Origin of the sequence: Bradyrhizobium agreste (genome assembly GCF_016031625.1) — a bacterium.
In the GTDB taxonomy this organism is placed as follows: domain Bacteria; phylum Pseudomonadota; class Alphaproteobacteria; order Rhizobiales; family Xanthobacteraceae; genus Bradyrhizobium; species Bradyrhizobium agreste.
Window position 1 is genome coordinate 114,033 of sequence record NZ_JACCHP010000013.1, and the last position, 56,166, is coordinate 170,198.

Annotated in this window: 56 protein-coding genes (2 of these 56 running past the window's edge); 16 read left to right on the forward strand and 40 right to left on the reverse strand. The window is 64.8% G+C overall.

Going from position 1 to position 56,166, the window contains the following annotated elements; all coding sequences use genetic code 11:
* The 6 genes from HZZ13_RS20715 to HZZ13_RS20740 all read right to left on the reverse strand — a co-directional run.
* Positions 1-1,059, reverse strand: partial view of an NAD(P)/FAD-dependent oxidoreductase gene (locus HZZ13_RS20715; protein ID WP_197961386.1) — the 5' portion only. Its footprint begins 159 nt before the window's first position; 1,059 of the gene's 1,218 nt are visible here — the first part of the coding sequence; it begins with the start codon at positions 1,057-1,059; its stop codon lies beyond the left edge, outside the window.
* Between the two features lie 10 nt (positions 1,060-1,069).
* Positions 1,070-1,498 carry a globin family protein gene (locus tag HZZ13_RS20720; protein WP_036004577.1) on the reverse strand — a complete coding sequence of 143 codons (429 nt, stop codon included), beginning with the start codon at positions 1,496-1,498 and terminating at the stop codon, positions 1,070-1,072.
* 130 nt (positions 1,499-1,628) lie between these two features.
* Positions 1,629-3,020, reverse strand: coding sequence for an MFS transporter (locus HZZ13_RS20725; protein ID WP_197961387.1), 1,392 nt, complete (start codon positions 3,018-3,020; stop codon positions 1,629-1,631).
* A 340-nt stretch (positions 3,021-3,360) separates the two neighbouring features.
* Entirely contained in the window at positions 3,361-4,155 is a 795-nt protein-coding gene (locus HZZ13_RS20730; RefSeq protein WP_197961388.1) for an ABC transporter ATP-binding protein, read from the reverse strand.
* An 11-nt stretch (positions 4,156-4,166) separates the two neighbouring features.
* Positions 4,167-5,063 (reverse strand): nitrate ABC transporter permease, encoded by an 897-nt coding sequence (gene ntrB / locus HZZ13_RS20735; RefSeq protein ID WP_197961389.1) that lies wholly within the window; start codon positions 5,061-5,063, stop codon positions 4,167-4,169.
* A 65-nt stretch (positions 5,064-5,128) separates the two neighbouring features.
* Complete coding sequence (locus tag HZZ13_RS20740; RefSeq protein ID WP_197961390.1) at positions 5,129-6,448, reverse strand: CmpA/NrtA family ABC transporter substrate-binding protein; 1,320 nt, start codon at positions 6,446-6,448, stop codon at positions 5,129-5,131.
* A 676-nt stretch (positions 6,449-7,124) separates the two neighbouring features.
* Between HZZ13_RS20740 and HZZ13_RS20745 the strand changes: the two genes are divergently transcribed.
* Positions 7,125-7,964: a formate/nitrite transporter family protein gene (locus tag HZZ13_RS20745; RefSeq protein WP_197961391.1), complete on the forward strand. Its 840-nt coding sequence runs from the start codon at positions 7,125-7,127 to the stop codon at positions 7,962-7,964.
* A 67-nt stretch (positions 7,965-8,031) separates the two neighbouring features.
* The gene (locus HZZ13_RS20750; protein ID WP_197961392.1) at positions 8,032-9,759 is read left to right on the forward strand and encodes a bifunctional protein-serine/threonine kinase/phosphatase; all 1,728 of its coding nucleotides are present in this window, start codon (positions 8,032-8,034) and stop codon (positions 9,757-9,759) included.
* A 95-nt stretch (positions 9,760-9,854) separates the two neighbouring features.
* Here the strand turns inward: HZZ13_RS20750 and HZZ13_RS20755 are convergent, their stop codons facing one another.
* Both HZZ13_RS20755 and HZZ13_RS20760 read right to left on the reverse strand, forming a co-directional pair.
* Positions 9,855-10,328 (reverse strand): SRPBCC family protein, encoded by a 474-nt coding sequence (locus tag HZZ13_RS20755; RefSeq protein WP_197961393.1) that lies wholly within the window; start codon positions 10,326-10,328, stop codon positions 9,855-9,857.
* 39 nt (positions 10,329-10,367) lie between these two features.
* Positions 10,368-11,237: an SDR family oxidoreductase gene (locus HZZ13_RS20760; protein ID WP_197961394.1), complete on the reverse strand. Its 870-nt coding sequence runs from the start codon at positions 11,235-11,237 to the stop codon at positions 10,368-10,370.
* 103 nt (positions 11,238-11,340) lie between these two features.
* On the opposite strand from HZZ13_RS20760, the gene HZZ13_RS20765 reads away from it, so the two are divergent.
* A complete protein-coding gene (locus HZZ13_RS20765; protein WP_197961395.1) occupies positions 11,341-12,234 on the forward strand; it encodes a LysR family transcriptional regulator in 894 nt (297 codons plus the stop codon).
* Between the two features lie 24 nt (positions 12,235-12,258).
* Here HZZ13_RS20765 and HZZ13_RS20770 read toward each other — a convergent pair whose 3' ends face one another.
* A complete protein-coding gene (locus tag HZZ13_RS20770) occupies positions 12,259-13,176 on the reverse strand; it encodes an intradiol ring-cleavage dioxygenase (protein WP_197961396.1) in 918 nt (305 codons plus the stop codon).
* A gap of 158 nt (positions 13,177-13,334) precedes the next feature.
* On the opposite strand from HZZ13_RS20770, the gene HZZ13_RS20775 reads away from it, so the two are divergent.
* Positions 13,335-14,609 (forward strand): serine hydrolase domain-containing protein, encoded by a 1,275-nt coding sequence (locus tag HZZ13_RS20775; protein WP_197961397.1) that lies wholly within the window; start codon positions 13,335-13,337, stop codon positions 14,607-14,609.
* Positions 14,610-14,660: 51 nt separating this feature from the next.
* Here HZZ13_RS20775 and HZZ13_RS20780 read toward each other — a convergent pair whose 3' ends face one another.
* The 7 genes from HZZ13_RS20780 to HZZ13_RS20810 all read right to left on the reverse strand — a co-directional run bounded on the left by HZZ13_RS20780 (position 14,661) and on the right by HZZ13_RS20810 (position 21,301).
* Complete coding sequence (locus HZZ13_RS20780; protein ID WP_197961398.1) at positions 14,661-15,980, reverse strand: TRAP transporter large permease; 1,320 nt, start codon at positions 15,978-15,980, stop codon at positions 14,661-14,663.
* Positions 15,977-16,492, reverse strand: coding sequence for a TRAP transporter small permease (locus HZZ13_RS20785; RefSeq protein WP_197961399.1), 516 nt, complete (start codon positions 16,490-16,492; stop codon positions 15,977-15,979). The genes HZZ13_RS20780 and HZZ13_RS20785 overlap by 4 nt, the downstream gene beginning before the upstream one ends.
* 81 nt (positions 16,493-16,573) lie before the next feature.
* A complete protein-coding gene (locus tag HZZ13_RS20790) occupies positions 16,574-17,572 on the reverse strand; it encodes a TRAP transporter substrate-binding protein (protein WP_197961400.1) in 999 nt (332 codons plus the stop codon).
* 312 nt (positions 17,573-17,884) lie between these two features.
* Positions 17,885-19,429, reverse strand: coding sequence for a peroxidase family protein (locus tag HZZ13_RS20795; RefSeq protein WP_197961401.1), 1,545 nt, complete (start codon positions 19,427-19,429; stop codon positions 17,885-17,887).
* A gap of 250 nt (positions 19,430-19,679) precedes the next feature.
* Positions 19,680-19,952: a hypothetical protein gene (locus tag HZZ13_RS20800; RefSeq protein WP_197961402.1), complete on the reverse strand. Its 273-nt coding sequence runs from the start codon at positions 19,950-19,952 to the stop codon at positions 19,680-19,682.
* A gap of 143 nt (positions 19,953-20,095) precedes the next feature.
* The gene (locus HZZ13_RS20805) at positions 20,096-20,827 is read right to left on the reverse strand and encodes a cytochrome c biogenesis CcdA family protein (protein WP_197961403.1); all 732 of its coding nucleotides are present in this window, start codon (positions 20,825-20,827) and stop codon (positions 20,096-20,098) included.
* Between the two features lie 207 nt (positions 20,828-21,034).
* On the reverse strand, positions 21,035-21,301 hold the full coding sequence (locus tag HZZ13_RS20810) for a hypothetical protein (RefSeq protein WP_025034806.1): 267 nt from the start codon (positions 21,299-21,301) through the stop codon (positions 21,035-21,037).
* Positions 21,302-21,776: 475 nt separating this feature from the next.
* Here HZZ13_RS20810 and HZZ13_RS20815 point away from each other — a divergent pair, with 475 nt between their 5' ends.
* Together HZZ13_RS20815 and HZZ13_RS20820 are read left to right on the forward strand one after the other, a co-directional pair.
* Positions 21,777-22,826 (forward strand): LysR family transcriptional regulator, encoded by a 1,050-nt coding sequence (locus HZZ13_RS20815; protein WP_197961404.1) that lies wholly within the window; start codon positions 21,777-21,779, stop codon positions 22,824-22,826.
* A 29-nt stretch (positions 22,827-22,855) separates the two neighbouring features.
* Positions 22,856-23,227: a helix-turn-helix domain-containing protein gene (locus HZZ13_RS20820; RefSeq protein ID WP_020608151.1), complete on the forward strand. Its 372-nt coding sequence runs from the start codon at positions 22,856-22,858 to the stop codon at positions 23,225-23,227.
* 47 nt (positions 23,228-23,274) lie between these two features.
* On the opposite strand, the gene HZZ13_RS20825 is transcribed toward HZZ13_RS20820, so the two are convergent.
* The gene (locus HZZ13_RS20825; RefSeq protein ID WP_197961405.1) at positions 23,275-23,451 is read right to left on the reverse strand and encodes a hypothetical protein; all 177 of its coding nucleotides are present in this window, start codon (positions 23,449-23,451) and stop codon (positions 23,275-23,277) included.
* A gap of 73 nt (positions 23,452-23,524) precedes the next feature.
* Between HZZ13_RS20825 and HZZ13_RS20830 the strand changes: the two genes are divergently transcribed.
* Together HZZ13_RS20830 and HZZ13_RS20835 are read left to right on the forward strand one after the other, a co-directional pair.
* Positions 23,525-24,346, forward strand: a complete 822-nt coding sequence (locus tag HZZ13_RS20830) for an enoyl-CoA hydratase (protein ID WP_197961406.1) — start codon at positions 23,525-23,527, stop codon at positions 24,344-24,346.
* A gap of 105 nt (positions 24,347-24,451) precedes the next feature.
* On the forward strand, positions 24,452-24,730 hold the full coding sequence (locus HZZ13_RS20835) for a hypothetical protein (RefSeq protein WP_197961407.1): 279 nt from the start codon (positions 24,452-24,454) through the stop codon (positions 24,728-24,730).
* 33 nt (positions 24,731-24,763) lie between these two features.
* On the opposite strand, the gene HZZ13_RS20840 is transcribed toward HZZ13_RS20835, so the two are convergent.
* From HZZ13_RS20840 to HZZ13_RS20875, 8 genes are all read right to left on the reverse strand, one after another.
* Positions 24,764-25,843, reverse strand: a complete 1,080-nt coding sequence (locus HZZ13_RS20840) for an isocitrate/isopropylmalate dehydrogenase family protein (protein WP_197961408.1) — start codon at positions 25,841-25,843, stop codon at positions 24,764-24,766.
* A gap of 105 nt (positions 25,844-25,948) precedes the next feature.
* Positions 25,949-27,016: an alcohol dehydrogenase gene (locus tag HZZ13_RS20845; RefSeq protein ID WP_197961409.1), complete on the reverse strand. Its 1,068-nt coding sequence runs from the start codon at positions 27,014-27,016 to the stop codon at positions 25,949-25,951.
* Positions 27,017-27,091: 75 nt separating this feature from the next.
* On the reverse strand, positions 27,092-28,048 hold the full coding sequence (locus tag HZZ13_RS20850; RefSeq protein WP_376707064.1) for an ABC transporter ATP-binding protein: 957 nt from the start codon (positions 28,046-28,048) through the stop codon (positions 27,092-27,094).
* An 11-nt stretch (positions 28,049-28,059) separates the two neighbouring features.
* Positions 28,060-29,052, reverse strand: a complete 993-nt coding sequence (locus HZZ13_RS20855; RefSeq protein WP_197961411.1) for an ABC transporter ATP-binding protein — start codon at positions 29,050-29,052, stop codon at positions 28,060-28,062.
* On the reverse strand, positions 29,049-29,921 hold the full coding sequence (locus tag HZZ13_RS20860) for an ABC transporter permease (RefSeq protein WP_197961412.1): 873 nt from the start codon (positions 29,919-29,921) through the stop codon (positions 29,049-29,051). Before HZZ13_RS20860 ends, HZZ13_RS20855 begins: the two co-directional genes overlap by 4 nt.
* A complete protein-coding gene (locus HZZ13_RS20865; RefSeq protein WP_197961413.1) occupies positions 29,908-30,858 on the reverse strand; it encodes an ABC transporter permease in 951 nt (316 codons plus the stop codon). Before HZZ13_RS20865 ends, HZZ13_RS20860 begins: the two co-directional genes overlap by 14 nt.
* A gap of 7 nt (positions 30,859-30,865) precedes the next feature.
* Positions 30,866-32,401: an ABC transporter substrate-binding protein gene (locus HZZ13_RS20870; protein WP_197961414.1), complete on the reverse strand. Its 1,536-nt coding sequence runs from the start codon at positions 32,399-32,401 to the stop codon at positions 30,866-30,868.
* A gap of 131 nt (positions 32,402-32,532) precedes the next feature.
* On the reverse strand, positions 32,533-33,729 hold the full coding sequence (locus tag HZZ13_RS20875) for a CaiB/BaiF CoA transferase family protein (protein ID WP_197961415.1): 1,197 nt from the start codon (positions 33,727-33,729) through the stop codon (positions 32,533-32,535).
* Between the two features lie 192 nt (positions 33,730-33,921).
* Here HZZ13_RS20875 and glgA point away from each other — a divergent pair, with 192 nt between their 5' ends.
* On the forward strand, positions 33,922-35,337 hold the full coding sequence (glgA, locus tag HZZ13_RS20880; RefSeq protein WP_197961416.1) for a glycogen synthase GlgA: 1,416 nt from the start codon (positions 33,922-33,924) through the stop codon (positions 35,335-35,337).
* 142 nt (positions 35,338-35,479) lie between these two features.
* On the opposite strand, the gene HZZ13_RS20885 is transcribed toward glgA, so the two are convergent.
* The 3 genes from HZZ13_RS20885 to HZZ13_RS20895 all read right to left on the reverse strand — a co-directional run bounded on the left by HZZ13_RS20885 (position 35,480) and on the right by HZZ13_RS20895 (position 38,541).
* Entirely contained in the window at positions 35,480-36,427 is a 948-nt protein-coding gene (locus HZZ13_RS20885; protein ID WP_197961417.1) for an oxygenase MpaB family protein, read from the reverse strand.
* An 88-nt stretch (positions 36,428-36,515) separates the two neighbouring features.
* Positions 36,516-37,658 carry a patatin-like phospholipase family protein gene (locus HZZ13_RS20890; RefSeq protein WP_197961418.1) on the reverse strand — a complete coding sequence of 381 codons (1,143 nt, stop codon included), beginning with the start codon at positions 37,656-37,658 and terminating at the stop codon, positions 36,516-36,518.
* Positions 37,659-37,716: 58 nt separating this feature from the next.
* Positions 37,717-38,541, reverse strand: coding sequence for a 3-hydroxybutyrate dehydrogenase (locus tag HZZ13_RS20895; RefSeq protein WP_197961419.1), 825 nt, complete (start codon positions 38,539-38,541; stop codon positions 37,717-37,719).
* 180 nt (positions 38,542-38,721) lie between these two features.
* Here HZZ13_RS20895 and HZZ13_RS20900 point away from each other — a divergent pair, with 180 nt between their 5' ends.
* On the forward strand, positions 38,722-39,609 hold the full coding sequence (locus tag HZZ13_RS20900; protein ID WP_197961420.1) for a LysR family transcriptional regulator: 888 nt from the start codon (positions 38,722-38,724) through the stop codon (positions 39,607-39,609).
* 9 nt (positions 39,610-39,618) lie between these two features.
* Here the strand turns inward: HZZ13_RS20900 and HZZ13_RS20905 are convergent, their stop codons facing one another.
* Positions 39,619-40,335 (reverse strand): peroxiredoxin-like family protein, encoded by a 717-nt coding sequence (locus HZZ13_RS20905; protein WP_197961421.1) that lies wholly within the window; start codon positions 40,333-40,335, stop codon positions 39,619-39,621.
* 314 nt (positions 40,336-40,649) lie between these two features.
* Here HZZ13_RS20905 and HZZ13_RS20910 point away from each other — a divergent pair, with 314 nt between their 5' ends.
* Together HZZ13_RS20910 and HZZ13_RS20915 are read left to right on the forward strand one after the other, a co-directional pair.
* Positions 40,650-41,129 carry a cupin domain-containing protein gene (locus tag HZZ13_RS20910; protein WP_197961422.1) on the forward strand — a complete coding sequence of 160 codons (480 nt, stop codon included), beginning with the start codon at positions 40,650-40,652 and terminating at the stop codon, positions 41,127-41,129.
* Between the two features lie 91 nt (positions 41,130-41,220).
* Complete coding sequence (locus HZZ13_RS20915; protein WP_197961423.1) at positions 41,221-42,423, forward strand: MFS transporter; 1,203 nt, start codon at positions 41,221-41,223, stop codon at positions 42,421-42,423.
* Here the strand turns inward: HZZ13_RS20915 and ccoS are convergent.
* From ccoS to HZZ13_RS20965, 10 genes are all read right to left on the reverse strand, one after another.
* Positions 42,420-42,587 (reverse strand): cbb3-type cytochrome oxidase assembly protein CcoS, encoded by a 168-nt coding sequence (gene ccoS / locus HZZ13_RS20920; protein ID WP_008550618.1) that lies wholly within the window; start codon positions 42,585-42,587, stop codon positions 42,420-42,422. The two genes, HZZ13_RS20915 and ccoS, sit on opposite strands and share 4 nt — an antisense overlap.
* On the reverse strand, positions 42,587-44,776 hold the full coding sequence (locus HZZ13_RS20925) for a cation-translocating P-type ATPase (RefSeq protein WP_197961424.1): 2,190 nt from the start codon (positions 44,774-44,776) through the stop codon (positions 42,587-42,589). The genes ccoS and HZZ13_RS20925 overlap by 1 nt, the downstream gene beginning before the upstream one ends.
* An 11-nt stretch (positions 44,777-44,787) precedes the next feature.
* Positions 44,788-45,273, reverse strand: coding sequence for a FixH family protein (locus HZZ13_RS20930; RefSeq protein WP_197961425.1), 486 nt, complete (start codon positions 45,271-45,273; stop codon positions 44,788-44,790).
* A gap of 16 nt (positions 45,274-45,289) precedes the next feature.
* Positions 45,290-46,756 carry a cytochrome c oxidase accessory protein CcoG gene (ccoG, locus tag HZZ13_RS20935; protein ID WP_197961426.1) on the reverse strand — a complete coding sequence of 489 codons (1,467 nt, stop codon included), beginning with the start codon at positions 46,754-46,756 and terminating at the stop codon, positions 45,290-45,292.
* A 122-nt stretch (positions 46,757-46,878) separates the two neighbouring features.
* A complete protein-coding gene (gene ccoP / locus HZZ13_RS20940; protein ID WP_197961427.1) occupies positions 46,879-47,754 on the reverse strand; it encodes a cytochrome-c oxidase, cbb3-type subunit III in 876 nt (291 codons plus the stop codon).
* Between the two features lie 6 nt (positions 47,755-47,760).
* Entirely contained in the window at positions 47,761-47,925 is a 165-nt protein-coding gene (locus HZZ13_RS20945; RefSeq protein ID WP_172783919.1) for a cbb3-type cytochrome oxidase subunit 3, read from the reverse strand.
* A 13-nt stretch (positions 47,926-47,938) separates the two neighbouring features.
* Entirely contained in the window at positions 47,939-48,673 is a 735-nt protein-coding gene (gene ccoO / locus HZZ13_RS20950; protein WP_197961428.1) for a cytochrome-c oxidase, cbb3-type subunit II, read from the reverse strand.
* A gap of 12 nt (positions 48,674-48,685) precedes the next feature.
* Positions 48,686-50,335, reverse strand: a complete 1,650-nt coding sequence (gene ccoN, locus HZZ13_RS20955) for a cytochrome-c oxidase, cbb3-type subunit I (protein ID WP_197961429.1) — start codon at positions 50,333-50,335, stop codon at positions 48,686-48,688.
* Between the two features lie 229 nt (positions 50,336-50,564).
* Positions 50,565-50,990: a CBS domain-containing protein gene (locus tag HZZ13_RS20960; RefSeq protein WP_197961430.1), complete on the reverse strand. Its 426-nt coding sequence runs from the start codon at positions 50,988-50,990 to the stop codon at positions 50,565-50,567.
* Positions 50,991-51,029: 39 nt separating this feature from the next.
* Complete coding sequence (locus HZZ13_RS20965) at positions 51,030-51,863, reverse strand: universal stress protein (RefSeq protein WP_197961431.1); 834 nt, start codon at positions 51,861-51,863, stop codon at positions 51,030-51,032.
* A gap of 218 nt (positions 51,864-52,081) precedes the next feature.
* Here HZZ13_RS20965 and fixL point away from each other — a divergent pair, with 218 nt between their 5' ends.
* The 4 genes from fixL to HZZ13_RS20985 all read left to right on the forward strand — a co-directional run bounded on the left by fixL (position 52,082) and on the right by HZZ13_RS20985 (position 55,482).
* Positions 52,082-53,599, forward strand: a complete 1,518-nt coding sequence (gene fixL / locus HZZ13_RS20970; protein WP_197961432.1) for a sensor protein FixL — start codon at positions 52,082-52,084, stop codon at positions 53,597-53,599.
* Between the two features lie 3 nt (positions 53,600-53,602).
* Positions 53,603-54,220 (forward strand): response regulator FixJ, encoded by a 618-nt coding sequence (gene fixJ / locus HZZ13_RS20975; RefSeq protein WP_197961433.1) that lies wholly within the window; start codon positions 53,603-53,605, stop codon positions 54,218-54,220.
* A 43-nt stretch (positions 54,221-54,263) separates the two neighbouring features.
* Positions 54,264-54,680 carry a response regulator transcription factor gene (locus HZZ13_RS20980; RefSeq protein ID WP_197961434.1) on the forward strand — a complete coding sequence of 139 codons (417 nt, stop codon included), beginning with the start codon at positions 54,264-54,266 and terminating at the stop codon, positions 54,678-54,680.
* Positions 54,681-54,783: 103 nt separating this feature from the next.
* Positions 54,784-55,482, forward strand: coding sequence for a helix-turn-helix domain-containing protein (locus tag HZZ13_RS20985; protein WP_197961435.1), 699 nt, complete (start codon positions 54,784-54,786; stop codon positions 55,480-55,482).
* Between the two features lie 42 nt (positions 55,483-55,524).
* On the opposite strand, the gene HZZ13_RS20990 is transcribed toward HZZ13_RS20985, so the two are convergent.
* On the reverse strand, positions 55,525-56,166 hold the final stretch of the coding sequence (locus HZZ13_RS20990; protein WP_197961436.1) for an MFS transporter. Its footprint extends 672 nt past the window's final position; 642 of the gene's 1,314 nt are visible here — the last part of the coding sequence; its start codon lies beyond the right edge, outside the window; its stop codon occupies positions 55,525-55,527.

The following is a 56,166-nucleotide window of genomic DNA, read 5'->3' on the forward strand; positions in this document are numbered from 1 at the left end:
GAGCTTCTTGTAGGTGCCGCGCCTGCGGTCCGACAGCACGAGACTCTCGCTGCCCTCCCCGCCCATGAAGTCGCCGGCAGAGAACACGCTGACGCCGGAGACCTTCAGATTGGTCGAGACCACGCTGCCATGATAGGTGGCGGGCCGGCCGGCCAGATGCCGCGCCAGCACGCGCGCCTGCTCGTAGGCCGGCTCGACCAGGCCATAGCAGGTGCCGCGATGCTCGGCGCATTCGCCGAGCGCAAAGATGTCGGACGAGGAGGTCTGCATCACGTCGTTGACGACGACGCCGCGGTTGACCGCGATCCCCGCCTCCTTCGCCAGCGCAACGTTCGGCTTGATGCCCGCGGCGAAGATCACCGCATCGGCCTCGATACGGCTACCGTCGGCGAGCTCGACGGCCTGGACGTGGCCGTCGCCGTGGATGCAGGCCGTCGCGGCATTGAGCATGACGCGGATGCCCTTGCGCTCGACCAGCGTCTTGAGCAGGTCGGCCGCGGGCCCATCGAGCTGACGCTCCATCAGCCGATCCATCAGGTGCAGCAGCGTCACCGGCGCGCCGGCCTTGGCGAGGCCGTAGGCCGCTTCGAGCCCGAGCAGGCCGCCGCCGACGACGACGACGCGCTTCCTGGCCGCGGCCAGCGTCAGCAGCAGGTCGACGTCGCGGGTGTCGCGAAATGTGTGCACGCCGGCAAGATCGGCCCCCGGCACGTTGAGCCGCAGCGGCGTCGATCCGGTGGCGAGGACGAGCTTGGAATATTCCATGCTCTCCTCGCCCGCGATCTTGAGCTCGCGGCGGCCGACATCGATCTCGGTGACGCGATAGCCGTAGCGCACCGTGACCCCGCGGTTTCGCCACCAATCGGCCGGCCGCAGCTCGATCTCGTGCGAGCCGGTCTCGCCGGCCAGCACGGAGGACAGCAGCACGCGATTGTAAGCGAGCCGCGGCTCTTCGCCGATCACGGCGACCGCGTAGCGACCGAGCGCAGTCTTGGCGAGCTCATCGACCAGACGCGCGGCCGCCATACCGTTACCGACGATGACCAGCGGTTCACTCACAAGGCATCTCCTATTCGGCGGCCTGCGCTTGCGCGCCGTAGGCCTCGGACATCATGTAGCCGGACAGCACGCCGTAGGCGTCGGTCCAGGCTGCGGCGAGTTCTGGCGTCCAGGCTTCGCCGAGACCCTTCTCGAGCGTCCACAGCAAGGTCGCGCCGACCACGGGGTAGTGCTCGGCCTTGGCGCCATAATCGACGTGACGCTTGGCGAGCGCGGAGGCCGCGGGAAGAATCGACTCCAGGTTCGACAGGCCGCCGACCACGGCGGCGAGCATGCCCATCAGCTTCTTGCGCTGCTCGGTCATGTCCTCCGGAAACATCGCGCGCACGGAGGGCGCCACCTCGAACAGACGGTCGTAGAACAGCACCGCGGCCGCTTCCGAGATCGGCGCGACCTTGGCGAAGCTCTGCTGAATGAGGGTAATCTGCTCGGGCGTCATAAATGTTCTCCTGTCTGTTTCGGTCTGCCTTCGTCCGCGCCATTGCGGAAGAAGTTCATGGATCAAACGTCATCAGAGAGATTTCTCCCCGCGTACGGGGAGAAGCGACAATCGTGCCAATTTGTCGTGCTCACACACGCGCCTCGGCGAGGCTTGGCGCGCCTTCGCCCTGCGGGCTGCGACGCAGGTAGAACCACCAGGTCAGAGCGAGGCAGGAGCCGTAGAAGCCGAGATAGATCGCGAGCGCGAGCTGCGGCCCCCCGGTCATGGCGATTGACTTGCCGAAGCCGCTCGGGATCAGGTAGCCGCCGACGGCACCGATCGCGCCGATGAAGCCGACCGCCGCCCCGCTCTCGATGCTCGCGGTCTTCAGGGCGGCGCTGCGTGCCGCATCGCCCTTGCTGCGCACCTTGAACAGATTCTCCTCGCGGAAGATCGAGGGGATCATGCGGTAGGTCGAGCCGTTGCCGATGCCCGTCGTCACGAACAGGATCAGGAACATCGACAGGAAGCCGATGAAATCCTTGTGCCCGACGAAGTAGAGCGCGCCGACCGTTGCGCCCGCCATCAGGATGAAATTCCAGAACGTGATGATGGAGCCGCCGACCCGGTCTGCGAGCCAGCCGCCGAGCGGACGCGATAGCGAGCCGACCAGCGGGCCGAGGAAGGCGATCGAGATCGTCACGGTGGGGAATTGCGTCTTGAGCAGCAACGGAAATGCCGCCGAATAGCCGATGAAGGACCCGAACGTGCCGATGTAGAGATAGGCCATGATCCAGGTGTGCTTGCGCCCCACGATCGCGAGCTGGTTCTTCACCGACGATTTCGCCGTGGTGAGGTTGTTCATGAAGAACACCGCGCCGAACACCGCGATTGCGATCGGCAGCACCCACATCAGGCCGGCATTCTGCAGGAAGATGCCGTCGACGGGCGTTGCCTGGTACAGGTTGAAGACGGCGAGCGTCATCAGGATCGGGGTCAGCAGCTGCACGCTGGAGACACCGATATTGCCGCCGGCCGCGTTGAGGCCGAGCGCCCATCCCTTCATCCGGTCGGGAAAGAAGAAGGAGATGTTGGTCATGCTGGAGGCGAAATTGCCGCCGCCGAGACCCGCGGTCGAGGCGACCAGCAGCATGAGCCAGAACGGCGTGTCGGGCTGGCTGACGAAATAGGCAAGCGACAAGGTCGGGATGAACAGGATCGCTGCGCTGAAGATGGTCCAGTTGCGGCCGCCGAACGTCGTCACCGCGAAAGTGTAGGGAAAGCGCATGAAGGCGCCGATCAGGCCCGGCAGGGCGACGAGCTGGAACAGCTGGTCGGTCGTGTAGTGGAAGCCGGCCTGCGGCAGCTTGGTGGTGACGATGCTCCAGATCAGCCAGACCGAGAAGCCGATGTGTTCGGCCACGATGGACCAGATCAGGTTGCGCCGCGCGATCGACTTGCCGGTCGTGTTCCAGAACGCCTCATCCTCGGGGCGCCAGTCTGAAATCCAGCTGGAGTTCAGGGTCGGATTGTTCGTCATTGAGTATCCCTTCCAGGCTCACCGCTGCGTCGTTGCAGGCTCTGCCTCCGGTCACGGAGGCGCGCTCCGAGGCTTCACCCCCGGTGGCGAGTTCACGATGCTGATTGATGATGTTGAGGGACGTCGTCGTTGGCGTCGCGCAAAGACGCTTCAATTTCCGTGCCAGTTGCGCATACGCAGGAAAGACAGGGATTTCAGCACGTTATTCGTATTGCCCGAATTGTTTGCAGGGCGTTTCCGCACGCTAAATTTGCGATTCGCTCAATCCCTGTGCGACGCACAAGGATTGAGCTTCATGTCGATTAATTAGGCGCGGGCACATCTCGCGTTAACGCGTGATTTACGCGGCTTCGACGAAGCGATGACGCTCGTAGAGGAATTCGAGCACGCGCTGGCGACACCTCAGATAGGTGGCGTTGGTCGCAAGCTCGAGCCGCTTGCGCGGCCGCGCCAGCGGCACCTCCAGCACCTCGCCGATGCGCGCGCTCGGTCCGTTGGTCATCATCACGATGCGATCGGACAACAGCACGGCTTCATCGACGTCGTGGGTGATCATCAGGATGGTGTTGCCGAGCTTCTGATGCAGCGCCATCACCGAGTCCTGCAGATGCGCACGGGTCAGCGCATCGAGCGCGCCGAACGGCTCGTCCAGCAACAGCACTTTCGGCTCCATGGCCAGCGCCCGGGCGATGCCGACGCGCTGCTTCATGCCGCCGGAGATTTCGGACGGACGCTTGTCCCTGGCATGGGCCATCTGCACGAGGTTGAGATTGTGCATCACCCAGGCATCGCGCTCGGCACGTGACTTGGTCTTGGCGAAGACCTTGTCGACGCCGAGCCTGACGTTCTCGTAGACGGTCAGCCACGGCAGCAGGCTGTGGTTCTGGAACACCACGGCGCGGTCAGGCCCCGGCGAGTTCACCTCGCGGTTTTCCAGCAGCACGCCACCCGTGGTGGCGCCGGTCAGCCCTGCGATGATGTTGAGCAGGGTCGACTTGCCGCAGCCGGAATGGCCGATGATCGAGACGTATTCGCCCTTCTCGATCGTCAGGTTGATGTCCTTGAGCACCTCCGTGGTGGCGGCGCCGCGGGTGAAGACCTTGTCGATGTGGTCGAGCTTCAAATAGGCGGTCATGTCCCCTCTCCTCAGTTCTGCGCGGTGCCGCGGGTGACGACCTTACCGAGGCCTGCGATCAGCCGGTCGAGCACGAAGCCGACGATGCCGACATAGAACAGCGCCAGGATGATCTCGCTGATATGCGAGGAGTTCCAGGCGTCCCAGATGAAGAAGCCGATGCCGACGCCACCGATCAGCATTTCGGCGGCGACGATGGCGAGCCACGACAGGCCGATGCCGATGCGCAGGCCCGTGAAGATGTAGGGCGCCGCTGCGGGGATCATGATCTTTGCGAAGAATTCCAGCGGATTGAGCTGCACCACCGCGGCGACGTTGCGGTAGTCCTGCGGGATGTTGCGAATGCCGACTGCGGTGTTGATGATGATCGGCCAGATCGAGGTGATGAAGATGACGAAGATCGCGCTAGGCTGGCCGTCGCGGAAGGCCGCGAGCGACAGCGGCAGCCAGGCCAGCGGCGGAATGGTGCGCAGCACCTGGAACAGCGGATCGAGCCCGCGCATCGCCCAGACCGACTGCCCGACCAGCACGCCGAGCGCGATGCCGGCGATGGCCGAAAGCGAGTAGCCGAAGGCGACGCGCTGGAGACTGGCGGACAGATGCCAGAACAGGCCTTTGTCGATGCCGCCATGATCGAAGAACGGATCGAAGATCAGCTCCCTGGTATCCGCAAACACTTTTGACGGCGGCGGCAGCGCCGAACCGGCTCTCCTGCAGACCAGCTCCCACACCAGGGTCAGCAGCGCGATCACGACCAGCGGCGGGATCACGCGCACGGCCGTCTCGCGTGCCATGCGTGCGTAAGCTTCGGCGCGCGGGGGACGCTTGGGCGTCAGCGCGACGACCGGCGCAGCCGTTGCGGCAGGCGTCGCGGTCTCAACCTCGATCTTCGTGACAGTCATGTTCATCGCTATCTCTCTCCGGCGTGGCAAGGACGATGCGGCCGCCTTTCAAAGGCGGCCGCATGGCTCCATCAGACTTCGACGCGCTTGATCGCGAGCGACTTCAGATAGGCGGCTGGATTTTCCGGATCGAACACCTTGCCGTCGAAGAAGGTCTCCTTGCCGCGCGAGGTGGACGCAGGAATGTCGGCGGCGGCGACGCCGAGGGCCTTGGCCGCGTCGCGCCACATGTCCTCACGGTTGACCTTGGCGATCAGTGCCTTGGTGTCGAAGTTCGGCTCATACTTGCCCCAGCGGATGTCCTCGGTGAGGAACCAGAGGTCGTGGCTCTGGAACGGATAGGAGGCATGATCGCGCCAGTACTTCATGATGTGCGGCGAGTTCTCGACCACCTTGCCGGGAATGCCGTAGTCGAACTTGCCGGCGGTACGATCGAAGACGTCCTCGACCGGGCAGTTGATCCACTGCCGCTTGGCCATGATGGCGGCGAGTTCCTGCTTGTTCTCGGCCTTGTCGGCCCATTGCTGGGCTTCCAGCACGGCCATCAGGATCGCCTTGGTGGCCTTGGGATACTTGTCGACGAAGGCCGCGCGCATGCCGAAGGATTTCTCCGGATGCTTGTTCCAGATCTCACCGGTGTTCACCGCGGTGTAGCCGATGCCCTGGTGAATGAGCTGAAGATTCCAGGGCTCACCCACGCAGAAGCAGTCCATGGTACCGACCTTCATGTTCGCCACCATCTGCGGCGGCGGCACCACGATGGTCTCGATGTCCTTGTCGGGATCGATGCCGCCGGCGGCGAGCCAGTAGCGGATCCACAGATCGTGGGTGCCGCCGGGGAAGGTCATCGCAGCCTTCACGGCCTTGCCGGACGCCTTCTTCCTCTCCAGGGCCGCCTTGAACGGCGCCGCATCGGTGCCGAGCTTGAGGTCGGCATATTCCTTGGCGACCGAGATGCACTGGGCATCGAGATTGAGCCGCGCCAGGATGTACATCGGCGTCGGCTGGTTGTTCTGCGTCACCTTGCCGGCCGAGATCAGATACGGCATCGGGGTGAGGATGTGCGCGCCGTCGATGCCGTTGCCTTCGGAGCCGAGCACGAGGTTGTCGCGCGTGGTGCCCCAGGACGCCTGCTTCTGCACGTCGGTGTCGGGCACGCCGTGCTTGGCGAAGAAGCCCTTGTCCTTGGCGACGAACAGCGGGCCGGCATCGGAGAGCGCAATGAAGCCGAGCTTGGCGCCCTTGACCTCGGGGCCTGCGTCCTGCGCGAAGGCGCCGGCGGGGAAATTCAGTTTGGCGGCGGCGAGCAGTGCGGCGGTCGAACCGGTGGCCTTCAACAATTGACGGCGGCTAAGGCCCGTTTCCGAGGGCCGGCGAGTGCGCATGGTCATAGGCAGTGTCGTCCTTTGCGTCGTTGCGGAATGATTTGCGGCTGTGCGCGCGAGCAGCCCGTCCGTCCGGTCGCGCCGTCCTTGGCGCATGCGAACGCGCGACGGGAACCCCCGTCTGGTGGCGTCAGCAAATCGGATGAGAAGTCTCGCGGGACGGCTTCAATGGCGTCGGCTGGAACTATTCAAGCTTCGTGCCAAGCATGACCGCTCTGAAAAACGAAGATAATTCAATCGATTGCGACGCTAGCGCCAAACTGTCGCAGGCCGGTTCCGCATGCGAAATTTGCGATCTGCACATTCCTTGTGCGACGCACAAAGCTTGTGCAGCAGCTCAATCAAGAGGCCGCGAAGACGTCCAAACGAAATCAAGCAGAATGGGATCGCATTGAAATTGCTCTATATTCCTGGCGCGCTGTCGCGGCACGCAACTTGCTTCTCTATTTGGCGTCAACGAAGACTGCGGCGTCGCCGCATTGATGCAGCCTCTGGCGGCTGCTTCCCGGAAGCTCACCTGCTTCGCGGTCTCCCGGCTTCAGAGTCCTCGTGACGCGATTCCCTGAGCATCCAGACTTTCCATAGCCCTCGTGCGCGGCAGGCTGCCCGCACGGCCGATGACGTTCAGCCGCGCTCTCGCCAGGGGCGTGTCCACTCACTTGCGAAGCAAAAGGAACCATTGATGTCGTATCTCGCGCCTTCGGAATTCGTCACCAAGATGGTGGATGCGGGCGAGTCCAAGATCTTCATGTCCACCCGGGATACCATCATCCGCGCCTACATGGCCGGCGCGATCCTGGCGCTCGCAGCCTGGTTTGCCGTCACGATCAACGTGAACACCGGCCAGCCGCTGGTCGGCGCGCTCTTGTTCCCGGTCGGCTTCGTCATGCTTTATCTCCTGGGCTTCGACCTCCTGACCGGCGTGTTCGTGCTCTCGCCGCTCGCGCTGATCGACAAGCGCCCGGGCGTCACGCTCAACGGCGTGCTGCGCAATTGGGGCCTCGTCTTCGTCGGCAATTTCGCCGGCGCCTTCACCGTCGCCTTCATGATGGCGTTCGTCACCACCTTCGGCTTCACGCAGGCACCCGACAAGGTCGGCGCGGCCATCGGCACTATCGGCGAGGGCCGAACGCTCGGCTATGCCGCGCACGGCGCGGCCGGCATGGCGACGCTGTTCATGCGCGGCATGCTCTGCAACTGGATGGTCTCGACCGGCGTCGTCGGCGCCATGATCTCGACCTCCGTTCCCGGCAAGGTCATCGCGATGTGGATGCCGATCCTGGTGTTCTTCTACATGGTGTTCGAGCATTCCGTCGTGAACATGTTCCTGTTCCCGTCGGGCCTGCTGCTCGGCGCGAAGTTCTCGATCATGGATTATCTGATCTGGAACGAGATCCCGACCGTGCTCGGCAACCTCGTCGGCGGCCTCGCCTTCACCGGCATGACCCTCTATGCCACCCATGTCATGACTCTGCCGAAGCGTCAGGTCGACAAGGCTGCAAAGCCCCGCGTCGCGGCCTGATCACACGCACCTCAACAAGAGAGCCTCGCCCGTGTAGGGTGAGGCTCTCTTTGCCTTGGTGGCGACGATGTCCCGCGGACTGCAGATCTCGATCGGCCAGCACTCCGACAAGGGTCGCAAGCCCATCAACCAGGACTTTCACGGCGTCCTGATTCCGGAGGAGCCGCTGCTCAGCCTGAAGGGCATCGCGGCCGTCCTCGCCGACGGCATCTCCTCGAGCACGGTGAGCCAGATCGCCAGCGAGTCGGCGGTCAAGAGCTTCCTGATGGATTATTATTGCACGTCGGAATCGTGGACGGTGAAGACCTCCGCCCGCCGCGTGCTGGAGGCGACCAATTCCTGGCTGCATGCGCAGACGCGCAAGAGCCAATATGCCTACGACCGCGACAAGGGCTATGTCTGCACGCTCAGCGCCATGGTCATCAAGGCGGCGACCGCGCACATCTTCCATGTCGGCGACTGCCGGATCTACCGCCTCGCCGGCAAGGCGCTCGAGCAGCTGACCGACGATCACCGCATCATCGTCTCGTCCGAGCAGACCTATCTCGGCCGCGCGCTCGGCATCAATCCGCAGCTCGAGATCGACTATCAGACGGTCGAGATCCAGGCCGGCGATACCTTCCTGCTGGCGACGGACGGTGCGTACGAGTTCGTCGACGCGCGGTTCGTCACGAGCGCGATCAACGAGCATGCAACCGAGCTCGACGGCGCGGCGAAGGCGATCGTGGAGGAAGCCTATAGGCGCGGCAGCGACGACAACATCACCGTGCAGATCCTGCGGATCGATGCGGTGCCGGAGGAAACGGGCGTTTTCGACCGGAGCTCGACGCTGCCGCTGCCGCCCCTGTTGGAGCCGCGCGCGATGTTCGACGGCTACCGGATCATCCGGGAGATCCATGGCAGCAGCCGCAGCCACATCTACCTCGCGGTCGATGCGGAGACCGAGGAAACGGTCGCGCTCAAGATTCCCTCGATCGACCTGCGCGACAACCAGGCCTATCTGAAACGTTTCCTCATGGAAGAGTGGATCGCGCGGCGGATCGACAGTCCGTATGTGCTCAAGCCGCGATCGCGATCGACGCGGCGCAACTATCTCTACGTCGCGACCGAGTTCGTCGAGGGGCGGACGCTGCGGCAATGGATGCTCGACAATCCGCGTCCCGACCTGGAGACGGTGCGCAGGATCATCGAGCAGATCGCCACCGGGCTTCGCGCCTTCCACCGCATGGAGATGCTGCACCAGGACCTCCGGCCCGACAACGTCCTCATCGACAAGACCGGCACCGCCAAGATCATCGACTTCGGATCGGTGAGGGTCGCAGGCGTCGCCGAAGCGGCGCCAAGGTCGGCCGACGCGGAAATTCTCGGCACGGTCCAGTACACGGCGCCGGAATATTTCCTGGGCGAAGGCGGCTCGCCCCGCTCCGACATGTTCTCGCTGGCCGCCATCTGCTACCAGATGCTGACTGGGCAGCTGCCCTACGGCGCCCAGCTTGCCAAAATCCGCGGACGATCGGACGCGTGGAAATTGCGATACCGCCCCGCGATCGATGCCGAGCGCGGCATCCCGGGCTGGATCGACGGCGCGCTCAGGAAAGCACTGCATCCCGATCCCAACAAGCGCCACGAGGACATGTCCGAGTTCGTGTTCGAGCTCAGAAATCCCAATCCGGCTTATCTGAACACGCGCATCACGCCTCTCCTCGAGCGCAACCCGCTGATGTTCTGGAAGCTGATCTCGGCCGCGCTCGCCTGCGCCGTTGTCGTGCTGCTGGCGCTGCTGCACGCGCGCTGAGGCGTGGAGAGATCCGCGGGCCTGCGAGCTGCGCCCGCGGAGTACGGGACGCCTCCGAAGAGACGATCCCGCAGATTGATGATCGGTTGTGATGATCAGAGCTTGCCTTCCGCGAGCAGTTCGCGAGTCCGCTTCAGCGTCGAAAGCAGAGCGGCCTTGTAGCCCTGGTCGCTGTCGAACTGCGCCTGCTCGGCCTGCTCCTCTGGCCCGAATGGTGTCTTGCCGCGCAGGCCGGTGTAGCAATAGAACCGCAATTGCAGCGCTCCCGCTTCATCTTCGAACAGCTCGTTGATGATCGCGCCTTCGCGCGGACCGGCGGCCTGAAAGAAGGTCACCTTGCGCTCCGGCTCAAAGCTGACGATTTCGCGCAGATCGCCGCCTGCGATCGTGGCTTCACGCACGATATGTGTGGCGCTCTCCTCCACGACCTCACAGCGGGTGCAGAGATTGGGCGGAAGGAACAGGCGGGCATCGCGTGCCTTGAGAACCAGGCCGCGCCAGACCTGCGCGCGGCTCAGCGGCGTCTCGCCCTGCGGATTCACCGGAACGGTAGCGGTCGAATAGATCATGATGGAATTCCTTGACGTGATCGGGGAATGCCGCCGCCCTCAGGCGGAGGCCGTGATCTCGGAGACAAAGTCCCGGTAGGAGCGCAAAGGGCGGCCCAGCATCTCGGTCAGACGCTCGACGTCGCCGGCATCGGGTATCATCCCCTCCGTGAGAAAGCGCTCGCTCATCAGGCGCATGTCGAAGGCCATCCAGCTCGGCATGAACTGCCTCAGATTCTTTTCGAAGCCGGCAGTGTCGTCGCCCGGGTAGACGATCTCGCGGCCCAGCGCCTCGGACCAGATGGCGGCGGCCTTCGCGCCGGTCAGCTCATCGGGACCGACGAGATTGAAGCGTGCGAGCGGAAGCGGAGTTGCAGCCCGCTCGCGCCGAATGAGCTCGATCGCGGCGATCTCGCCGATGTCACGTGCGTCGATCATCGCCAGGCCCTTGCTGCCGATCGGCATCGGATAGATGCCGTACCCGGTCACCACGTCCTTGATCGTGAGATCATTGTTCATGAAGTAGGCCGGGCGCAGGATGGTGGCGTTGAAGCCCATCTGCTCGATCATGCGCTCGACACCGAACTTGCCGGCAAAGTGCGGCACGTTGACGTAGCGATCGCTGTGGATCACCGACAGGTATACGACCCGCTCGACACCGGCCTCCCGGGCGACGTTGAGCGCGACCAGTGCCTGGGTGAATTCATCCGCGACGACTCCGTTAAGCAGAAACAGGGTCGAGACTCCCGTGAAGGCGCCGCGCAGCGCGTCGACCTCGAGGAGGTCGCCCTGCACGACGGTGACCTCTGCAGGCAGGTTCGCCTTCGCGGGATCGCGGACGAGCGCGCGGACATCCGCGCCGCGCTTGACGAGTTGTTCGACGACGTGGCGGCCAACGGTGCCGGTGGCGCCGGTAACGAGGATGGTCATGGGGGTCTCTCCGGGTTGGGTTTTGAAGACACCCCGAAACTAGTGATCCACAATCTGACCGATAGACGGTATATTTGGACAGACCGTCTCACTGGTGGAACACATGGATCTCCTGGCCCTCGCCGATTTCAATCTGGTCGCCCGGCATGGCGGGTTTGGACGCGCCGCGCGTGCCGCGGGTCGTCCAAAGGCTACCTTGTCCCGCCGGGTTGCGGAGCTCGAGGCGGCGCTCAACCTGCGCCTGTTCGAGCGCGGCGTGCGCACCTTGAAACTCACCCAGGAAGGACGCGCGCTTTACGAGCGGACCGCGACGTTGCTGACCGAACTCGACGAGACCGCCGCAGCGATCGCATCCGGAGGTAACAGGCCGCGCGGCAAGTTGCGCATCAGCGCACCATTGCTGTTCTCTCAGATCGCCATGGGGAAGCTGGCCGCCGCCTTCGCCCTGAAATATCCGGAGGTCCGCCTGGAAATAACGACAGAAGACCGGGCCGTCGACATGGTCGAGGAAGGTTATGACCTTGTCATCCGGGTCGGTCCCGATCCGGATGAGAGCCTCGTCGGTCGCATCTTCCTGCGTGACCGGCTGGTGGTCGTGGCGAGCCCGCACCTGAAACGACCAAAGGACAAGCGCGCTGTGCCCGCCGTCGTCCGCGGGACGGGTGACCGGAGTATCTCCTGGAACGTGACGGGGCCGACTGGTCGATTGCGTTTTGCAGTCGATCCAGTGCTGAGCCTCGCATCGCTGATCATGGTCCGTGATGCGGTCAGGGCCGGCGTCGGTGCTGGACGCCTTCCCCTGTCCCTCGTCAGTCCCGATCTATCCGTCGGCACGCTGAGCCATTGGGGTGATATCGACGCCCCTGAGATCCAGCTATGGGCGCTCTACCCGTCGCGTCGATTGCTGAGCGCACGTGTTTCCGCCTTCCTCGACTTCCTGAAGGAAGCCTTTCCAAAGGGCACGCCCGAGGAGCTTGCCGCCTATCTCGAAAGATAGTCGCTGCGCGCCGATTTCCTGCCCTCACGCCGGCTCCGCCGCCTTCGTCCCCAGCGGCTTCGGCGCCAGGCCGCCGCCGGGCTTGAGGTGGAATTCGTAACTCATGAGATGCCACCGCCCGTTCGCCTTGGTGCCGTCGGGCATCGCAGGATCGTTGCGCGGCTCGACCTTGGCGACGAGGTCGTCCTTGACGCCGAACACCACGTCGGAATCCAGATATTTGTCGCCGCCGATGAAGACGTGGGTGATCAGCGGCTCAAAGCCCTTCGCATTGACCAGGAAGTGCACGTGCGCCGGGCGCATCGGGTGGCGGCCGGTCTGCACGATCATCTCGCCGACCGGACCATCGGTCGGGATCGGATAGCTGCACGGCAGGATGGTGCGGAAGAAGAAGCGCCCATCGTCATCGGTGATGAAGCGCGCCCGCGCCGAGGCGCCGACCTCGTCGTAGTTCGGCTTTTGGGAATCGTAGAAGCCGTCATCGTCGGCGTGCCACACATCGACGGGAACGCCGGCGAGCGGCTTGCCGTTGAGATCGGTGACGCGGCTCTGCACGAACATCCGCTCGCCGGTCTGGTTGTTCGGCGAGATGTCGGTGCCGTGCGCAGTCACCTTGTGCTCGCCGACGTAGAACGGACCGAGCACGGTTGTCTGTGTCGCACCGTCGCGGTCCCTGTGGTTGACCGCATCAACCAGCATGGAGACGCCGAGCACGTCGGACAAGAGAATGAATTCCTGGCGGGTGTCGGTGCATTTTTGCCCGGTCCGGGTCAGGAAATCGATGGCGTATTCCCACTCCGCGAAGGTGAGACCGGTCTTGCTCACGTAATCGTGCAGCGACTTCACCAATTCCTGCAGCAGGAATTTCGCGCGCATATCGGGCGTGTGGTCGAAGCTCCTGACGACGGCTTCGGTGAGTTCGGTCTCGCTGAACTGAGTCATGGTGCTTTGCCCTCGCATTCTTCTCGTTGGCCCTGGCGGGCTCCTTGCGTTCCGAGGCCGAGTCTACACCAGCCGGCCCGGCCTCGTTAAGCGCAACCGACTTGGAATGCGGCCGCCATTTCGGTATCAACTTTCCGACAAAACGCCCGGAGGAACCGATGCTCGCCCCCACCCCCGCTTCGCCCGAATCCGTCGGCATGTCCAAGGCCGCGCTCGACCGTGTCGATGCGCATCTTAAGCGCAGGTACATCGATGCCGGCCGCTTCCCGGGCACGCATCTGCTGGTCTACCGCCGCGGCAAGGTCGCGCACAGCTCGGTGCAGGGCTTTGCCGACGTCGAGCGCAAGGTACCGGTGAAGGACGATACGATCTATCGCATCTATTCCATGACCAAGCCGCTCACCAGCGTCGCCTTCATGATGCTGGTCGAGGAAGGCCTCGTCGCGATCGACGAGCCCGTCGCCAAATACATTCCGGAGTGGAAGGACCTCGGCGTGTTCGTCGCCGGCACCTACCCGGCGTTCCTGACCCGGCCGCCGTCCCGGCCGATGTTGATCGTCGACCTCTTGCGCCACACGTCTGGGCTCACCTATGGCTTCCAGCAACGCTCCAACGTCGATGCCGCCTATCGCACTGAAAAGATCGGCGAGGTCGAGAAGTCAGGCACGCTCCAAACCATGATCGAGGGCCTGGCCAAGATCCCGCTGGAGTTTTCGCCGGGCGAGGCCTGGAACTACTCCGTTGCGACCGATGTGATCGGCTATCTCATCGGCAAGATCTCCGACATGCCGTTCGAGCAGTTCCTGAAACAGCGCATCCTCGACCCGCTCGGCATGACCGACACCGATTTCCACGTGCCGGCATCGAAGGCGCATCGCTTCGCGGCCTGCTATTCGGCGGACCCCGGCGGCGGCATGACTTTCCATGCCGGCCAGCGCCGCGAGGGGCTGACGCTCCAGGACGATCCGACGACGAGCTCGTTCCTGTCGCCGCCTTCGTTCATCTCCGGCGGCGGTGGCCTGTGCTCGACCGTCGCCGACTACCTCACCTTCTGCCGCGCGCTGCTCAATGGCGGCGAGCTCGGCGGCGTCAGGCTGATCGGGCCGAAGACACTGGCGCTGATGACGACCAACCACATTCCGGGCGGACGCGCGCTGCCCGAGGTGTCGCGCTCGCTGTTCTCCGAAGCCGCCTATAACGGCATCGGCTTCGGCCTCGGCTTTGCAGTGACCATGCGTCCGGCCGAGACGCTGATTGCCGGCAGCCCCGGCGAATACAATTGGGGCGGCGCGGCCACGACCTCGTTCTGGATCGACCCGGCCGAGGAGCTGATCACGATCTTCATGACCCAGGTGCTGCCGTCGAGCGCCTACCCGATCCGACGCGAGCTGCGCAGCATGGTCTACGCCGCGATCACCGAAAGCAATCTGTAGCCCGTCGCGACGGTCCCGCGGCCGCCGGCCGCGGGACCGCGCCATCGCCCCTCACTTGAGCATCTCCGGCACGATCAGACGCGGCAGGAACAGCGACACGCTGGGCCAGACGATAACCGCCGCCAGAACGAGCAGCATCGGTATCAGCATGATCATCGTGTCCTTCAGGGCATAGCGCAGCCGCACGCCCGCGATCGAGCAGGCGATCATCAGACAGAGGCCGTAGGGCGGCGTCACGAGGCCGAACGCCAGCGACACGATGGAGATGATCGCGAACTGGACCGGATGGAGATCGACCGACTTGGCGAGCGGCTCCAGCACGGTGCCGACGATGATGATCGCCGGAATGGCGTCGAGGAAGCAGCCCACCACCAGAAAGCAGAAGGAGATGAAGAAGCCCGCCGCAACGACTCCCATCCCCCAGGTCGAGACGTTGGCCAGCAGCTCTTGCGGGATCTTGTAGTAGGCGAGCAGCCAGCCGAACGCGCTCGCGGTGCCGACGCAAAACAGCGCCACGCCGGCGAGCCGCCCGGTGTCGAGCAACGCCTTGTACAATTCGCGCAAGCCTGTCTCGCGGTAGAAGAACGCGGAGAGCGCTACGGAATACAGCACGGCAACGCACGCGGACTCAGTCGCGGTGAACCAGCCGAGCAGAATACCGCCGACGATGATGAACGGCGTTATCAGCGCCGGTATCGACCGCCAGATGGCGCATCGCATCTCGACCCAGGTCGCCTTCGGATAGGTCGGGTAACCCCGGCGCACGGCATAAACATGCACCGTTGCCATCTGCGCGCCCGCGATCAGCAGGCCCGGCACGATGCCGGCCAGATACATCGCCGCAATCGAGGTCGAGATCAGTCCGCCCCAGACGATCATCAGGATCGACGGCGGGATGATGACGGCAAGCACCGCCGACACCGCCGTGATGGCAATGGAGAACGAAAGGTCGTAGCCCTCCTTGCTCTGTGCATCGATGAAGATCTTGGACTGGCTGGCGGCATCGGCCGTCGAGGAGCCGGAGATGCCGGCGAAGAACACCGACAGCACGACGTTGATCTGCGCCAGCGATCCCGGCCAGTGCCCGACCATTGAGCGCGACAGCGCCACCAGACGGTCGGTGATGCCGCCGATGCTCATCAGGTTCGCCGTCAAGAGGAAAAACGGCACCGCGAGCAGGATGAAGGAATTGTAGGCGTTGAAGGTTTCCTGCGCGAGCATCATCAGCGACAGGCGCGGCTCGATCAGAAGGATCGGCACGCAGGCAAGGCCGAGCGCGAACGCGACCGGCACGCGCACGATCAGCAGGCCGATGAAAACCCCGAACAGCACCATGGCGGCCTGTCCGGCAGAAAGTACAGTGCCGCTCATCGCTGTGCCCCGACCAGAACGCGCATTTCATCAAGGATCTGTTCGCCCGCAAACACGATCCAGGTCACGCCGGCCACCGGCCAAGCGACGTGGATCAGCCAGAGCGGCAGATCGGCCAGCTCCGACGTCCTGTTCCAGGCGAACCGTGTGAATTCGATTCCGGCCCACACGAACACGAGGGCCAGTGCCAGCACGCCGAGCCGCGCGGTGATCCGCACCGCGGCCTCCGACCGCCGCGACAGGTCGGGCCACACGTCGACCTCGAAATGCTGTGCCTCGCGGATGCCCACCATGGCGCCGATCATGATCGTCCAGACGAACAGGAACCGCGCCATCTCCTCCGTCCAGATGTAGGAGGGGATGAACGGTGTGTAGCGTGAGACGATCTGCAACGTGACGGGAACGACCAGGATGCCGACGCAGGCGGCCAGCAGGAATTGCAGCAACTTCGCATAGGCCGCAGTGACGCGACGCCACAGCGACGGTGTGGACGGGACCTGCATCTCGGACATTGGAGCTCCGTATGGCACTCATCCGCCACGTCCGGGCAGGAAGCGGGGCCTGCCCGGAATGGTGTCGGCGGAGGGGCGGCCTCAGACGACGTTGATCTTCTCGAAAATGCCTTCCGCGCCGATCTCCTTGGCGTAGGTGACCATCACGGGATCGGCGAGCTTCTTCATGGCATCCCGCTCCTCGAACGGAACGCGCTTGAGCTTGCCGGCCTTCTCCAGCGTGTCGAGCTTGACGACCTCCTCGCTCGACTCGAGCTGGCGCCCGTAATCTCCGGCCTCCTTGCCCGCCTTCATGATCGCGTCCTGCAGATCCTTGGGCAGGGTCTTCAGCGTCTTCACCGAGAAGCAGATCGGCCGGATCGACACGGCGTGCTGGGTCAGGTTGAGATACGGCGCCACTTCGTAGAATTTCATCGCCTCGACGCCGGCCGCCTCGTTCTCGCCGGCCGAGATGACGCCGTTCTGGATCGCATTGTAGATCTCGTTGTAGGCGATCACGGTCGGGCTCATGCCGATGGCCGCAAAGGTCTTCGACCAGATCGGCGCGCCCTGCACGCGCACCTTGAGACCCTTGAGATCGGCGAGGTTCTTGAGCGGCTTGTTGGCGAAGATGTTGCGGATGCCGCCGCCGGCATAGCCGATCAGAACCACCTCGGCCTTGGCCGCGACCTCGTCGGCGATCGGCGCCAGGATGTTGGCTTCGACCACCTTGTTCATGTGCTCGATGCCCTTGAACACGAAGGGCGCATCGATGAACGGGGCCGCCTTGGCGAAGGTCGACATGTGGGCCGGCGAGACGATGCCGTAATCGACTGCCTTGCCCTGCGACATGTACTCGAAATACTGCTTCTCGAGGCCGAGCGAGGAGTTCCTGTGCAGGGTGAAATTGACGGGCTTGCCGTAATATTTCTTCACCAGCTCCTCGAACCGCAGCAGGGCCCGGTTGAAGGCATGGTCGTCATTGAACTGCACGGCACCGTTCAGCGTGATCGGGGCTTGCGCCCTCAGGATCGACGGCATGCCGATGGCAGCTGCCGCACTGGTTGCACCGACACCAGCGAGAAATGACCTTCGCTTCATCGTCTCCCCTCCCTTTGATGCTCCGGCCCTGTCGCCGGGCCGTGAGCGCAGCCGTTATGCGGCTTGCGAGAGGCAAGCGTATGAAAAACCTCGCCGGGACGGAAGTCATTTCACGTGCGCTGGCGGGCCCCTTCCTCGCGGGGGCGCCCGGCAACAGCTGTTGCACTGCAACTTGGGCTCCGGCCGGCGGGCTCTGATGCACGAAACCGCGTGACGGGAGAGCGGCCGTCTCGGCGGCGGCCGCCCTCCCGGATTTCATCGCATGACGTCGATCTCTCCGGAAAACCGCGTCGCGCTTTTCCGGATCCGGCTTCAGACCGTCGAGATGCCGTCGATCGGGCTGATATCCCCGACGAAACGCAAGAGATCGGCCATCGTGAATTCGCCGGGTACTTGCGATGGCAGCGTCGGCTTCCAGGACTTGCCCTTGAGCCAGAGATACGACTGGTGGTCGCCATGGACGAGGCCGACGAAGACCTCGGCAAGCAGGGTCGCGCCGACCGGGCCGAGCCTTTCGCCGCTGCCCCGCTGCTCCGCCTCCTTGAGGATGTAGTACCAGAGTGGGGTGTGCTGGTGCAGGCCGTGCTTCTTCGCCACGGCGCCGTCGGTCCCCTTCGAGATTTCTTCCGGCGTCAGCGGGTTCTTGATCTTCATGGCCTTGGCGACGTCCTGCCCGGACGGCAGGCCCAACAGCACGCCGCGCTTGAGATTGCGGAACGGCAGGCTGCCGCCGTCGCCGGGCAAGCTGTGGAGCTGCGGCACGACGAGCGGGTCGATCTTGCGCGACGGATTGAGCGTCACGCCCGGAGGATTGCTCGGCAGCACCTGATAGAAACGCCGCCAGTCGATGATCCAGTTGCTCGAAAGCACCGGAAGCGGGAGCGGCGGCTGAATCGGGTTTGGCGCCAGATCGCCGATGATGCCGCCCGACAGCCCGGTGAACCTGAACAGCAGGTCCAGGGTCGCCGGGGTGAGGCCGCCGGGCGTGAAGATCCGGTTGTGGCTGTAGACCTGGCGCACCATGCTGTGGCCGAGACGGTAGACGGCGGCTGAAAACTCGACGGGCATGTAGGGGGTCTTCTTGAAGCGGTAGAAGCGCCGCCCCTGCTCGAGAATCTTGGCGACGATCCCCTTTTCGGTGATCCGCTCCACGAAATCGTGCAGGACCATCCATTGGTAGTGCCAGGTCACGATCCGGCGCGCTTCCTCGAAGATCTCGCCCGCCGGCTTGCCGGACGCCGCGAGCTGATCGCAGACCTTGTTGTGAAACTTCAGCATCGCAAGATGGGTTTGCGCGACGAGCAGGTTCTCGTCGTTGCGGTGATCGCCGATCAGGGCAAACCCCTCGGGATTGCGCGGCAGGTCGTTGCGATGGTCGCCCGTGATGGCATCGACGTTGACGGTCTTGCCGATCAAGAGCTTGGGACCCGGTGTCTTGCCGTTGTCGTTCGCCGAATTGCGCGCGTAGAGATGACGGCTGCCGTCGGGGCCGAGACCATAGACGCTGTCGAGATCGAGGGCGGGCGTGCGAAAATTCGTGACCGCCGTCGGATCGGCTTCCTTCTCGCCGAAGGAGGTCAGATCGAGCGTGATGTCGTGATCGACGAATTGGCCGAGATAAGTGAAACCCGCCGGAACGTTGGGATTGTTTCCCGCGGCGTCGCCGGGGGCGGGATCCTTCATCGCGTCGGCGAGCTCATGCAGCGGACCGTCGTCGACAGCCAGCGGCTCCAGGGTCGGAAACATCCGGCCAAACATGCCCGGATCGTCGTGTCCGGAAAGCGTATCCAGAAATTGTCGCGTCGGTTGACGGCCGGCCTTGCCATGACCAGGATGAACATTCACGTCGGTTCCCATCGCTTGCTCCTGCTCAATATGCTGTAAGGGAGAGGGGCGCCGAAGTTGTCGATTGGTTTGAAATTCTCGTTTCAGTATACGTTCAGAAGAATTGCCCCTCAGGGTGCAGTACGATGAAATATTACTACAGATTGCATGCTATGGGAGAGTCCAACCGCGAGGCTTTTTGCCCCACCAGCGACACAGGCTTTTGATCGTCCGAAGCTCGAGCAAGAACGACTAAGGCGCGATCGACCAGCCGCCCAATCTCTCAGCGTTTGGCAGCGAACCGCGACCAGATCTCAGCGTCTGTGTAGAAGTCCACGCCGCCATCGAGATCTCTCACCAGCCACTCGCCGAGATAGACGATCTGGGTGCCGCTGCGCCGCTCGTGCCGAAGCTCGAATTTTCCGTCGGCATCTTTCTGCAGTGAGCAATTCGACTGAACCCAGCTCGGCCAATCCTGCAGCGGCTGTCCCAAAAACTGCCAGGCAACCAAAGCCGCGTTGTCCGACAAGGGTTCTAAGCGCAGTGTCTTGGTCACGTGATCTCCACCATGCGAGTTGTCCCCCGATGCAACGCCTCGGGACCGGAAAGGTTTGGAATCGTGGTTACCTGACAGCATGCCTGACGGGTTTCAACGGTTCCTCTCCTTTTTCGTCCGTGAAAACCCGGTCCCCTCGCGCCCTAACCGATCGTCTGCAGCACCGGAAACGTCTCCAGCAGCCAGATGCTCACATTCGAGACCGCGCCGGTGAGAAAGCCGATGCCGGTGAGCACCATCAAGACGCCCATGGCGCGCTCGACGTTGACGAGGTGGCCCTTCATGCGCGCGAACAGCGCGGAGAACTGTTCCATCATCAGCGCGGCGATCAGGAATGGAATGCCGAGGCCGGCGGAATAGACCGCGAGCAGGCCGGCGCCCCTCGCCACCGTGGCTTCCGCCGCGGCGATCGAGAGGATCGCGGCGAGGATCGGGCCGATGCAGGGCGTCCAGCCGAACGCGAATGCGAGGCCCATGATATAGGCGCCCCACAAGCCGACCGGTTTGGGGATCGGCAGGCGTCCTTCCCGCATCAGAAGGCCGATGCGCGTCAGGCCGAGGAAGTGCAGGCCCATGATGACGATGACGATGCCGGCGAGGATCGACAGCTCCGCCGACCAGGCACGGATCAGCCCGCCGATCAGCGAAGCGCTGGCGCCGAGCGCCACGAAGATGGTGGAGAAGCCGAGCACGAACAGGAGCGCCGACATCATGATCGCGCGCTTGGAGGCCGCGACCGGCTCATCGCTCTCGACATGCTCGATCGTGGCGCCCGTGAGATAGATCAGATAGGGCGGAACCAGAGGCAGGACGCAAGGCGAGAGGAAGCTGACGAGGCCGGCAATCAGCGCCGCCGGAATCGAAACATTTTGCATGATGCAGTCGGAGCCATCTCAGGCCCCGTTTACGGCGCGCAGGGAACGCGCCCGGCCCGGAGCCGAACCGGCTCTGGTGTAGCCGATGCCGGAGAATGCGCAACAGAGGCGCACAAAACCAGGGCTCCGCCCGACGCCCTCCGTGATCACAGATGCGACATCGGGACGCGCACAAACCTCGCCAGAAAGCGAGATTCGGCGGCGAGGCTACTTCACCACGCGGAGCAGCGGACGCCGGGGCTGGTCCTGCGTCTGCTTGGAAGGGGGTGGCGGCTCGCTGGCAGCGCTCCGCAGCATTTCGTCACACAGCGCCTTGAGATCGGCACTGTCGATTCCTTTCAATTTCATCCTGACGTCGAGGATGACGATGGACAGCATCTCGGCCGACTCGCGGCTGTTGCAGGCATTGAGAACCCTGCGGCACTCTTCGAGCGTTTCCAGCACCGACTGCAACTGTTCGTCTGAATGCGACACCGGCGTTCTTTCCGTTAATTCGGCCTGCGAGACGTATCTGTCACGCCCCCTTCGGCCCCCATGGAAGACCAAAGATAACACGAGGCGACCGCGCCTTCGAACCCGATTTCAGTGTGTGGAACCGTGTTTCCGCGCGCATCACCATGCGGCGCCATTGGCGATCACCCAATTGCTTCGGGAGCAAACGCCTGGCCTGGTGCGACCGATCCAGCAACGGCGGCGGCATCGACTGCCGCGCAAGACCATTCGTTGCGGTCAACACCGGCAATCCCGCAGCCATCTCGCGGCTCGCAACGGAACTCACGCCATACCCCTCACTCGAGCCGATAGCCTCGCCCGAATTCCCAGCCCATGGGAGCATCCAAATACCGCCCTAAGGTAGTAAGGATGACGTTCAAAAACTCTTCGCTCCCCAACCCGTCGTGGTTGTGGTTTGCGCCAGATTCTGCCAGTTTAGCGTTCCAAAGGAAATTGTATGCACTCCTTGGCGGAAAGGGGCGTTCCGTTGGCGGAACGCCCAAAGACAAATCTCAGCGGCCTCTCCGATTGGGACGCCGCGCGCATATTTTTGGAAGTCGTCCGATGCGGAAGCTTTCGCTCGGCGGCCGAGCGCCTGTCGCTGTCGATCAACGCCGTGCGGCGTCGGATCGACGATTTCGAACGCCAGACCGGCACCACGTTATTTACGCGCGACGTCCACGGCACCCATCTGACCGATGAGGGCGCCCTGGTGGTCTCCGCCGTCGAGCGCATGGAGGCGGCCACCTTCGACGTGCTGCGCGCCAGCGATTCGATGGCCAACGCGCTGTCCGGCGAGGTCCGCGTGGCCGTCACCGAGGGGCTCGGCACGTTCTGGCTTGCCCCTCGCCTCGTCGAATTCCAGCAGGCCTATCCGAAGATCCTGGTGGACCTGCATTGCGCGATGCGCTCGGCCGACGTCTCGCGCCACGAGGCCGACGTCGCGATTCATCTGTCCCGTCCCTCGGCGCTGGACATCAAGCTGGTGCGGCTCGGCCGCATGCATCTGATGTTCTGGGCCTCCGAGAAATACATCGCAAAGCATGGCGCGCCGCGCTCGGCGGCGGAATTGATCAAGCATCGTCTGGTGCTGCAATTCGCCGACCAGCTCGCCGCCAAGGAATCCTTCGAGAGCTTCTTCCCGGGCGTGTCCGAACGTGACCTTCTGGTCATGAAGACGAACGTCTCGAGCGCCAATTATTGGGCGGTCGCGAATGGCGCCGGCATCGGCGTCTTCCCGAGCTACGCCATTGCGCTCGGCGGGAAATTGATTCCACTGGAGGTCGAGCTGAACCGACCGCTGGATATCTGGTTGTCCTACCATCCCGGTAGCGGCCGTATCCCGCGCGTGCGGCACATGATTGACTGGCTGATCGAGGCGTTCAATCCGGCCCGCTTCCCGTGGTTTAAGGAAGAGTTCGTGCACCCGCATGAATTCAAGGACTCGTATATGGGCGAACCCCTGACCCAGCTCTTCGGGGGATTTTCAACCGAAGAACAAAGGTGAAAACAGAGATGAAAGCAGCGGCAAAAAGAATGAAGCAGCGCAGCGCGGGCAAGCCGGACATCGAGCTTGGCAAGCGCATCCGTCTGCGGCGCGTCGAGATGAAGATCTCGCAGGCCGAGCTCGGCGAGAAGCTCGGCGTCAGCTTCCAGCAGGTGCAGAAATACGAGAAGGGCGTCAATCGCGTCGGCGCGGCTCGGCTTCAGCAGATCGCCTCCGCCCTCGATGTGCCCGTGACCTTCTTCTACGACGGCGACAACAAGGCCCGCGAAGTCGAGAGTCTGCTCTTCCTCGACTCGGCCTTCAGCCTCCGCCTGCTGCGCGCCTACAGCAAGATCAAGGACCAGACGGTGCAGCGTCAGCTCGTCTCGCTGATGGAATCGATCGCGGCGAACGAGAGCTGAGGCCGGTCGACGGTCCGGCCTTCACGGCCGACGTTCAATCCGCCGCGTCACGGGGGCGCGGCCGGATTGCGCGAGATCGGCCGAAGGATGTCTGCGCGCAACTGCGCGCGGCCTGTCTCGGGGCGGCCTTGCCGCCCCTTTTTCTTGGCGGTTTTCCTTCGAAGTTTCAGCCCCGTCGAACGCCGCGCGTCATGCAATCGCAGCACGGGCGGATGCAGGCTCACCTCACCTGCTCCGGTTGACCGCGGCGGTGCCTGCGCCGCACATTGCGCATCGCCACCGAGCAGCGAGCGCGCGATGCCAGACCTTTTCAGCACGACCGGAACACCTTACGCCTGCGGCAAGATTCTCACGCACATGGCCGATGGCGTCGGCGTGATCACCTTCAACAATCCCGACAAGCGCAACGCGATGTCGCTGGAGATGTGGGAGGGATTTGGCGAGGCGCTGACGGCCTTGCGCGACGACGAGGCGGTGCGCGTCGTGGTCCTGCGCGGCGCAGGCGGCAAGGCGTTCGTCTCGGGTGCCGACATCAGCCAGTTCGAAAAGGTCAGGCACAATGCGGCGGCGTCCGAGGAATATGCCAGGCGCAGCGCCGCCCAGCGCGCGCTGCTCGCCGATTATCCCAAGCCGACCATCGCCTGCATCGACGGCTATTGCCTCGGTGGCGGCATGCAGATCGCGATGCTCGCCGACATCCGCCTCGCCTCGCATGGCAGCCAGTTCGGCATTCCTGCGGCAAAACTCGGCATCGCCTATGGCTATGACGGCTTGAAGCACCTGGTGTCGCTGGTCGGGCCGTCTTGGGCGCGGCTTTTGATGTACACGGGCATGCGCATCGATTCCGCCGAGGCGCTGCGCATCGGCCTCGTCGAGCGCGTGTTCCCGCAAAGCGAGCTCTGGGGCGAGACCATGACGATTGCCGGAACGATCGCGCAGAACGCCCCGCTGGCGATCAAGGCGGCCAAGATCACCATCGCGCAGGTGCTGAAGGACGAGAGTCGGCGCGACATGGAGGCGATCAAGGCGATCGGCAATACCTGCATGGACAGCGCGGATTTCCGCGAGGGCCGGCAGGCCTTCATGGACAAGCGCAAGCCGCAATTCCGGGGACACTGAAGCTGAACCGACATTCAGGAAGATTAAATTCCGCGCACAGCCTTATCGCCATCGCAACCAGTTGATCTGTCGGAAGTTCTCTCGCCAACAACGAGGGAGATTGCAATGAAACTCAGATCTGCTGTTCTTGCTCTGGCTGCGATGGGTGGCGTGGCGCTCGCGTCGGGACCGGCGCTTGCGGCAATGCCGAACGGCATCCCGCAGGCCGACAAGATCGCAAGCGGTCCGGCCGCCGATGTCGAGCAGGTGCGCTGGGTATGTAACCCCTGGGGTCGCTGCTGGTGGCGCCCGAACTATTATCGCGCCTATGGCTATTACGGCGGTCCGCGTTTCTACGGTCCGCGTCCGTGGGGCTGGCGTCACCGCCATTGGCACCGCTGGTGAACGCGAGGGGGCCCCACGGGCCCCTTTCTTCGGCTACAGCGCCGCGAGCACCGCCCTGGTGATATCAGCCGTGCCGTTGCCGCCGCCGAATTCCATCGGCTTGATGCCGCCGGCATAGACCTGATCCACCGCACGCTCGATTGTCATGCCGGCTTCCGCCGCACTCTCCACACCATGCTTCTCAGCGAGCCAATCCAGCATCATCGCCGCGGACAGGATCATGCCGGTGGGATTGGCCTTGCCCTGCCCCATGATATCAGGCGCCGTGCCGTGGCACGGCTGGAACACCGCGTATTTGTCGCCGATGTCGGCGGAGGGCGCCATGCCGAGGCCGCCGATCAGGCTCGCGGTGATGTCGGAGACGATGTCGCCGAACATGTTCTCCATCACCATCACGTCGAAATCCCAGGGACGCTTGACCAGCATCGCCGAGCAGGCATCGACGTAGAGCCGGTCGGTCTTCACGTCAGGATGCTTCGCGGCGATCTCGTCGAAGATGCCGCGGAAGAACGCAAAGGCCTTGAACACGTTCGCTTTGTCGACGCAGGTGAGCGCACCGGGCTTGCCGCGCGCCTTGCGCCGCTCGGCGAGGCGAAACGAGAACTCGAACAGGCGCTCGGAGGTTTTGCGCGTGATCACCATGGTCTCGCGCGCGTCCTCATGGGTGACGACGCCCTTACCCATCGAGGCGAACAGTCCCTCGGTGGATTCGCGGATCACGACGAGATCGATGCCGCGCTGGTCCGCGCCGACGATCGGGCTCGGCACGCCCGGAATGAGTCGCGCCGGACGCACGCCGGCGTAGAGATCGAAGATGAAACGCAGCTCGATCTGCGGCGCGATCTCGGTGTTGTCGGGGTAGCGCACCGACGGCAGGCCGCAGGCACCGAGCAGGATCGCATCCGCCTCCTCGCACAGCTTGATGGTCGAGTCAGGCATCGATTTGCCGGTGGCCAGATAATTGGTGGCGCCGGCCGGCGCCTCGGTGAAGCGGAAGCCGAGGCCGGACTTCTCGCCGACCTTGCGCAGCACCTCGAGCGCCGGCGCCATGACTTCAGGACCGATGCCGTCACCGGCGAGCACGGCAATGTGGAAGGCGTTGTTTGCGGACATGAGGATTCCTGAAGAAAGTGTCATTCCGGGCGATGCAACGCATCGACCCGGAATCTCGAGATTCCGGGTTCGGTCCTGCGGACCGCCCCGGAATGACGGAGAGCACTACGGCGTCAGCACCGTACGTCCAACCACCGCGCCCTGCTGCAATTGCAGCAGCGCGTCGTTGGCCTTGGCGAGCGGTTGCTGCGTCACCGGTATCGGCGGCACCTTCTTCGACCGCACCAGGTCGAGCAGCTCCTGCGTCTCGCGCAAATTTCCGACATAGCTGCCCTGGATCGTCACCGCCTTGATCGGAATCAGCGGCAGTGCCCAGGTCGCCCCGCCGCCGAACAGGCCGACGATGACGAGCTTGCCCCCCTTGGTCAGGCAGTCGAAGCCGAGCTGCGTCGTGGCAGAGTTGCCGACGAGGTCGATCACGGCGCGGATCGGCCCGCCCGCCTTCTTGGCAAGCTGCTCCAGCGCGTCCGGCGCCTTGGGATCGACGGTCGCGAGCGCACCGGCCTTCTCGGCCACCTCGCGCTTCCTCGCATCGATATCGACCATGATCGCGCCCTTGCCGCCCATCGCCTTCAAGAGCGACAGCGCCATCAGCCCGAGGCCGCCGGCGCCGAACATCACGATCGGCGTATCGAAATGCTGCTCGACCTTCTTCAGCGCACTGTAGGTGGTGACGCCCGAGCAGGCATAGGGCGCGGTGGTCGCAGGATCGAGGCCTTTCAGATTGAGCAGGTAGCGCGGATGCGGCACCAGCATGTGATCGGAATAGCCGCCGTCGCAATAGACCCCGAGCGATCGCGGCGTCAGGCACATGTTCTCGTCACCGGCGAGGCACGTGGCACACTTGCCGCAGCCGATCCAGGGATAGACCAGCCCGACATCGCCGATCTTCAGGTCGCCCTGATCGGTCGGCTTCACGTCGGGGCCGAAGGCGAGGACTTCGCCGACCGTCTCGTGGCCCATGGTCAGCGGCAGGTTGATGCCGCGATCCTTCAACGAGAGCGGCTTGCGGCCATGGCCGAGATCGTAGCCGCCTTCCCAAATGTGGAGGTCGCTGTGGCAGACGCCGGCGGCCTTCACCTTGATCAGCACCTGCGTGCCCGAGGGCTGCGGCGTCGCCTCGTCGACTTCCAACAGCGGCGCCTTGAAATCGGCAACCTTGAAACTCTTCATCGGCGTCCTCCCGCATGTTTCTTGTTGTCGCGATACCATGCCATGGTCGTCGCGGCGAGACAAACAGGTCTTAGTTCAGGCCAGCGGATGGTGGCAAGCCGCGAACTGGCCGGGTGCGACCTCGCGCAACTCCGGTATCTCCGCGCTGCAACGCTGATCGGCGCGCGGACAGCGGGTGCGGAAGCGGCAGCCGGACGGCGGCGCAATCGGCGATGGCGGCTCGCCGGCCGCCACACTTTCGGCGGGACGCACATCCGGATCCGGCAGCGGAATCGCCTGCAACAGCAGCGCGGTGTAGGGATGCGCAGGCCGCGCGAACAATTGCTCGGAGGGTCCGACCTCGCAGAGCCGGCCGAGATACATCACCGCGACGCGGTCGCTGACCGCTTTGACCACCGCGAGGTCGTGCGCGATGAACAGCAGCGTCAGACCGAAGCGCGCCTTCATCTCCTCCAGCAGGTTGAGGATCTGCGCGCGAATGGAGACGTCGAGGGCCGAGACCGGCTCGTCGCAGACGATGAATTCCGGGTTGAGCACCAGCGAGCGCGCGATGCAGATGCGTTGGCACTGGCCGCCGGAGAATTCGTGCGGCAGGCGGCCCACCACGAGATCGGGGTCGAGCCCGACCGCAGAAAGCACCTCGTGAACGCGCCGTTTGCGCTCGGCGGCATCCTTGATGCCGGCGATGATCAGCGGCTCGGCGACGATGTCGCCGATGCGCCGGCGCGGGTTGAGCGAAGCGATCGGATCCTGGAAGATCAGCTGCACGCGGCGACGCATCCTGCGCAGCGCCTCGCCCTCCATCGCGGTGAGGTCCTCGCCGTCGAACATCACGCGGCCGGACTTGGCGCGACGTAGTTGCAGCACCGCGCGGCCGAGCGTCGACTTGCCGCAGCCGGATTCGCCGACCAGCCCAAGCGTCTCGCCGCGCGCGACCTGGAGGCTGACACCGGAAACGGCATGCACCGTCTTGTTGCCGAGACCATATTCGACGACGAGATTGTCGACGTTCAGAAGCGGCGCAGGCCGCACGGCAAGCTGCATCATGCCTCGATCCCCTCGGTCATTCGGATCGGGTGGAAGCAGGCGTAGAGATGTCCCGGCATCTCGGCGCTCGTCAGGACCGGTTTGGCCTCATGACAGCGCCCGGTGGCATAATTGCAGCGCGGCGCGAAGGAGCAGCCCTTCAGCGGCCGCGTCGGATCGGGTGGGCGGCCCGAGATCGCCGGCAGCGGCGTATGCGGCGCGGTCTCGAGCTTCGGGATCGCCGCCAGCAGCGCCTCGGTGTAGGGCATGTGCATGCGCTTGAACAAGGCTTGCGTCGGCGCGCGCTCCACCACCCGGCCGGCATACATCACCGCGACTTCGTCGGCGCGGCCGGCGACGACGCCGAGATCGTGGGTGATGATGATCATCGCCATGTGGCGGCGGCGCTGCTCGCGCGCGAGCAGATCGAGGATTTGCGCCTGGATGGTGACGTCGAGCGCGGTGGTCGGCTCGTCCGCGATCAGCAGCTTCGGCTCGCAGGACAGTGCGATCGCAATCGCGATGCGCTGGCGCATGCCGCCGGAGCATTGATGCGGATATTGCGCGAGCCGCTGCTCCGGCGCGGGAATGCCGACGGCGGCGAGCAGCTCGATGCTGCGCGCTTTCGCGGCGGGCGCGTCGAGCTCGAGGTGCTCCTGGATCGTCTCCATCAGCTGCGTGCCGATGGTGAGCACCGGGTTGAGCGAGGTCATGGGATCCTGGAACACGACCGCGAGATCGCGTCCGCGCAGGCGTCGCAGGCTTTCAGGCTCGAGCCGCACCAGATCCTGGCCGTCGAACATCACCCGGCCGGTCAGCTTCGCCTTCTTCGGCAGCAGCTGGAGCACGGCGCGCGAGAGCATGGTCTTGCCGCAGCCGGATTCACCGACGATCCCGAGCGTGCGGCCGGCCTCGAGCGAAAGATCGACATGATCAACGGCGCGCAAGTTTCCGCGCGGGGTCGGCAGCTCGACCGCGACATCCTCGATGGTCAAGAGCGGCGCGCTCACAGGGCCCCCTGACGTGGATCGGTGAGGGCCCGCAGGGTGTCGCCGACGAGGTTGAAGGCCAGCACGGTGAGGAACAGTCCGGCCGCCGGCAGGAATGCCAGCCGCGGCGCGACGTCGAGGCTGTCGCGTCCCTCCCCGATCATGCTGCCCCAGCTCGCCATCGGCGGCGGCACGCCGAGGCCGAGGAACGACAGCGCCCCCTCGACCACGATGGTGACGGCGACGCCGAGCAGGAAGAAGGCGAGCAGCGGCAGGATGACGTTCGGCAGCAGCTCGCGCAGCAGGATGCGCGCATGGCTGGCGCCGAGCGCCTCGGCCGCGATCACGAACTCGCGCCGGGCCAGCGTCAGCGTCGCCGCGCGCGCCACGCGCATGAACGCGGGAATGCCGAGCACGCCGAGGACCATTGTGAGGTTGGGGACCGACTGCCCGAGATAGGCGACCACCGCGAGCGCGAAGATCAGCGGCGGAAACGCGAGCAGCACGTCCATGCTGCCGACCACCAGCGTCTCGAACCGGCCGCGGAAATAGCCGGCCAGCAGGCCGAGCGCGCCCCCGACGACGAGGCCGATCATGGGCGCGATCAGCCCGACCGCCAACGACACCCGCGCGCCAAAGATCAGCCGGGCGAGCTCGTCGCGGCCGAGCCCGTCGGTGCCGAGCCAATGTTCCCCGGAGAAGCCGGCGCGCCGTTCCAGCATGTCCATATCGGTCGGGTTCTGCAGCGGCAGCACCGGCGCCAGGATCGCGAGCGAAAGGATGATCGCAAGCCAGCCGCTTGCGATCCAGAACAACAGGCCGAGCTTGCGCTTGCGGCCGACCGGCGCAGCCACCTCCTCGTCCGGGATCGACAGCTCAAGCGTGGCCATGGCGGATCCTCGGATCGAGCACGGCGTAGAGCATGTCGACGATGAAGTTGACGATGACGAAGCCGCAGGCGACCAGCAGCACCACGCCCTGGAGAATGACGAGGTCGCGGGTATAGATCGCGCCGACCAGCAGCCGGCCGATGCCGGGCAGCGCAAAGACAGATTCCACGATCAGCGTGCCGCCGAGCAGGCGGCCGATATTGATGCCTGTCACCGTCACCAGGGTCAGCGACGACGGCTTGAGCGCATGCACGAACAGGATGCGCGATGGCTTGAGGCCTTTTGCCTTGGCCAGCGCGATATAATCCTCCTGCAAGGTCGCGATCATGTCGGAGCGCAGCACGCGCATGATGCCCGGCCATTCCGCCAGCGCCAATGTCAGCGCCGGCAGCACGAAGAACCGCAAGTTCGCCAGCGGCGCCTCGGTGAACGGCACATAGCCGGTGGCCGGCAGCCAGCGCAGCTCGACCGCGAACAGATAGATCAGCAGGATCGCGGTCAGGAACGACGGCATCGACAGCATCGCGAAAGCGCTGCCGGTCATGAAGCGGTCGAACGCGCCGCCGGCGCGCGCGGCACAGGCGATCGCGACGGGAACGCCGATCAGGAGCCCGATGAACTCGGCCATCAGCATCAGCTGTAGCGAGACCGGAATGCGCTCCGCGACCGCCTGCAGCACCGTCTGCCCGGTGCGGAACGAGCGGCCGAGATCGCCCTGCACCACATGGCCGAGCCAGCTCAGGTAACGCCACCACAGCGGCTGGTCGAGCCCCATGTCGCGGCGCAGCGCCGCGACATTCTCCGGCGTTGCCTGGTCGCCGAGGATGACGAGCGCGAGATCGCCCGGCAGCAGCGAGGCGATCAGGAACGTCAGCAACGAGACGGCCAGCAGGACCGGCAGCATGCCGAGCAGCCGGCGGACGACGAAGTTCAGCATCGCGCCGTCATTCCAGCCAGGTGTTCGAGACGTCTATCACGCTGTTGTAGATCTTTGGAAAGCCTTTCAGCCTGGCGCTCGACAGCGCGTAATAGGTGTTCTGGAAAGTCCAGAACCAGATCGCCTCCTTGTTGATCAGACGGCCGATGGCGCAGTAATCCTCGCTGCGTTGGCCGATGTCGGCGGTGACGCGCGCATGGTCCAGAAGCCTGTCGAGCTCGGGATCGGAGAAGCCGGCGAGCGCCAGCGGGCTGCCGCTGCGGAAATTCGCGTACATCTGCGGATCGGGATCGGCGAGATCGACGATGCGCCACGGCGTCAGCTGGAACTGACGGGTGAAGGCACGCGTCGGAATGGTGGCCTGATCGACCTGCTCGATCTCCATGTTGGCGCCGACGCGCTTCCAGAACTGCTGCAGCACCTGGCCGACCATGCGGCCGCGGGGCGTCGCCGTCACCAGCATCTTGAACTCGACCGGCTTGCCGTAATCCTTGATCAGCGCCTTCGCCTTCTCGACGTCGAACGGCAGCGCCCCGTCGTCCTTGCACTTGACCCAGGAGCCGTCGCCGTAGGGATTGCTCGCAGGTCGGCTCAGGCCGTTGCTGATCGCCTGCGACATCTTCGGACGGTCGATCGCCATCACCAGCGCCTGCCGCACCCGCACGTCGTCGAACGGCGCCACCTTGGTGTTGAAGGCGTAGACCTGCGCGCCCGAGCCCTTGTAGGTGTGCACCGTGAGCTTGGGATCCTTCTGCGCCTTCATGATGTTGTCGGCGTCGTTCTCGTCGTCCCAGATGATGTCGGCCTCGCCCGATTGCAGCGAGGCAAAGCGCGACTGCGCATCCGGCAGCGGCTTCAGGACGATGCGGTCGAGATAGGGACGGCCCTTGTCCCAATAGTTCGGGTTCTTCTCCAGCACCATGCGGTCGCCGGCGGTCCATGATTTCAGGATGTAGGGACCGGTGCCGACGGGATTGCGGTTGTAATCGTCGCCCTTGGTCTTCCAGGCCGTCGGCGAATGAATGACGTTGTTGGAGCTCTGGATGGTGATCACTGCCGGCCAGTTCACCGAAGGATCGGTTAGATTGAAGATGACCGTATGTTCGTCGGGCGCCAGCACCTCCTTGACGTTGGTGATGTAGAAGGCGCAGCGGCACTTGTTGGCGGGATCCTTCTGCCGGTCGAAATTCTCCTTGAAGGCCTGCGCATTGAACGGCGTGCCGTCGTGGAATTTGACGCCTTCGCGGAGCTTGAAGGTCCAGCTCTTGTAGTCGTCGGAATGGGTCCAGGACACCGCGAGCTTCGGGGCGGCCTCGCCCTTGTCATTCAGCGTGGTCAGCGTGTCGAAGATCGCGGCGGCAGCGGTGAAGGTCGAGGTGTCGTAGACGCCGACCTTGAGCGGATCGAAGCCTGCGATCTCCAGCTCCTGGCCGACCGTGATGCTGCCGCCGGATTTCTGCGCTTGCGCCGGCGCGGCCAGTGCAAATGCCGCAACGAGGAAAATCGGCACGCGCTTGCGTGCCACGGCCGCCGCGTTCGTCATGGTTCCTCCCGGGATCCCTCGTCCGATGTTTCGGATCGTTGAATGACTCGGCAGCGAGCTTGGCGACAAATGCCCGCCTCGGCAAGAGGAACGAACGAGAGTTCGAACGCCGCATGTGGCGGCGGTAAGACTCAGGATGTCGCGGCCGTTTTGCCTGGCGGAATTGCCGTATCGCCCGCAAGGCCGATCTCCTGGCGCAACGCGTCGGTGTGCTCGCCGAGCACGGACACGGTCTTGGCCGGCGCCGTGTCAGCCCCCGACATCCGAAACGGCAGGTTGAGCACCCGGAACGAGCCGCCCTCGTCCCGCACCTCGGAGAGCGCGCGGCGATGCGCAAGCTGCGGATCGGCCAAGGCCTCGGACACGCTGCGATAGGCCGAGGCCGGCACGCCGGCAGCGCCAAGTGCGCGGAGGCATGCATCGGTCGAAAGCTGCCGCGACCAGATTTCGACGCCGTCCATCAGCTCAGCCCAGTTCTCGCGGCGCGCGGCATAGGTGGCGAAGCGTGGATCGGAGACCCAGTCCGGGCGGCCGATCACCCCCATCAAGGCTTGAAACGTCTTCTCGCTGGCGATCGTGATCATGACGTAGCCGCTTGCCGTCTCGGTCGGTCCGAACATCGGGCGCGGCGGCGGTGCCACCGCGAATTGCGAGCTCTGCAGCTCGGTCAGCGTCAGCGACAGCATGGTTTCCAGCATGGAGACGTCGATGTGCTGGCCGATTCCCGTCACGGTGCGCTGATAAAGCGCGGACGCGATCGCGCCAAAACCGTAGGTCCCGGTGACGACGTCGGCGTGGTAGATGCCGCAATAGTCAGGACGATTGCGGCCTGGCTGGTAGGCGAGATGCGCCATATCGTAGCCCGAGGCCGCGTGGATGACCGGGGCGTAGGCCGGCAGCTCGGCCGAGGGCCCGGTCTGGCCGTAGCCCGAGATCGAGCAGTAGATCAGCCTCGGATTGACCTGACGCAGGCTGTCGTAGTCGAGCCGAAGGCGGCGCATCACGCCGGGACGGAAGTTCTCGACCAGAATGTCCGATGTCGCGGCCAGCCGGCGCACCGCCTCCTTGCCGTCCTCGGACTTGAGGTCGAGGACCACGCTCTTCTTGCCGACATTGAGCTGGCCGAACGCGGTGCTGCAGCCGTTGCGGAGGGGAGGCCGGGTCCGCATCGTCTCGCCGCCGTCGGTCTCGATCTTGATGACCTCGGCGCCCATGTCGGCGAGCATCCGCGTGCAATGGGGCCCGGCGATCGTCGTCGAAAAATCCAGCACCCGCAAACCCGCCATGACCTTTGTCAACGTCCCCTCATGCTTATCTGCTAGCTGCATGCCTGCCTGCGTCCTTGGTCTCTTTGGAACCATCGAAGATCTTTGTTGTTGATGCGGCGACCCTAGAGGGCGGCGGCTGAGTAGGAAAGTGTTTACCGAGCAGACGTGCCGCGTGGGCGGGCTTTGGAATTCCAGCATAACTGGACCCGTTCTTGCATAGCAGCAAGCGGGATCGGAAGAGGGCGGCTGTTCTTGAGGGTCTTGTTCGTCACCACAGAGATGGACGACTTCGTTCGCGTCGGCGGACTGGGCGCCGTTTCCGCCGCCCTCCCCCGCGCGCTTCGCTCCTTCGCCGATATCCGGATCATGCTGCCCGGCTATCGCGACATCATCGAGCAACTCACGCATATTCAGGTCGTTGGCCGCTGTCCCGCATTCGCGGAGATGCCGGCCTGCTCGCTCGGCCGTGCCGCCACCAAGGACGGCCTGCCGGTCTATGTGCTGTTGTGCTCGCAGCTCTATGACCGACCCGGAAACCCATATGGCGACGAGCTCGGGCGCGATTGGTCCGACAACGACATCCGCTTCGCGCGCTTCGCCTCGGCCGCCGCTGAGCTCGCCATGGGCAAGCTGGACAAGAATTGGGCAGCAGACCTGATCCATGCCAACGACTGGCAGGCCGCGCTGGTGCCCGCCTATCTGGCTTGGCAGGGCGCCAAGCTGCCGTCCATCCTGACCATCCATAACCTGGCCTATCAGGGCCTCTTCCCGAAGGACTTGCTGCGGCGGATCGGCGCACCGGAGAGCTCCTTCCACATCGACGGCGTCGAGTTCTACGATCAGGTCTCCTTCCTCAAGGCGGGCCTCGTCTACGCCTCGCACCTCACCACGGTCAGCGGCACCTATGCGCGGGAGATCACCACGCCCGAGTTCGGCTGCGGCCTGGAGGGCCTGCTCCGCCTGCGCTCGGACGCGGCCGAGCTCACCGGCATCCTCAACGGCATCGACGAGAGCTGGGATCCGCGGTCGTGCGCCCAGCTCGCCCAGCAATTCGGCGCCGGCGACTGGGTCGGCAAGAAGGCGAATGCGGACTACGTCCGCAAGCAGTTCGGGCTGGCGGTCTCGCGCGGGCCGATGTTCGGCATCGTCGCGCGACTCGTGCACCAGAAGGGCATCGACCTCGTTCTGTCGGCGGCTGACGAAATCGTCGACGCCGGCGGCCAGATCGTGGTCACCGGCTCCGGCGAGCCCGCGCTCGAGCAGGCCTTGATCGACGCGCACCGCCGTCGCCCCGACGCGATCGGGGTCGCGATCGGCTTCAACGACGCCCAAGCGCGGCGCATCTTCGCCGGCAGCGACTTCACCTTGATGCCGTCGCGGTTCGAGCCGTGCGGGCTCAGCCAGATGTACGCGCAGCGCTTCGGCTCGCTGCCGATCGGTCACCAGACCGGCGGCCTCGCCGAGACCATCAGCGACGGCGAGACCGGCTTCCTGTTCTCGAAGCCCTCGCGCGAGTCGTTCCTCGGCGGCGTGCGGCGGGCCTTCTCCGCCTTCATGGCCCACGACCAGCTCGATACGATGCGCCGCAGCGCGATGGGGCGCTCGTTCTCCTGGAGCATCGCGGCCGGCAGCTACAGCGCGCTGTACCGCAAGCTGGCGTCGGTGTGAGACACCGCTGTCATTCCGGGGCGCGCCGCTTGGCGCGAACCCGGAATCCATCGTTCCGCCGGAATGCTGGGAGAAATGGATTCCGGGTTCGCGCTCCGCGCGCCCCGGAATGACAAGCTGCGACAAGCTTGGCCTCGAGACCCTATTTCCCGCGCACGTCCATCTGCGGCCGGCCGATCCAGGCGCGGTTGAGGCACCGTATCATCCAATCAGGCCGCGCTTCGCCCCGCAGCCGCGCCTGCGCTTCCTGGTAGGGACCGACATAGCGCAGCCTGTCGGGCAGTTTCGGATAGACGCGCCTGATCCATCGCAGTGCGTTGTCGGCGGATCGGATTCCGCGCGCGTCGAGCTCAAAGCCGAAGCCTGCACGCAAGCGCTCCGGCAGCATGCTCGCGGTGAGCGCGCGATACCAGCGCGGCGGCCGCAACCACGGGCGTGCGCCCGTGAAGATCTGCGCCGCGATCTCGCGTGCTGCGCTGCTGACCGTCAGCGTCTCCGACTGCGCCATTGCCTTGGTGTAGGCGACGAAGCCGGACCAGTCCGCCGGCAAATCATTCCCCGTCAATCCGAACAGGGCGCCGTACAGCCTGGCCTCGCTCCAATAGCGATCGCGCTCCTCCGCCGAGAGTGGCGGCAGCACCAGATCATGCGCCATCACGGCGGTCTCGACCAGCGTGGCGTGAACCCAGCGCAGCGCCGGGACGTCGTTGGCACAATAGCGCGAGCCTGCAGCAAAGGGGCCGACGGTCTCGGGCATCTGCCCGATGATCATGCCATGACGCCGATGCAATTGTCGCGACGACGACAGCGCCTGGTCGAGCGAGCCGAACACCATCGGGAAGACAATTCCGAAGGTGCGGTGAAATCGGCCGATCGGATCTGCAAAGGTGCTCGAATGTTCGGCGATGGCGGCCGCGACCCAGGGATGCGCCAGTTGCAGCAACAGCGCGCGGCCGGCTCCGACAAAGATCATGGCCTCGCGATCGATCCGCCAAGTGACGGAGGACGGGCCGAACACACCGGCATTCGGACCCGCCGCGTGAGCGCGGACGAAATCAAGCGTTGCCTCGAGATCTTTCTCTGTGACCAATTGCAGGCCTCGCGACCAGACCCGGCAACACTAGCCCAGACCGCGCGCTCGGGAAATCCTCATCGCGCGGGACAATGAAGGACGACCTTCACTCCGCGGCCATCGGCATCTCGTCCATATGCTCGTGCAGCACAACGCCGGCGAGCGGATCGAATTCGCCGATCCAGGGCTTGCGCGCCAGTACCGACTTGGTGTGCGCATAGCCGGCGTGCCAGCGCCGCGTGATCCCGGACGGACTGAAGTCGATATCCTTGGTATGGGTCTCGTGCTCGAGCTGCGGCGCCAGCAGCCGCACCACATGCATGCGGGTTGGACAGCCGTAGCTCGTCAGCTCCCTCACTGCGGGATCGTTGCGCTCGCTGTCGGACAGCCGGGCCGCGAGCTGGTTGATGACATGGCGCAGCTGATGGGCCTGCTGCTGGCGCGCGATCTGGCTGGCGATGCGGCTGGAATATTGCACGTCCTTGTGCCGGTTCAGCACCTCCGCCATCGTGGTCGGCTCCGGCCCGACCGGATTCCACAGATGCACGGAGAAGATCAGCGAATCCCGGCGTGGATTGTCGTCGAACACCGCCTCGGTCGGCGTGTTCGACAGGATGCCGCCGTCCCAATAGAGCTCGCCGTCGATGCGCACGGCGGGGAAAGCCGGCGGCAGCGCGCCCGAAGCCATCACATGCTTCACCGTCAGCTCGCCGTCGCGGCTGTCGAAATAGCGCATTGCACTGGTGCCGACATGAGCCGCACCGACCGTCAGACGCGGCGCGCAGCGGTTGGCCAGGTCGAAATCGACGAGCTCGCTCAGCGTCTTTTCCAGCGGCGCGGTCGAATAATAGCCGGCGTGATCGGCGCCCAGCGGATAGGAATCGCCGGCATGGGCCAGCGGATTGGGCCGGAAGAAACCGGCAATGCCGTGGGTCACGGTCGACCAATAGGCCAGCTTCTCGTTGAAGCCGGGAAACGCGGTGCGCCAGTCCCAGACCGGCTGCTGCTCCATCCGCTTCCAGAACTCCCGCAAGCGCGCGAGGCGGTGCTCGGGCGGGTTGCCGGCGATGAGGCTCGCATTGATGGCGCCGATCGAGGTGCCGATGATCCAGTCCGGCTCGATGCCGGCTTCGTGCAAGGCCTGGTAGACCCCGGCCTGGTACGAGCCGAGCGCGCCGCCGCCCTGAAGCACGAGCACGACCTGCCCCGGCAGGTCGAACTTCTTCTGCGAATTGTCCTGCGTGCTCATGTCTCGCTCCTGGTGAGCTTGCACCGTTCGAATATTCGACTTGCTGCGCCGGCCCATGTCAATGCGCGGTCCAACCGCCGTCGACCGGCAGCGCAACGCCGGTGATCGAGGCCGCCGCGTCCGTCGACAGGAACACCGCTAGCGCGCCGAGTTCCTCGACGGTGGCAAAGCGCTTGTTTGGCTGCTGTGCCAGCAGAACGTCGCGGATCACCTGATCGCGCGAGATGCCGTGCGCCTTCGCCTGCCCGTCGATCTGTGCCTCGACGAGTGGGGTATAGACATAGCCGGGGCAGATCGCGTTGCAGGTGATGCCCTGCTCCGCCGTCTCCAACGCCGTCACCTTGGTGAGACCGACGATGCCATGCTTGGCGGTGACATAGGCCGCCTTGAACGGCGAGCCGACCAGGCCGTGCGCCGAGGCAATGTTGATGATCCGGCCAAAACCGTTCTGCCGCATCGCCGGCAATGCGAGCCGCGTGGTGTGGAAGGCCGAGGACAGGTTGATCGCGAGGATCTGGTCCCATTTCTCGACCGGAAACCTGTCGAGCGGCGCGACGTGCTGGATGCCGGCATTGTTCACAAGGATGTCCAGCCGGCCGGATTGGGCCACCGTGGCCGCGATCATCTCGGCGATCGATTTCGGCCGCGTCATATCCGCCGGCGAGTAGCTGGCCTTGACGCCGAATTCCGCGGCGATCTGCTCGCGCGTCCGGCCGATCTCGCTGGCGACACCAAGGCCATTGAGCACGATGTCGGCACCGGAGGCGGCCAGGGCCCGTGCGATGCCGAGACCGATGCCGCTGGTGGACCCAGTCACCAGCGCCACCTTGCCGGCCAGCACGCGTGAGGAAGCGGACGTCTGCGTCTTGATGGGGATATTCATGATCCAGACCTCTTTCTCGGCGCGAACCGCGCCAGGCTGGAGCGAAATCTGCGGGATCTCCGGGATTTGCGGAAATGCCGGTTGGCTTCCGAGTCCATACGCCCGCGCTATCGCAGGCGGGATGTCATTTCGCGCCCTGATCGGCTAGATTTCCGGTCGATTTTTGCTGGGAGCCGATCCATGGAAATGCACCAGGTCCGCTATTTCCTCGCGGTGGCGCAGCTCTTGAACTTCACGCGCGCGGCCGAGGAGTGCAACGTCACGCAGCCCTCGCTGACGCGCGCGATCAAGCAGCTCGAGGCCGAGCTTGGCGGCGACCTGTTCCGCCGCGAGCGCCCCGCCGCGCAATTGACCGAGCTCGGCCAGCGCATGCATCCGCTTCTGAAGCAGTGCTACGACGCGGCCGTCGGCGCGCGCTCGCTGGCCTCCTCGTTCAAGAGCGGAGAGATCGGTGCGCTCCGCATTGCGCTGACGCATTCGATCGACCTCGCCCTCCTGATTCCACATCTCAACGAGATCAAGCGGCAGTTCAACCGGCTCGAATTCCGTTTCCTGCGCGGCTCGGCTCGTGAGGTCGGCGACTTCCTGAAGAAGGGCGATGCCGAGCTCGGCATCGCGGCCGAGATCGACGAGGCCTGGGACCGGCTGGATGTCTGGCCGCTGTTCACCGAGAACTTCGAGCTCGTCGTCGGCGACGGGCACCGGCTGGCCGGCCGCAACTCGGTCGAACTGGACGATCTGCGATCGGAGCTGCTGCTGAGCCGAACCTTCTGCGAGCACGCGCGCCGCATCTCCGCGAGCCTGCGCGAGCACGGCATCGACATCGAACAGGGCCATGAGGTCTCGAACGAGCGCGATTTGATCGAGCTGGTCGAGGCCGAGATGGGCATCGCCATGGTGCCGCACACCTCACCGGTGCCGGAGCGGCTGACCCGCGCCGCAGTCACCGGGCTCGACGCCCGCCGCACCGTCAACCTCTATGGGATCGCCGGCCGGCAACGCACCGCTGTGGGCAATGCCGTGATGCGCATGCTGCGCGGCGCCGACTGGCGCGCGATCGCGGGATAGCGCCGACGTTCAATTCTCCCGGCTCGCGCGCTCGAGCGCTTCGATCAGATCGTCGATCTCCATGCGCTTGCGGAAGTCCGGGTCGACGAAGCGGGCTTTCACGATGCCGTCGCGTCCGACCACGAACACGGCCGGGATCGGCAACATCCAGCCGTCATTGCCATGGAATTTCGCCATGTCCTGATAGGACAGCAATTGCTGGATCTCGGCCCCGAGCCAGATCGCGAGGTTGAGCGACAGCGCATAGCCGTTGTCGAGATCCGTCAGGATCGGAAACGGCGCGCCGGATTCGGCCTTGAGCTGCCCGGTATATTCCTGCGTCTCCGGCATGATCGCGACGACCTGCGCCCCCATCGCGTTGATGCGATCCAGCGCCTGGACCACGGCGCGGACATTGAGCCGGCAATAGGGACACCAATGGCCGCGGAAGAACATCACCGCGACGGGGCCTCCCTCCAGCAGCGAGGGCAGCGACACCAGACGCCCACCCTCGTCGGGCAGCATGAACGGCGGCATCGCATCACCCGGCCGCGGCGCGGTCTCGCCGCCGCCGTTGCCATTCAATCGCGCGACCAGGCGATCGACCGCCTCGCCATAGGCCGGAAAGACCTTGCGGCTGGCATCGGCATAGGCGCGGAGCTGTTCGTTCAGCGTGCCGTCCATGTCGCGGCAGCGCCGGAAGGCGAGCCTGAGCTGTTCGGCGTCGGCTGGCGAGAGAAACGTCATCTTCCTGCTCCGGCTTTCCCTAAGGGCGAATACTAGTTTCCCGGTCCGCCCGCCCGCAAGGGGCGACCGCAATGCCAGGACGCCCATTGCGGATTGACGCGGACGCCCACCAATCGGGCGCGCTGGCATCGGACGCCGGATGCTGCGAAAGCGGAAATGCCGATGCCCAATCGGTTCGATAGCTGCCGCCTATCGGCATAGCGCAGGGCTATCGCATCGAAAGCAAGCCGGCATTTCAAGATGAAGACGGTCTCGACGAAGCTCCTGCCATAGCCCGCGGCCATCAGGGTTGCGGCCAACAGAGGAGACCTTCCATGTCTAGCCATCTCACATTGTCGCGCGTGGTTTGGACAGGCGTTGCCGTTCTCGGCGCGCTGACATTTGCGACGCCGGTTTTCGCCGGCGAATGTCCGGCCGGCAAGACCAAGCCGAACGCGCAGCAGATGGTCGACTACAAGCCCGTCGGCGTCACCGACGTGACGCTCGGCGCGATCGATCTCGGCAAGCAGCCCGCCCATATCGAGGGTCGCGAGCTGCGCTTCCGCAAGCTGACCATCGCGCCCGGCGGCATCGTCCCCTGGCACAGCCACGACGATCGCCCTGCCCTGATCTTCGTGCAGCAGGGCGAGATCGTCGAATACGCCTCCAACTGCGTCGACCCGATCGTGCACAAGGCCGGCGACATCCGCCCCGAAGTCTACGGCACCTCGCATTGGTGGAAGAACCTCGGCAAGGAGACCGTCATTCTCTATGTCGGCGACGTCCGCAAGGATCCCAACGACCATCACATGTAACGAGCGCTCTCCAGCCCCAGCGCGTTCGTTACGAAATGCGGCGCCCGGGACTCCATGCCGGGTGCCGCATCCCTCACAGGATCATCATGCCATGACCGATCTTTCCGCGTCGATCAAAACGGCCGCGACGACGATGGAAGCGCACTCGCCGGGTCTGGCGCTTCGCTCGCTCGTGATCGGCCTCACCGCATTCCTGACGGTCGTCGATCTCTTCGCGACGCAGGCGATCCTGCCCTCGCTGACCCGGCACTATGGCGTCACGCCCGCGGCAATGGGCTTTGCCGTCAACGCCAGCACCTTCGGCATGGCCGCAGCCAGCCTCGTGGTCGGCTTCTTCAGTCCGCATATCGACCGGCGAACGGGCATCCTGCTGAGCCTGGCCCTGCTTGCGGTCCCCACCAGTCTGCTGGCTGTCGCGCCCAATCTTACCGTCTTCACCGCATTGCGGGTCGCGCAGGGCCTGTGCATGGCGTCAGCCTTCGCGCTCACCCTCGCCTATCTCGGCGAGCAATGCAGCGCGATGGACGCCGGCGGCGCGTTTGCCGCCTACATCACCGGCAATGTCGCCAGCAATCTCGTCGGCCGGCTGATCTCGGCCGCATTGGCCGATGGCCTCGGCCTTGCCTGGAACTTCTACTTCTTCGCGGCGCTCAATCTTGCCGGCGCGGCGCTGGTCTATTTCACCGTCAATCGCGTGCGGCCGATGCATGCGGTGATGCGGGCGGCTTCGCCGCTTGCCGCCACCATCGCGCATTGGCGCAATCCGCAGCTGCGCGCCGCTTTCGGCATCGGCTTCTGCATCCTGTTCGCCTTCATCGGCACCTTCACCTACGTCAATTTCGTGCTGGTGCGGCCGCCGCTGTCGCTTCGTATGATGGATCTCGGCCTCGTCTATTTCGTCTTCCTGCCGTCGGTCGCCACGACGCTTCTGGCCGGCAAGGTGGCCGCACGGCTGGGAACGCGGCCCACGATCTGGAGCGCGCTCGCTGTCGCCGGGCTCGGCCTGCCCTTGATGCTGATGCCGCATCTCAGCGAGGTGCTCGCCGGCATGGTCCTGGTCGGCGTCGGCACGTTTTTCGCGCAGGCCGCCGCGACGGGTTTCGTCGGACAGGCCGCAGCCGACAACCGCGGCATCGCCAGCGGGACCTATCTTGCGTGCTACTTCTGCGGCGGACTGCTCGGTACGGCCGTGCTCGGGCGCCTGTTCGACGCTTTCGGATGGCAGGCGTGCATATTCGGCGTGGGCGCGGCGCTCGCGGCCGCAGCCCTGCTTACCTTCGCCCTGAAACGTTAGCGCTTGGCCGGCGCTTCCTGCGGCGGCTCATCGTCGGCGATCGCGCGCCAGGCGGCGCCGTCGAGATCGTCGTACTGGCCGCTTCTGAGCGACCAGAGGAAAGCGACGAGACCGGCACCTCCGAGCATCAAGGCCAGCGGGACCAGGATGACCAGGATCTCCATCACACGATCTCCCGCGAGGAGCTGCGGGCGCGCAGCGAGTTCAGCATCACCAGGATCGACGATCCGCTCATGGCGGCCGCCGCGATCAGGGGCGTCACGACGCCGCTGATCGCAACCGGCACCGCGAGCACATTGTAGCCGATCGCAAGCCAGAGGTTCTGCCGCATCAAATGCAGCGCCTTGCGCGCAGCGTCGATGGCAGCGACGACGGGGGCCAGCGGCCGGCCGAGGAAGACGAGATCGGCGGTGGCCTGGCTGAGATGCGCGGCCGAGATCGGCGACATCGAGACATGGGCTGCCGCGAGCGAGGGCGCATCGTTCATGCCGTCGCCGACCATCAGCACTTTGGCGCCGCGCCGCTTCAGCTCCTCGATCCGCGCGATCTTGTCGGCCGGGGTGACACCGGCGCGCCACTCGGGAATGCCGAGCGCGTCCGCCGCCGCCTTCACCGCCGGTTCGCGATCGCCGGACAGGATCTCGATGCCGATGTTGCGCGCCTTCAGCGCCGCGATCACCGCCTTGGCATCGGGTCGCAGGCCCTGGCGGACGGAAAGGATGAACCTCTCGCTGCCCTTGCTGAACGCCACAATGGAGGCCTCGGGATCGAGCGCGGCGCTGCCGACCAGCGCCTCGGCACCGCAGAAGGACGGACCACCGAGGCGCAGCTCGAGGCCGTCGACGGTCGCACGGACCCCCTGCCCGGATTCCTCCACCGCACTGAGGATCGGAGATTTCGCACCTGCTGCCTGCGCAACCGCAGCCGCGACCGGATGATGGCTCGACAGCGCGAGCCGGCCGGCGAGCTCGAAGATGTCGGCCGGGATGTCGGCCGCGTTCATCACCTGGAGATCGGGCAGCGTCAGCGTGCCGGTCTTGTCGAAGATGACATGGTCGGCTTCGGCCAGCCGCTCGATCGCATCGCCCGCATTGAGCAGCACACCCGCTTTGAACATCGTACCCGAGGCCACCGTCTGCACGGTCGGGATCGCGAGCCCGAGCGCGCAGGGACAGGTGATGATCAGCACGGCGACGCCGGTCACGATCGCATCGTGCCAGGAGGCACCCGCGATGACCCAACCGAGAATGGTCAGGAGTGCGGTCGCATGCACCACGGGCGCGTAGAGCCGCGAGGCCCGATCGGCAAGGCGCATGTAGCGCGAGCGAGCCTGGAGCGCGTTGTCGAGCAGCCGCGTGATCTCGGCGAGCAGCGTCGCCTCGGAGGCGGCCGAGACCCGCACCCGCAAGCTGCCAGAGATGTTCATCGATCCCGCATAGACCGGCGTGCCCTGCTCGGCCGTGACATAGAGCGTCTCGCCGGTGATCAGGCTCTGGTCGATCTCGGAACGCCCTTCGATCACGGTGCCGTCGACCGCGCAGCGCTCGCCGGGCCTGAGCAGCACGATGTCCCCGGGATTGATCGCCGCAACCGGAACCTGCGAGATCTCGTCGGGCCCGATGAACTTCGCCGCCGTCTCCGCCTTCAGCGCGGCGAGATTGCCGGCGACCGCGCGGGTCCGCCGCCGCATGTTCTGGTCGAGGAAGCGGCCGACCAGCAGGAAGGTCAACAGCATGATCGCCGCGTCGAAGTACGCATGCTCGGCGTGGTGGATGGTCTCGACCACGGACATGCCGAGCGCCAGGATCACGCCGATCGAGATCGGCACATCCATGTTGGTGGTCTTGGCCGACAGTGCACGCCAGGCCGAACGGAAGAACGGCTGGCCGGCATAGGCCGCCGCCGGCAGCGCGATCAGCGCCGACAGCCAGTGGAAGAAATCGCGCTGCTCCGGCAGCATGTCCGAGACGTTGCCGGACCATACCGGGATCGACAGCATCATCACGTTCATGGTGGCGAAGGCCGCAACGCCGAGGCAGCGCAGCAGGAAGCGGGATTCGGCGACCTCGGCGACCTCCGCGCTCTCGGTCTCGAACGGATAGGCCTTGTAGCCGAGCTCCTCCAGCCGATCGATGAAGCGGCCGGGATCGAGCGTGCCCGCCTTCCATTCCAGCGCGACGCGGCGGTCGGTGAGGTTGACGCGGGCCAGGGTGACGTCGGGGATGGCCGAGAGCCCGCGCTCGATCTTGGCCATGCAGCCGGCGCAGTGGACGCCCTCGACGGCGAGATCGATGTGCCGGAGGCCCTCGCCCGCGTCGCGGACGTAATGAGAGAAATCGCGCGTGACCTGCATGACGAAATCCTTCAGTTCAGGATCACGCGGTTACGGGACATGAACACGCGCATCCCCCGCGCCTCGCCCTCGATCACCAGGTCCCATTGGCCCGGCGCGACGGACGCCGCACTGCCGCGATAGAGACCGATGCCAGCTTCCGTGAGCTCGACCGCGAGGTCGGCGCGCTTGTCGGTCGGCCGCTCCAGCCGGCCGCCGAACTTCAGCCCGGAGATCGGCTGGCCGCCGGCATCGCGGGCTTCGACCTGGACCGAGGCGCCGCCGTCGTTGCGGCGCTCGATATGGGCGTTGACCTTCCATTTGCGCGCGGCCTGGTCCTGCGCCGCCGAGATCTCGCGCTCGTAGGTCAGGCCCGCGGCATAGGGGCTGTCGACCTCGGTGCCGGGCAGCGTCGCGATCGCGAGCTTCATCATTGTCGCGTTGACGCCGATCACGAGGCCGAAGAAAGCGACCAGCATCAGGAAGACTTTGGTTCCGGTCAGCGGCTTGAAAGCCATGGCAGTCTCCTGATTCTCAAGGCGAGACGAAATTGTCGGTGGCGGAAGCGACGATTCCGAGCCCGATGTCCGTGACGTGGAAGTGGACCGGAATCGACTTCTCCGGATTGTTCTCGGCCGGCGCGGTGACGAGAAGCCGCAGCTCGCTGGTCGCATCGCGCGGGATCACGATCATCGGCCGGTCCGGCGTCACCGAATCGACGCCGACGACGTGAACGGTCGAATTGACCGGTCCCTCGGCGTCGATCGCGATGACGCGGTCGTAGCCGCTCTTGTTCAGGAGCCGCACCGTATAGGCGTTGCGGATCGAGCCGTCGCTGAGCTTGACCGCGACCGGATTGCGGTCGTGCAGCACGTTGACGTCGAGCAGGCTGCGGGTCGCCAGCGTGTAGATCATGATGCCGCCGACCGCCGCGATGATCGCGCTGTAGACGATGGTGCGGGCGCGGACGATCCGGTAGATCGGCGCCTTGCCTTCCTGGCGGCGGTGGATGTTGATGTCGTTGTCGTAGCCGATCAGCCGCTTCGGCCGGCCGATCTTGGTCATCACGTTGTCGCAGGCATCGATGCAGAGCCCGCACTGGATGCATTCCATCTGCGGTCCGTTGCGGATGTCGATGCCGGTCGGGCAGACCGCGACGCACTGGTAGCAATCGACGCAATCGCCGACCTGCTGGCCGAGGGCGCGCAGCTCGGCGGCCTTCTTGACCGACGTGCGCTTCTCGCCGCGGTCATAGCGATAGGTGACGTTGAGCGCCCATTCGTCGGTGAGCGCGGCCTGGATGCGCGGCCACGGGCACATATAGGTGCAGACCTGCTCGCGCATGTAGCCGGCGAGCAGATAGGTGGTCGCGGTGAGGATGCCGATCCAGATATAGGCGATCATCGGCGCCTGGAAGGTGACGAGCTCCTTCACCAGGGTCGGCGCGTCGTTGAAGTAGAGCACCCAGGCGCCGCCGGTCCACCAGGCGATCAAGAGCCAGATCGAATGCTTGAGCACGATCTCGGAGATGCGCTCGAGCTTCATCGGGTCGGTGGAGGCATCCTTCTTCATGCGCTCGCGCCGGTCGCCCTCGATCAGGCGTTCGACCGCATAGAACAGATCGGTCCACACCGTCTGCGGACAGAGATAACCGCACCAGATCCGGCCGCCGATGGAGTTCATCAGGAACAGCGCCACCGCGGCGACGATCAACAGGCCGGTGAAGTAATAGACCTCCTGCGGCCACAGCTCGATGAAGAAGAAATAGAAGCGGCTGTTGGGAAGATCGATCAGCACAGCCTGGCTCGGCGCGCCGAGACCGCGATTCCAGCGCACGAAGGGCAGGAAATAATAGACGCCGAGGCAGAACGCCATCAGGCCCCATTTGATCCGGCGGAACGTGCCGGAGACGCTCTGCGGATAGACTTTCTTGCGGGCCGCATAGAGCGGCCCGACGTCGTCCGCGGGCTTCAATTCGTTCGGATTGACGGTCTTGTTCATCGCCTCGAGCTTCTTCAAAGGTGCGATTGAACCTAGAGCCGGCGCCGGAATGTCCCTTGATCCAACGCAAACGGGGGCGCTTTTCTTCGCCCCCGCCCCAGGTCATCCATCGCGGAGCCGGCCTATTTGCCGCCGCCCAGCGAGTGGACGTAGACCGCCATCGCCTTGATGGTGGCGGGATCGAGCCGGCCTTCCCAGGCCGGCATCACGCCGCCGCGCCCCTGGCTGATGGTCTCGATCAGGCTCGCCTCGTCGGAGCCGTAGAGCCAGATCTTGTCCGTCAGGTTGGGCGCGCCCAGCTCCTGATTGCCCTTGCCGGCGTCGCCATGGCAGGCGGCGCAATTCTCCGCAAAGATCTTCTGGCCCTTGGCGGCATCATAGCCGGTGCGGGTGGAAAGGCCCGACAGCGACCGGACGTAATTTGCGACCGTGACGATCTCGTCGCCCTTCAGCACGCCGTCCTTGCCGAAAGCGAGCATCTGGCCCTCATGGGTCTTGGCATGGCCCGACCGCACGCCGAACTGGATGGTCTGCATGATCTGGTCGAGCGTGCCGCCCCACAGCCATTCGTCGTCGTTCAGGTTGGGATAGCCCTTGGACCCCGTCGCACCCGTGCCGTGGCACGGCGCGCAATTGTCGCCGAACACGGTCTTGCCCTTGGCGCGGGCGAGCGCCAGCAGAGCCGGGTCCTTCTCGATGTCGGCGAGCGAGGCCGTGCCCAGCGCCGCCATCTTGTCACCCCGGATCTTCTCGAGGTTGGCCAGCTCGACCGCCACGTCGGCGCGCGAGGAATAGCCGAACACGCCGGCCGTGTTGCTGGAGATCAGCGGCCAGGCGGGATAGACGATCCAGTAGCCGATCGCCCAGACGATGGTGAGGTAGAAGGTGATCACCCACCACCGCGGTAGCGGCGTGTTGAGCTCCTTGATGCCGTCCCACTCGTGTCCGGTCGTGGACTTGCCGGAGACGGAATCGATGTCGCTAGAATGATCGGTCATGGTTTCTCACTCCTCCCGCAAGGGCAGGTGCGCTGCCTTGTCGAACGCAGCCTTGTTACGGGGCCAAAATGCGTAGGCGATGATCGCGAGAAAGATCGCGACGAACGCCGGTGTCCAGATCGTCGTCACGAGATCGGACGCAAGATTATGGACGGTCAGGATGGCTTTCATCGTTCATGCCTTCTCAGCGAAGATTGGCTTTCTCGTTGTAGATCTTGAAATCGACCAGCGTGCCGAGCATCTGCAGGTACGCCACCAGCGCGTCCATCTCGGTCGGCGTGCCGGGCTTGCCGTCGAAATTGCGTACGACGGCCTTGGCGTAGCGCTTGGTGAAGGCGTCGGCGCCGGCATTGTCCGGATCGGCCTGGGCCTTCAGGTCGGCGGCGGCATTGGCGAGCTGCTCGTCGCTGTAGGGGACCCCGACGATCCTGAGCGCGCGCATGTCGCCGGCGATCGCATCCGGGTCGACATCGGTCTTGCTGAGGAACGGATAGCCGGGCATCACCGACTGCGGCACGATCGCGCGCGGGTTGGTCAGATGGGTGACGTGCCAGTCGTCGGAATATTTGGCGCCGACACGGGCGAGATCCGGACCGGTGCGCTTTGAGCCCCACTGGAACGGGTGGTCGTACATGCTCTCCGCGGCGAGCGAGAAGTGGCCGTAGCGCTCGACCTCGTCGCGCAGGGGCCGGACCATCTGCGAGTGGCAGAGATAGCAGCCTTCGCGGACGTAGACATTACGTCCGGCGAGCTCCAGCGGCGTGTAGGGCCTGACCCCGTCGACCTTCTCGATCGTGCTCTTGAGGTAGAACAGCGGGGTGATCTCGACGAGACCACCGACCGCGATCACCAGCAGGATGCCGACGATCAGGATGATCGAGTTCTTTTCGAAGACTTGGTGGCGTGTCCAGAACGACATTGCTTGAGCTCCTCATTCCGCCGGCTGAAGAGCGACGGGCATCTGGACTTCCTGCTCGCCGACGCGAACCGTCATCCAGAGATTGTAGGCCATGATCAGCGAGCCGATCAGGAACAGGCCGCCGCCTGCGGCGCGGATGATGTAGAAGGGATGCATCGCCTCGACGGTCTCGATGAAGGAATATTCGAGGAAGCCGAGCGAGGTGTAGGCGCGCCACATCAGACCCTGCAGGATGCCGGACACCCACATTGCCGAGATGTAGAGAACGATGCCGAGGGTGGCGATCCAGAAGTGCCAGTTGACGAGCTTGAGGCTGTAGAGGCCCTTGCGATTCCAGGCCCACGGCACCAGGCAGTACAGCGCGCCGAAGGAGACGAAGCCGACCCAGCCGAGCGCGCCGGAATGCACGTGGCCGATGGTCCAGTCGGTGTAGTGGCTGAGCGAGTTGACCACCTTGATCGACATCATCGGGCCCTCGAAGGTCGACATGCCGTAGAAGGCGACGGAGACGACGAGCATGCGCAGCACGGGATCGGTCCGCAGCTTGTCCCAGGCGCCCGACAGCGTCATCAGGCCGTTGATCATGCCGCCCCAGGAGGGCATCCACAGCATCACCGAGAAGGTCATGCCGAGCGTCTGCGTCCAGTCCGGCAGCGCCGTGTAGTGCAGGTGATGCGGACCGGCCCAGATGTAAAGGAAGATCAGCGCCCAGAAGTGGATGATCGACAGCCGATAGGAATAGATCGGCCGCTCGGCGCGCTTCGGGATGAAGTAGTACATGATCGCAAGGAAGCCGGCGGTCAGGAAGAAGCCGACCGCGTTGTGGCCGTACCACCACTGGAACATGGCGTCCTGAATGCCGCCCCAGGCGATGTAGGACTTGGAGCCGAACACGGAGACGGGCAGCGCGGGATTGTTGCCGAGATGCAGCACCGCGATCGTCACGATGAAAGCGAGATAGAACCAGTTCGCGACGAAGATGTGCGGTTCCTTGCGCTTGATGACGGTGACGAGGAAGACCAGCAGATAGACCACCCAGACGATAGTCAGCCAGAGGTCCGAGTACCATTCGGGCTCGGCGTATTCCTTGCCCTGCGTGACGCCGAGCAGATAGCCGGTGCCCGCGATCAGGATGAAGAAGTTGTAGCCGAGCACGACGAACCACGGCGCGAGCTCGCCGGCAAGGCGCGCGCGGCAGGACTTCTGCACCACGTAGAAGGAGGTCGCGATCAACACGTTGCCGCCAAAGGCGAAGATCACGGCGGAGGTGTGCAGCGGCCGCAGGCGGCCGAACTGAATCCAGGGCAGATCGAAATTCAGCGCGGGCCAAGCCAGCTGCGAGGCGATGATGAGGCCGACGAGGAATCCGGCAATGCCCCAGAACATCGCCATGAAGGCCGAGAACTTGATCGGCCCCATGTTGTAGTTCGGGCGGCCGTTGATTTCCTGGGGCGGCAACGCCGCCGGCCGCTCGAAGTAGCGGTTGACGATGAAGAACACCGCAGCCACGCTCGCCGCCGCGCCGAGCGCGGCGTGGAACGCGAAGGGCGCATCGAGCGCCTTGGCCGAGGCGATCACGCAGAGGAAAGCGGTGACTGCGAATACGACAGCCAAGCCGCTTTCACCGATGGTCATGGATTTTGAGATGGAGGGCTGGCTCATGCGGATTCTCTCTGAAAGAACACGCTGCCAGAAACCACATTCACTCTCGCGGGGAATTGATTGAAATCAAGATAGATGGATTTCTGTTAATGTGAGCCGATGTGAGGCCAGCTGAGGTGCCTTCTCTCACCGCGCGCAGCGCCATCGCACGCGAGAGCTTGGTCCTGCGGTCACATCCTTCGAAGCACCTCCGTGAAGTCACGGAGGTTGGAACCGAAAGATCCAGACGTCACTCCCGCGCCGTCGCCTTGAGCGCCGCGATGACGTCTTCGCGCGCGATGATGCCGACCAGCTTCTGCGTGCCGTCGAGCACGATGATGCTCCTGATGCGGTGCTCGACCATGATCTGGAGCACGCGTGTCAGCCGCGTGTCGGGGCTGACATAGATGAACTCGGGCGTCATGACGTCGCCGATCTTGCGGCTCATCAGGTCGTCGTAGCGCGGCAACATGTGACTCGGCGTGAAAGCGAAGCACTTCAGGATGTCGAACTTGGTGACGATGCCGACCACCTGCCCGTCGTCTTCGACCGGGTAGGAATTGAAATCGTCGGTCTCGAACATCTCGCTGAGCTGGAACAAGTCGAGGCCGCGCTGCACCGTCTTGACGTTGCGCGTCATGTAGCCGTCGACGGTCTGTTCAAGAAACTGGTACACGGCGCGTCCTCCTCAATTCCTCAACTGGCCGGCCAGTGGTCAGTGCGACAGCAGCACGCTGCGCGCGGTTTGCGTCACCAGATATTGGGTGACGCCTCCGAGGATCAGTTCGCGAAATCTCGAATGACCATAGGCGCCGGCGACGATCAGGCCCGCGCCGACGTCGCCGGCGACCTTCTCCAGCCGCGCAGCAGGGGTTTCGTTTCCTGCGGCCTCGAGAACGCGCGCAGTCGCGGTGACGCCGTGACGGCCGAGCCAGGCGGCAACGTCGCTGACACCGGCCATCACGGCCGAACGGTCGTCGCCCTGCTCCGGGATTTCCACGATGATGACGTCCTTCGCCTTGTGCAGCATCGGCAGCGCGTCGGCCACTGCCTGCCGCGCCTCCGGCGAGTCCTTCCACGCCACCAGCACGTTGCGCAGGTCGAGCCAGTTGGCCCGGTCGGGAACGACCAGAAGCGGGCGGCCGGCCTGCATCACCAGATCCTTGGGGCTCGCCAGCGAGAAAGCGTCGGAGAAGGCCGGGCTCTGCCCCCCGCTGACGACGATGTCGGCGCAACGCGCCTGCGCCGTCACGAAGCGCGCCGGATAATCCACGGCGCTGCGCCACTCCGCGTGTCCGCCGCGATTTTTCACGGCCGCGCGGAATTGCGCTTCGAGGCCGGCCAGCCGCCGCTTGATCGAAGCTTCACCCTCATCGATCAGCGCTTGCGCCTCTGCGCCGTCGGTGAAATAGAGCGGCGGGGCGAACTGGGCCGCGGCGACCCCGACGATAGCTGCCTCGAATCGTTCGGCGAGTTCGCCTGCGACCTGAAGACGCGCTTCGTTGGGCTGATCGAGCGCCAGGCTGACCATGACGGTCGCGTATGTCATCGGGATCTCCAGCATTGCAGAATTCTTTCGAATCCTAGACCTGCTGCCGGGCAACAGGCTGAGCTAGATCAAATCGAGCGCTTGTGCCGGCCGCTTGCCGATCCGAGGGCAATCCGCCAGTGGATTCAACTGTCCGCGCTTGCCTCCGGCCAAGCCTTGGGCGACATTGCCGGAGCGGTAAGAGCATCCTGCGGACCCGCCGAGAAGAGGAGCAAAGCTTGACGCCGACCCGCGTGACCCATCCGGCAGACGATGGTCGGGGCGAGCATTTCCGGGTCCGCATCGAGGGATTCGGGGTCGGCACCTGGGACCTCGACCTGCAGACCCGCAAACTCGAATGGTCGGACACGGCCAGGCGGCTGTTTGGCCTGCGGCCGGACCAGGGCGTCAGCTACGATCTCTTTCTTTCCCTCTTGGAGCCGGGCGATCGGGACCACCTCCTGAAAGCGATCGGGCGTACCTCGGAAGGCGGCGGGGGTCTCGACCTCTCCTTCAAGATCGGCGGCGCGTCCGGAAACGGTCAATGGATCCGGGCCAGGGCCGGTGTGATCCGGGACGAGACGGGCACGCCGCGTCACCTCAGCGGAATATTCCTCGACATCAACGCGGAGAAACAGCTCGAGGAGGACCTGCGCTCCCAGGAGAATCATCTTCGCTCGATTCTCGAAACCGTGCCCGATGCCATGATCGTCATCGATTCACGCGGCATCATGCAGCTCTTCAGCAGCGCCGCGGAGCGGCTGTTCGGCTACAGCAGGCAGGAAGCCATCGGCCGGAACGTGAGCATTCTCATGCCGGAGCCCGACCAGTCGCGTCACGACAGCTACATCGCGCGCTATCTCAAGACGGATGATCCGCACATCATCGGCATCGGCCGGATCGTGACGGGCAAACGCCGCGACGGCACGACGTTCCCGATGCACCTGTCCGTCGGGCAGACGCAACGCGCGGGCGAGCCCTATTTCACCGGCTTCGTGCGCGACCTCACCGAGCACCAGCAGACCCAGGCACGGCTCCAGGAGCTGCAATCCGAGCTCGTGCACGTGTCGCGATTGACCGCGATGGGCGAGATGGCGTCCGCGCTCGCCCACGAGCTCAATCAGCCGCTGGCGGCGATCAGCAATTACATGAAGGGCTCGCGGCGCCTGCTCGCCGGCAGCACCGATCCCAACATGCCGAAGGTCGAAAGCGCGCTGGACCGGGCCGCGGAGCAGGCCTTGCGCGCCGGCCAGATCATCCGCCGCCTGCGCGACTTCGTCTCCCGCGGCGAGTCCGAGAAGCGGGTCGAGAGCCTGTCCAAGCTGATCGAGGAAGCCGGCGCACTCGGGCTCGCCGGCGCGCGCGAGCAGAACGTGCAGCTCCGCTTCAGCCTCGATCCCGATGCCGACCTCGTTCTCGCCGACCGGGTCCAGATTCAGCAGGTGCTGGTCAACCTGTTCCGCAACGCGCTCGAGGCGATGGCGCAGTCGCAGCGGCGCGAGCTCGTCGTCGCCAACACCCGGGTCGGCGACGGCATGATCGAGGTGGAGGTGTCCGACACCGGCATCGGCTTCCGGGAGGACGTCATTCCAAACCTGTTCCAGACCTTCTTCACCACCAAGGACACCGGCATGGGCGTGGGACTCTCCATCAGCCGCTCGATCATCGAGGCCCATGGCGGCCGCATGTGGGCCGAGAGCAACGCAGCGGGCGGAGCGACGTTCCGCTTCACCCTGCCGGCAACCGACGAGAGCTGATCCATGACGACCAAGGGAAACGTTTACGTCATCGACGACGACGCGGCGATGCGGGACTCGCTGAACTTCCTGCTGGATTCCGCCGGCTTCGCCGTCACCCTGTTCGACGACGCGCTCGCCTTTCTCGAAGCCCTGCCCGGCCTGAATTTCGGTTGCGTCGTCTCCGACGTGCGCATGCCCGGCCTCGACGGCATCGAGCTCTTGAAGCGGATGAAGGCGCAGCAAAGCCCGTTCCCGATCCTGATCATGACCGGTCATGGCGACGTGCCGCTGGCAGTCGAGGCGATGAAGCTCGGCGCCGTCGATTTCCTGGAGAAGCCGTTCGATGACGACCGGCTCACCGCCATGATCGAGTCGGCGCTCCGCCAGGCCGAGCCCGCCGCCAAGAACGAGGCCGTCACGCACGACATCGCCGCCCGCCTCGCGTCCTTGAGTCCGCGGGAGCGCCAGGTCATGGAGGGGTTGGTCGCGGGCCTCTCCAACAAGCTGATAGCCCGCGAATACGGCATCAGCCCGCGAACCATCGAGGTCTACCGGGCCAACGTCATGACCAAGATGCAGGCGAGCAGCCTTTCGGAACTGGTTCGCCTCGCGATGCGCGCCGGCATGCTCAACGATTGAGGCAGGTCAAGGCGGCTTCACGGCGCCGTGCTAGCCAGACAGCATGGTTGATGTCAGCCCACATCGTGCGCGGCCATCGTCCTGCCCACAACCCACCATCTTTGTGGTCGATGATGATGCCGCAGTCCTCGGATCGCTGCGGTTCCTGCTGGAGACCGACGGCTTCGCCGTGCGGACCTTCAGGAGCGGCACGGCGCTGCTCAATCTCGTCGACGCGCCCGGGCCGGACTGCTACGTCATCGACTACAAGATGCCGGACATCAACGGCATCGACCTGACCGGTCGCCTGCGCAGATCCCGCCGCGACGCGCCCGTGATCCTGATCACCGGCTATCCCGACGAGAACATCTCGGCCCGGGCCGCGACGGCGGGCATCAAGAACGTGGTCTTGAAGCCGCTTCTGGACGAAAACCTCGTCAAGTGCATCCGCCACGCGATCAAGGACCGCCCCACTGACTGACCTACGGGATTCTACGTAAGGCAACCTCCTTAAGATATCTCGCGAAATTTTCGAAGCACCCGATACCGCGTAGGAAAGCGTCATCACAACGGAGATGGCGCAGATGCTGACCCAGACGCTCAACACCACGGCGATCAACACCCAAATCGGTGGCAAGATTGCCCCTGCCCATCCCGTTACCGACCAGTTCGGCGCGATCGCCGGCCATGTCGGTCTGGTCGCCACCGAGTTCTCCTACGGCAAGGACGAGGAGATCTATGGCGAGGACGAGGCGTCCGAATATGTCTATCAGGTCGTCACCGGCGCGGTGCGCAGCTACAAGCTTCTCTCCGACGGCCGCCGCCAGATCGGCGCCTTCCATCTTCCCGGCGACGTGTTCGGCCTTGAATCCGGTCCCACTCACCGCCTCGCCGCTGAAGCCATCATCGACACCACCGTTCGCCTCGTGAAGCGCGCCAGCCTCGAAAAGGCCGCCGGCACCGACGTGCAGGTCGCCCGCAAGCTCTGGGCCATGACCGCCGGCGAGCTGCGCCATGCCGAGGACCACATGCTGCTGCTCGGTCGCAAGACTGCGATGGAGCGCGTTGCGACCTTCCTGCTCGAAATGGACCGCCGCCTCGCCGTCGCCGGCATGATGGCGCTGCCGATGTGCCGCCGCGACATCGGCGACTATCTCGGCCTCACGCTGGAGACCGTATCGCGCGCGCTGTCACAGCTTCACGCCCAGGGCATTCTCGGTTTCTCCGGCGCCCGCCAGATCGTGCTGCGCAACCGCCAGCGCCTGCACAATCTCGACGCCTGATCTTTATCTACCTCCCCAAGCACCTTGGCCGGCTGAACTCGTTCAGCCGGCCATTTCTTTCGTGGCGGCCAGATCCGCGCGCCGCGTCTCCGGCATGACAAACAGGATCAGCAGCAGTCCCGCTGCGGCAACGCCGGACAGCCCGATGAACGCGGTTGCATTGCCGAACTTGTCGCTGACATAGCCGCCAAGCACCGTGCTCAGCGACGCGCCGATGCCCGTTGCGGTGCCGACGATCCCCTGCGCCAGGTTGAAATGCCCGCTGCCGAAGGCGACGTCGGCGACGATCAGCGGGATCATCACCGCGAAGACCGCCGCGGTGATGCCGTCAAGCACCTGCACCAGCACCAGCAGATACGGATCGCGAACGGTCGCAAACAACAGGCCGCGAATCGCCAGTGCGCCGAATCCGATCAGCAGCAGGGGCCGCCGGCCCCAGGCTTGCGCCTTGCGCCCGACCGTCGGCGACAGCAGCGCCACGATCGCTTGCGGAACGACGATGCAAAAGGCGACGAGCACGGTCGCCCATTGGCTCGACCGCGCCGTCACCGCGCTCGCCATCAGCGGCATCATCGCGGCATTCGCGAGCTGCAGCAGCAGCACGCTGAGCGCGAACACGATCAGCGAGCGTTGCCGGATCAGGTGCCAGATATTGGGGTCGCCGCGGTCGGCGGCTTCAGGCGG

Coding starts and splice junctions, on each gene's coding strand:
- HZZ13_RS20720 (WP_036004577.1), bottom strand. CDS start 1,498: ATGACGCCCGAGCAGATTACCCTCATTCAGCAGAGCTTCGCCAAGGTC.
- HZZ13_RS20725 (WP_197961387.1), bottom strand. CDS start 3,020: ATGACGAACAATCCGACCCTGAACTCCAGCTGGATTTCAGACTGGCGC.
- HZZ13_RS20730 (WP_197961388.1), bottom strand. CDS start 4,155: ATGACCGCCTATTTGAAGCTCGACCACATCGACAAGGTCTTCACCCGC.
- ntrB (WP_197961389.1), bottom strand. CDS start 5,063: ATGAACATGACTGTCACGAAGATCGAGGTTGAGACCGCGACGCCTGCC.
- HZZ13_RS20740 (WP_197961390.1), bottom strand. CDS start 6,448: ATGACCATGCGCACTCGCCGGCCCTCGGAAACGGGCCTTAGCCGCCGT.
- HZZ13_RS20745 (WP_197961391.1), top strand. CDS start 7,125: ATGTCGTATCTCGCGCCTTCGGAATTCGTCACCAAGATGGTGGATGCG.
- HZZ13_RS20750 (WP_197961392.1), top strand. CDS start 8,032: ATGTCCCGCGGACTGCAGATCTCGATCGGCCAGCACTCCGACAAGGGT.
- HZZ13_RS20755 (WP_197961393.1), bottom strand. CDS start 10,328: ATGATCTATTCGACCGCTACCGTTCCGGTGAATCCGCAGGGCGAGACG.
- HZZ13_RS20760 (WP_197961394.1), bottom strand. CDS start 11,237: ATGACCATCCTCGTTACCGGCGCCACCGGCACCGTTGGCCGCCACGTC.
- HZZ13_RS20765 (WP_197961395.1), top strand. CDS start 11,341: ATGGATCTCCTGGCCCTCGCCGATTTCAATCTGGTCGCCCGGCATGGC.
- HZZ13_RS20770 (WP_197961396.1), bottom strand. CDS start 13,176: ATGACTCAGTTCAGCGAGACCGAACTCACCGAAGCCGTCGTCAGGAGC.
- HZZ13_RS20775 (WP_197961397.1), top strand. CDS start 13,335: ATGCTCGCCCCCACCCCCGCTTCGCCCGAATCCGTCGGCATGTCCAAG.
- HZZ13_RS20780 (WP_197961398.1), bottom strand. CDS start 15,980: ATGAGCGGCACTGTACTTTCTGCCGGACAGGCCGCCATGGTGCTGTTC.
- HZZ13_RS20785 (WP_197961399.1), bottom strand. CDS start 16,492: ATGTCCGAGATGCAGGTCCCGTCCACACCGTCGCTGTGGCGTCGCGTC.
- HZZ13_RS20790 (WP_197961400.1), bottom strand. CDS start 17,572: ATGAAGCGAAGGTCATTTCTCGCTGGTGTCGGTGCAACCAGTGCGGCA.
- HZZ13_RS20795 (WP_197961401.1), bottom strand. CDS start 19,429: ATGGGAACCGACGTGAATGTTCATCCTGGTCATGGCAAGGCCGGCCGT.
- HZZ13_RS20805 (WP_197961403.1), bottom strand. CDS start 20,827: ATGCAAAATGTTTCGATTCCGGCGGCGCTGATTGCCGGCCTCGTCAGC.
- HZZ13_RS20815 (WP_197961404.1), top strand. CDS start 21,777: ATGCACTCCTTGGCGGAAAGGGGCGTTCCGTTGGCGGAACGCCCAAAG.
- HZZ13_RS20820 (WP_020608151.1), top strand. CDS start 22,856: ATGAAGCAGCGCAGCGCGGGCAAGCCGGACATCGAGCTTGGCAAGCGC.
- HZZ13_RS20830 (WP_197961406.1), top strand. CDS start 23,525: ATGCCAGACCTTTTCAGCACGACCGGAACACCTTACGCCTGCGGCAAG.
- HZZ13_RS20835 (WP_197961407.1), top strand. CDS start 24,452: ATGAAACTCAGATCTGCTGTTCTTGCTCTGGCTGCGATGGGTGGCGTG.
- HZZ13_RS20840 (WP_197961408.1), bottom strand. CDS start 25,843: ATGTCCGCAAACAACGCCTTCCACATTGCCGTGCTCGCCGGTGACGGC.
- HZZ13_RS20845 (WP_197961409.1), bottom strand. CDS start 27,016: ATGAAGAGTTTCAAGGTTGCCGATTTCAAGGCGCCGCTGTTGGAAGTC.
- HZZ13_RS20860 (WP_197961412.1), bottom strand. CDS start 29,921: ATGGCCACGCTTGAGCTGTCGATCCCGGACGAGGAGGTGGCTGCGCCG.
- HZZ13_RS20865 (WP_197961413.1), bottom strand. CDS start 30,858: ATGCTGAACTTCGTCGTCCGCCGGCTGCTCGGCATGCTGCCGGTCCTG.
- HZZ13_RS20870 (WP_197961414.1), bottom strand. CDS start 32,401: ATGACGAACGCGGCGGCCGTGGCACGCAAGCGCGTGCCGATTTTCCTC.
- HZZ13_RS20875 (WP_197961415.1), bottom strand. CDS start 33,729: ATGCAGCTAGCAGATAAGCATGAGGGGACGTTGACAAAGGTCATGGCG.
- HZZ13_RS20890 (WP_197961418.1), bottom strand. CDS start 37,658: ATGAGCACGCAGGACAATTCGCAGAAGAAGTTCGACCTGCCGGGGCAG.
- HZZ13_RS20895 (WP_197961419.1), bottom strand. CDS start 38,541: ATGAATATCCCCATCAAGACGCAGACGTCCGCTTCCTCACGCGTGCTG.
- HZZ13_RS20900 (WP_197961420.1), top strand. CDS start 38,722: ATGGAAATGCACCAGGTCCGCTATTTCCTCGCGGTGGCGCAGCTCTTG.
- HZZ13_RS20905 (WP_197961421.1), bottom strand. CDS start 40,335: ATGACGTTTCTCTCGCCAGCCGACGCCGAACAGCTCAGGCTCGCCTTC.
- HZZ13_RS20910 (WP_197961422.1), top strand. CDS start 40,650: ATGTCTAGCCATCTCACATTGTCGCGCGTGGTTTGGACAGGCGTTGCC.
- HZZ13_RS20915 (WP_197961423.1), top strand. CDS start 41,221: ATGACCGATCTTTCCGCGTCGATCAAAACGGCCGCGACGACGATGGAA.
- ccoS (WP_008550618.1), bottom strand. CDS start 42,587: ATGGAGATCCTGGTCATCCTGGTCCCGCTGGCCTTGATGCTCGGAGGT.
- HZZ13_RS20925 (WP_197961424.1), bottom strand. CDS start 44,776: ATGCAGGTCACGCGCGATTTCTCTCATTACGTCCGCGACGCGGGCGAG.
- HZZ13_RS20930 (WP_197961425.1), bottom strand. CDS start 45,273: ATGGCTTTCAAGCCGCTGACCGGAACCAAAGTCTTCCTGATGCTGGTC.
- ccoG (WP_197961426.1), bottom strand. CDS start 46,756: ATGAACAAGACCGTCAATCCGAACGAATTGAAGCCCGCGGACGACGTC.
- ccoP (WP_197961427.1), bottom strand. CDS start 47,754: ATGACCGATCATTCTAGCGACATCGATTCCGTCTCCGGCAAGTCCACG.
- HZZ13_RS20945 (WP_172783919.1), bottom strand. CDS start 47,925: ATGAAAGCCATCCTGACCGTCCATAATCTTGCGTCCGATCTCGTGACG.
- ccoO (WP_197961428.1), bottom strand. CDS start 48,673: ATGTCGTTCTGGACACGCCACCAAGTCTTCGAAAAGAACTCGATCATC.
- ccoN (WP_197961429.1), bottom strand. CDS start 50,335: ATGAGCCAGCCCTCCATCTCAAAATCCATGACCATCGGTGAAAGCGGC.
- HZZ13_RS20965 (WP_197961431.1), bottom strand. CDS start 51,863: ATGACATACGCGACCGTCATGGTCAGCCTGGCGCTCGATCAGCCCAAC.
- fixJ (WP_197961433.1), top strand. CDS start 53,603: ATGACGACCAAGGGAAACGTTTACGTCATCGACGACGACGCGGCGATG.
- HZZ13_RS20980 (WP_197961434.1), top strand. CDS start 54,264: ATGGTTGATGTCAGCCCACATCGTGCGCGGCCATCGTCCTGCCCACAA.
- HZZ13_RS20985 (WP_197961435.1), top strand. CDS start 54,784: ATGCTGACCCAGACGCTCAACACCACGGCGATCAACACCCAAATCGGT.